This is a genomic window from Polaromonas sp. CG_9.11 (genome assembly GCF_015752225.1).
In the GTDB taxonomy this organism is placed as follows: Bacteria; Pseudomonadota; Gammaproteobacteria; order Burkholderiales; family Burkholderiaceae_C; genus Polaromonas.
This window is the reverse complement of record NZ_JADOVE010000004.1, coordinates 113150-169975: the sequence shown is the minus strand read 5'-3', so window position 1 is coordinate 169975 and position 56826 is coordinate 113150. Positions and strand designations below refer to the sequence as shown.

The 56826-nt window shown below is 63.8% G+C and carries 50 protein-coding genes (1 of these 50 running past the window's edge); 32 read left to right on the top strand and 18 right to left on the bottom strand.

The window, feature by feature from the left end; translation table 11 throughout:
• The 4 genes from urtC to IWX85_RS05325 all read left to right on the top strand — a co-directional run.
• On the top strand, positions 1-1100 hold the 3' portion of the coding sequence (gene urtC, locus IWX85_RS05340) for an urea ABC transporter permease subunit UrtC (RefSeq protein ID WP_196869038.1). Its footprint begins 10 nt before the window's first position; only the last 1100 of its 1110 coding nucleotides appear in the window; its start codon lies beyond the left edge, outside the window; its stop codon occupies positions 1098-1100.
• Positions 1097-1975, top strand: coding sequence for an urea ABC transporter ATP-binding protein UrtD (gene urtD / locus IWX85_RS05335; RefSeq protein ID WP_196869002.1), 879 nt, complete (start codon positions 1097-1099; stop codon positions 1973-1975). The genes urtC and urtD overlap by 4 nt, the downstream gene beginning before the upstream one ends.
• A 726-nt stretch (positions 1976-2701) precedes the next feature.
• A complete protein-coding gene (gene urtE, locus IWX85_RS05330; RefSeq protein ID WP_036809464.1) occupies positions 2702-3397 on the top strand; it encodes an urea ABC transporter ATP-binding subunit UrtE in 696 nt (231 codons plus the stop codon).
• Positions 3398-3669: 272 nt separating this feature from the next.
• Entirely contained in the window at positions 3670-6282 is a 2613-nt protein-coding gene (locus tag IWX85_RS05325) for a CHASE domain-containing protein (RefSeq protein WP_196869001.1), read from the top strand.
• Position 6283: 1 nt separating this feature from the next.
• Here IWX85_RS05325 and IWX85_RS05320 read toward each other — a convergent pair whose 3' ends face one another.
• The 4 genes from IWX85_RS05320 to cphA (IWX85_RS05305) all read right to left on the bottom strand — a co-directional run bounded on the left by IWX85_RS05320 (position 6284) and on the right by cphA (IWX85_RS05305) (position 12735).
• Positions 6284-6727 (bottom strand): hypothetical protein, encoded by a 444-nt coding sequence (locus IWX85_RS05320; protein WP_196869000.1) that lies wholly within the window; start codon positions 6725-6727, stop codon positions 6284-6286.
• A gap of 171 nt (positions 6728-6898) precedes the next feature.
• Positions 6899-7729: an urease accessory protein UreD gene (locus IWX85_RS05315; RefSeq protein ID WP_196868999.1), complete on the bottom strand. Its 831-nt coding sequence runs from the start codon at positions 7727-7729 to the stop codon at positions 6899-6901.
• A gap of 180 nt (positions 7730-7909) precedes the next feature.
• Positions 7910-10501: a cyanophycin synthetase gene (gene cphA / locus IWX85_RS05310; protein WP_036809469.1), complete on the bottom strand. Its 2592-nt coding sequence runs from the start codon at positions 10499-10501 to the stop codon at positions 7910-7912.
• Positions 10501-12735, bottom strand: a complete 2235-nt coding sequence (gene cphA / locus IWX85_RS05305) for a cyanophycin synthetase (protein WP_036809472.1) — start codon at positions 12733-12735, stop codon at positions 10501-10503. Before cphA (IWX85_RS05305) ends, cphA (IWX85_RS05310) begins: the two co-directional genes overlap by 1 nt.
• Positions 12736-13046: 311 nt before the next feature.
• On the opposite strand from cphA (IWX85_RS05305), the gene IWX85_RS05300 reads away from it, so the two are divergent.
• The 7 genes from IWX85_RS05300 (at position 13047) to IWX85_RS05270 (ending at position 20121) form a co-directional block, all read left to right on the top strand.
• Complete coding sequence (locus IWX85_RS05300) at positions 13047-15443, top strand: ABC transporter ATP-binding protein (RefSeq protein ID WP_051984269.1); 2397 nt, start codon at positions 13047-13049, stop codon at positions 15441-15443.
• A 14-nt stretch (positions 15444-15457) separates the two neighbouring features.
• The gene (locus tag IWX85_RS05295) at positions 15458-15940 is read left to right on the top strand and encodes a DUF1854 domain-containing protein (RefSeq protein WP_196868998.1); all 483 of its coding nucleotides are present in this window, start codon (positions 15458-15460) and stop codon (positions 15938-15940) included.
• A 267-nt stretch (positions 15941-16207) separates the two neighbouring features.
• Entirely contained in the window at positions 16208-16543 is a 336-nt protein-coding gene (locus tag IWX85_RS05290; protein ID WP_196868997.1) for a PepSY domain-containing protein, read from the top strand.
• 211 nt (positions 16544-16754) lie between these two features.
• Positions 16755-17537, top strand: coding sequence for a hypothetical protein (locus IWX85_RS05285; protein WP_196868996.1), 783 nt, complete (start codon positions 16755-16757; stop codon positions 17535-17537).
• Positions 17538-17589: 52 nt separating this feature from the next.
• Complete coding sequence (locus IWX85_RS05280; RefSeq protein WP_196868995.1) at positions 17590-18054, top strand: hypothetical protein; 465 nt, start codon at positions 17590-17592, stop codon at positions 18052-18054.
• 58 nt (positions 18055-18112) lie between these two features.
• Positions 18113-18778: a response regulator transcription factor gene (locus IWX85_RS05275; RefSeq protein WP_196868994.1), complete on the top strand. Its 666-nt coding sequence runs from the start codon at positions 18113-18115 to the stop codon at positions 18776-18778.
• Positions 18754-20121, top strand: coding sequence for an ATP-binding protein (locus IWX85_RS05270; protein ID WP_196868993.1), 1368 nt, complete (start codon positions 18754-18756; stop codon positions 20119-20121). The genes IWX85_RS05275 and IWX85_RS05270 overlap by 25 nt, the downstream gene beginning before the upstream one ends.
• A gap of 228 nt (positions 20122-20349) precedes the next feature.
• Here IWX85_RS05270 and IWX85_RS05265 read toward each other — a convergent pair whose 3' ends face one another.
• Positions 20350-22647, bottom strand: coding sequence for an NADP-dependent malic enzyme (locus tag IWX85_RS05265; RefSeq protein ID WP_196868992.1), 2298 nt, complete (start codon positions 22645-22647; stop codon positions 20350-20352).
• 218 nt (positions 22648-22865) lie between these two features.
• Between IWX85_RS05265 and IWX85_RS05260 the strand changes: the two genes are divergently transcribed.
• Complete coding sequence (locus IWX85_RS05260) at positions 22866-23882, top strand: tripartite tricarboxylate transporter substrate binding protein (RefSeq protein ID WP_196868991.1); 1017 nt, start codon at positions 22866-22868, stop codon at positions 23880-23882.
• Between the two features lie 282 nt (positions 23883-24164).
• Here the strand turns inward: IWX85_RS05260 and IWX85_RS05255 are convergent, their stop codons facing one another.
• Complete coding sequence (locus IWX85_RS05255) at positions 24165-24674, bottom strand: hypothetical protein (protein ID WP_196868990.1); 510 nt, start codon at positions 24672-24674, stop codon at positions 24165-24167.
• 167 nt (positions 24675-24841) lie between these two features.
• Here IWX85_RS05255 and xdhC point away from each other — a divergent pair, with 167 nt between their 5' ends.
• Entirely contained in the window at positions 24842-25702 is an 861-nt protein-coding gene (gene xdhC, locus IWX85_RS05250; protein WP_196868989.1) for a xanthine dehydrogenase accessory protein XdhC, read from the top strand.
• 115 nt (positions 25703-25817) lie between these two features.
• On the opposite strand, the gene IWX85_RS05245 is transcribed toward xdhC, so the two are convergent.
• Entirely contained in the window at positions 25818-26147 is a 330-nt protein-coding gene (locus tag IWX85_RS05245; RefSeq protein ID WP_196868988.1) for an SMR family transporter, read from the bottom strand.
• Between the two features lie 90 nt (positions 26148-26237).
• Between IWX85_RS05245 and IWX85_RS05240 the strand changes: the two genes are divergently transcribed.
• On the top strand, positions 26238-27584 hold the full coding sequence (locus IWX85_RS05240; RefSeq protein ID WP_196868987.1) for a glycerate kinase: 1347 nt from the start codon (positions 26238-26240) through the stop codon (positions 27582-27584).
• On the opposite strand, the gene IWX85_RS05235 is transcribed toward IWX85_RS05240, so the two are convergent.
• Positions 27553-27906: a hypothetical protein gene (locus tag IWX85_RS05235; RefSeq protein WP_196868986.1), complete on the bottom strand. Its 354-nt coding sequence runs from the start codon at positions 27904-27906 to the stop codon at positions 27553-27555. The genes IWX85_RS05240 and IWX85_RS05235 overlap by 32 nt on opposite strands.
• Positions 27907-28056: 150 nt before the next feature.
• Here IWX85_RS05235 and IWX85_RS05230 point away from each other — a divergent pair, with 150 nt between their 5' ends.
• Entirely contained in the window at positions 28057-28290 is a 234-nt protein-coding gene (locus IWX85_RS05230) for a hypothetical protein (RefSeq protein WP_036809502.1), read from the top strand.
• A gap of 92 nt (positions 28291-28382) precedes the next feature.
• On the opposite strand, the gene IWX85_RS05225 is transcribed toward IWX85_RS05230, so the two are convergent.
• The 3 genes from IWX85_RS05225 to IWX85_RS05215 form a co-directional block, all read right to left on the bottom strand.
• Entirely contained in the window at positions 28383-29345 is a 963-nt protein-coding gene (locus IWX85_RS05225; protein WP_036809505.1) for a tripartite tricarboxylate transporter substrate binding protein, read from the bottom strand.
• A 145-nt stretch (positions 29346-29490) separates the two neighbouring features.
• Complete coding sequence (locus tag IWX85_RS05220; protein WP_196868985.1) at positions 29491-29928, bottom strand: group III truncated hemoglobin; 438 nt, start codon at positions 29926-29928, stop codon at positions 29491-29493.
• A 276-nt stretch (positions 29929-30204) separates the two neighbouring features.
• Positions 30205-31233 carry a porin gene (locus tag IWX85_RS05215; protein ID WP_196868984.1) on the bottom strand — a complete coding sequence of 343 codons (1029 nt, stop codon included), beginning with the start codon at positions 31231-31233 and terminating at the stop codon, positions 30205-30207.
• A 221-nt stretch (positions 31234-31454) separates the two neighbouring features.
• Between IWX85_RS05215 and IWX85_RS05210 the strand changes: the two genes are divergently transcribed.
• From IWX85_RS05210 to IWX85_RS05195, 4 genes are all read left to right on the top strand, one after another.
• The gene (locus IWX85_RS05210) at positions 31455-32282 is read left to right on the top strand and encodes a thermonuclease family protein (protein WP_196868983.1); all 828 of its coding nucleotides are present in this window, start codon (positions 31455-31457) and stop codon (positions 32280-32282) included.
• A 216-nt stretch (positions 32283-32498) separates the two neighbouring features.
• Positions 32499-32720, top strand: coding sequence for a BrnT family toxin (locus tag IWX85_RS05205; protein ID WP_370584218.1), 222 nt, complete (start codon positions 32499-32501; stop codon positions 32718-32720).
• Between the two features lie 9 nt (positions 32721-32729).
• Positions 32730-33035: a BrnA antitoxin family protein gene (locus IWX85_RS05200; RefSeq protein ID WP_196868982.1), complete on the top strand. Its 306-nt coding sequence runs from the start codon at positions 32730-32732 to the stop codon at positions 33033-33035.
• Between the two features lie 636 nt (positions 33036-33671).
• Complete coding sequence (locus IWX85_RS05195; RefSeq protein WP_196868981.1) at positions 33672-33836, top strand: MOFRL family protein; 165 nt, start codon at positions 33672-33674, stop codon at positions 33834-33836.
• 55 nt (positions 33837-33891) lie between these two features.
• Here the strand turns inward: IWX85_RS05195 and IWX85_RS05190 are convergent, their stop codons facing one another.
• The 5 genes from IWX85_RS05190 to IWX85_RS05170 all read right to left on the bottom strand — a co-directional run bounded on the left by IWX85_RS05190 (position 33892) and on the right by IWX85_RS05170 (position 38111).
• Entirely contained in the window at positions 33892-34518 is a 627-nt protein-coding gene (locus IWX85_RS05190; protein ID WP_231379544.1) for a hypothetical protein, read from the bottom strand.
• Positions 34515-35156, bottom strand: a complete 642-nt coding sequence (locus tag IWX85_RS05185) for an SCO family protein (RefSeq protein WP_196868980.1) — start codon at positions 35154-35156, stop codon at positions 34515-34517. The genes IWX85_RS05190 and IWX85_RS05185 overlap by 4 nt, the downstream gene beginning before the upstream one ends.
• A gap of 66 nt (positions 35157-35222) precedes the next feature.
• Entirely contained in the window at positions 35223-35828 is a 606-nt protein-coding gene (locus IWX85_RS05180; protein ID WP_196868979.1) for a cytochrome c, read from the bottom strand.
• Between the two features lie 17 nt (positions 35829-35845).
• Positions 35846-36469 carry a cbb3-type cytochrome c oxidase subunit II gene (locus IWX85_RS05175; RefSeq protein ID WP_196868978.1) on the bottom strand — a complete coding sequence of 208 codons (624 nt, stop codon included), beginning with the start codon at positions 36467-36469 and terminating at the stop codon, positions 35846-35848.
• On the bottom strand, positions 36459-38111 hold the full coding sequence (locus IWX85_RS05170) for a cbb3-type cytochrome c oxidase subunit I (protein ID WP_196868977.1): 1653 nt from the start codon (positions 38109-38111) through the stop codon (positions 36459-36461). Before IWX85_RS05170 ends, IWX85_RS05175 begins: the two co-directional genes overlap by 11 nt.
• Here IWX85_RS05170 and IWX85_RS05165 point away from each other — a divergent pair.
• Positions 38095-38262, top strand: coding sequence for a hypothetical protein (locus tag IWX85_RS05165; RefSeq protein WP_196868976.1), 168 nt, complete (start codon positions 38095-38097; stop codon positions 38260-38262). The genes IWX85_RS05170 and IWX85_RS05165 overlap by 17 nt on opposite strands.
• A gap of 359 nt (positions 38263-38621) precedes the next feature.
• On the opposite strand, the gene xdhB is transcribed toward IWX85_RS05165, so the two are convergent.
• Together xdhB and IWX85_RS05155 are read right to left on the bottom strand one after the other, a co-directional pair.
• A complete protein-coding gene (xdhB, locus tag IWX85_RS05160; protein WP_196868975.1) occupies positions 38622-41033 on the bottom strand; it encodes a xanthine dehydrogenase molybdopterin binding subunit in 2412 nt (803 codons plus the stop codon).
• On the bottom strand, positions 41030-42727 hold the full coding sequence (locus tag IWX85_RS05155) for a xanthine dehydrogenase small subunit (RefSeq protein ID WP_196868974.1): 1698 nt from the start codon (positions 42725-42727) through the stop codon (positions 41030-41032). Before IWX85_RS05155 ends, xdhB begins: the two co-directional genes overlap by 4 nt.
• A 314-nt stretch (positions 42728-43041) precedes the next feature.
• Here IWX85_RS05155 and IWX85_RS05150 point away from each other — a divergent pair, with 314 nt between their 5' ends.
• The 12 genes from IWX85_RS05150 to guaD all read left to right on the top strand — a co-directional run bounded on the left by IWX85_RS05150 (position 43042) and on the right by guaD (position 56753).
• Complete coding sequence (locus IWX85_RS05150) at positions 43042-44622, top strand: ABC transporter ATP-binding protein (RefSeq protein ID WP_196868973.1); 1581 nt, start codon at positions 43042-43044, stop codon at positions 44620-44622.
• The gene (locus IWX85_RS05145; RefSeq protein WP_036813347.1) at positions 44612-45694 is read left to right on the top strand and encodes an ABC transporter permease; all 1083 of its coding nucleotides are present in this window, start codon (positions 44612-44614) and stop codon (positions 45692-45694) included. The genes IWX85_RS05150 and IWX85_RS05145 overlap by 11 nt, the downstream gene beginning before the upstream one ends.
• Positions 45694-46614, top strand: a complete 921-nt coding sequence (locus IWX85_RS05140; protein ID WP_036809517.1) for an ABC transporter permease — start codon at positions 45694-45696, stop codon at positions 46612-46614. Before IWX85_RS05145 ends, IWX85_RS05140 begins: the two co-directional genes overlap by 1 nt.
• 80 nt (positions 46615-46694) lie before the next feature.
• Entirely contained in the window at positions 46695-47846 is a 1152-nt protein-coding gene (locus tag IWX85_RS05135; protein ID WP_196868972.1) for a BMP family ABC transporter substrate-binding protein, read from the top strand.
• Positions 47847-47939: 93 nt separating this feature from the next.
• On the top strand, positions 47940-48980 hold the full coding sequence (locus IWX85_RS05130) for an adenosine deaminase (protein WP_196868971.1): 1041 nt from the start codon (positions 47940-47942) through the stop codon (positions 48978-48980).
• A gap of 76 nt (positions 48981-49056) precedes the next feature.
• On the top strand, positions 49057-51447 hold the full coding sequence (locus IWX85_RS05125; RefSeq protein WP_196868970.1) for an ATP-binding protein: 2391 nt from the start codon (positions 49057-49059) through the stop codon (positions 51445-51447).
• 2 nt (positions 51448-51449) lie between these two features.
• Positions 51450-51836, top strand: coding sequence for a response regulator (locus IWX85_RS05120; RefSeq protein WP_036809525.1), 387 nt, complete (start codon positions 51450-51452; stop codon positions 51834-51836).
• Between the two features lie 121 nt (positions 51837-51957).
• On the top strand, positions 51958-53217 hold the full coding sequence (locus IWX85_RS05115) for a YbfB/YjiJ family MFS transporter (protein ID WP_196868969.1): 1260 nt from the start codon (positions 51958-51960) through the stop codon (positions 53215-53217).
• 82 nt (positions 53218-53299) lie between these two features.
• Positions 53300-54376 (top strand): BMP family ABC transporter substrate-binding protein, encoded by a 1077-nt coding sequence (locus IWX85_RS05110; RefSeq protein ID WP_196868968.1) that lies wholly within the window; start codon positions 53300-53302, stop codon positions 54374-54376.
• Positions 54377-54393: 17 nt separating this feature from the next.
• Positions 54394-55029, top strand: coding sequence for a 7-carboxy-7-deazaguanine synthase (queE, locus tag IWX85_RS05105; protein WP_036809531.1), 636 nt, complete (start codon positions 54394-54396; stop codon positions 55027-55029).
• 20 nt (positions 55030-55049) lie between these two features.
• Entirely contained in the window at positions 55050-55418 is a 369-nt protein-coding gene (locus tag IWX85_RS05100) for a 6-carboxytetrahydropterin synthase (protein ID WP_196869036.1), read from the top strand.
• Positions 55419-55436: 18 nt separating this feature from the next.
• Entirely contained in the window at positions 55437-56753 is a 1317-nt protein-coding gene (gene guaD, locus IWX85_RS05095; protein ID WP_196868967.1) for a guanine deaminase, read from the top strand.
• Positions 56754-56826: the final 73 nt, after the last annotated feature.

The window sequence follows — 56826 nt, the reverse complement described above, 5'->3', positions numbered from 1 at the left end:
GGGTTGCGTTGCCCGGCAAGGGGCCGCTACTCACCCGCAGCGGCTGGAGCGCTTTTGTCATTGCGCTGATCGTCGTCTGCGCCGTGGCGCCGGTGCTCAACCTGTGGGTGCCTGAAGGCCATGCGCTGCACCTGAGCACCTACGCGGTGGCGCTGCTCGGCAAGATCATGTGCTACGCCATCGCGGCGCTGGCCATGGACCTGATCTGGGGCTACACCGGCATCTTGTCGCTCGGCCACGGGGTGTTTTTTGCGCTCGGCGGCTATACCATGGGAATGTATTTGATGCGCCAGATCGGCGCCGACGGCAACTACAAAACCAATCTGCCCGACTTCATGGTGTTCCTCGACTGGAAGGAACTGCCCTGGCACTGGACCTTCAGCGACAGCTTTGTCGCCACCTTGATCCTGATCGTCGCGGTGCCGGGCATGGTGGCCTTTGTGTTCGGCTACTTCGCCTTTCGTTCGCGCATCAAGGGCGTGTACTTTTCCATCATCACGCAGGCCATGACCTTTGCCGCGATGCTGCTGTTTTTCCGCAATGAAACCGGCTTTGGCGGCAACAACGGCTTCACCGATTTCAAGCGCATCCTGGACCTCCCGATTGCTACGCCGTCGATGCGCATGACGCTTTTCGTCATGACCGGGTTGACGCTGCTGGGTTTCTTTTTGTTCGCTAAATGGCTGGTCGGCAGCAAGTTTGGCCGCGTGCTGCAGGCGATCCGCGATGCCGAAACGCGCGTCATGTTCTCGGGCTATAGCCCGCTGGGCTACAAGCTGACGATCTGGGTGATCTCGGCCGTCATGTGCGGCGTGGCCGGCGCGCTGTACGTGCCGCAGGTCGGCATCATCAACCCGGGCGAAATGAGCCCGGCCAACTCGATTGAAATTGCCATTTGGGCAGCGGTCGGCGGCCGCGCCAGCCTGATCGGGCCGATTGTCGGCGCCTTCATCGTCAATGGCGCCAAGAGCTGGCTGACCGTGGCCTACCCCGAGTTCTGGCTGTACTTTTTGGGGGCCTTGTTCATCGGGGTGACGCTGTTTTTGCCCAACGGTGTCGTCGGGCTGGTGAAGAACCTGCGCAAGGGAGGCGAACAATGACCCCCGATCTGCTGGAAGAGGGCGCCCGCCGGGTTCAGGCACATGGTCCGCTGCTGGGCGGCGCGAACAATACCGAGTCTGGTGGGCGCAGCGCCAGCACCGGCCGCATCGCCACGCCGGGCGAGGTCGATGTGACGCATGGCCGCATCCTGTACCTGGAGGATGTCAGTGTCAGCTTCGACGGCTTCAAGGCTATCAACAAGCTGAGCCTGGACATCGCGCCGGGCGAGCTGCGCTGCATCATCGGGCCGAACGGCGCGGGCAAGACGACCCTGATGGACATCATCACCGGCAAGACCCGGCCCGATGAAGGCACGGTGTTCTTTGGCAGCACGATTGACCTGCTGCGCCACAAGGAAGCCGAGATTGCGCAGCTGGGCATTGGCCGCAAGTTCCAGAAACCAACGGTGTTCGAGCAGCTCACGGTGTTTGAAAATTTGGAACTGGCGCTCAAGACGCCCAAGGGTGTGAAGGCGTCGATGTTCTTCCGGCTCGATTCGGCGCAGTCTGACCGGCTGGCCGAGATGTTGGTGACCATTCACCTGGCGGGCAGTGTGAACCGGCTGGCGGGGAATTTGAGCCATGGGCAAAAGCAGTGGCTTGAAATTGGCATGCTCTTGATGCAGGACCCGAAGTTGCTGTTGCTCGACGAGCCTGTTGCCGGGATGACGGACGAGGAGACTGCCCGCACGGCGGAGTTGTTTTTGACGCTCAAGGGCAAGCATTCGCTGATGGTGGTCGAGCACGATATGGGCTTTATCCGCACGATTTCGGAGACCGTGACTGTGCTGTGCGATGGCTCTGTGTTGGCGCAGGGGACGCTGGACCAGGTGCAGGCGGATGAGCGGGTGATTGAGGTTTATCTTGGGCGGTGATCTGGGTTTTTTCCCTGATCTTCGTGCCGCGGTTTTGCTTGGGCCTGCTGGCCGGGGGTTGCCCGGCGGCAACCTACTTTTCTTTGCTTCGCCAAAGAAAAGTAGGCAAAAGAAAGGCGACCCGGCTGTCCGGGTCCCTTCGCTTCGCTTCGGGCAACCTGTGATGACCCGGAAAAACGGGGGTCGGCGCAAACTCGCTGCGCTCAAACAGCGCGCCGCCCTGATCCCGTTTTCCGGGTCATCACAGGCCCGGCCAGAACGGGACAGGCGGGCATGAAAATCCAAACAGCCAAACAGCCAAACAGCCAAACAGCCAAACAGCCAAACAGTCACAGCCTCCATATGCGAGCTATGAACGCTACTAATTCAATAGCTACTTGCGCAATATCAGTATGCGCTAGAGGCACTTTTAATGTAAAAACGCCGGTATCCGAACCCGAATCCGCTCCTGCCAGTCCCGTTCTGACTGGGCCTGTGATGGGGAGTCAAAGCGGGATCAGGGCCGCGCGCTGTTTGAGCCGCAGGCGAGTTTGCGCGGACCCCCGCTTTGACTCCCCATCACAGGTTGCCCGAAGCGAAGCGAAGGGACCCAGGCAGCCGGGTCGCCTTTTCTTTGCTTACTTTCTTTTGGCGAAGCAAAAGAAAGTGAGTAGCCGCCGGGCAACCCCCGGCCAGCAGGCCTAAGCAAAGCCACACCCACTTCAAAATCGCCACAAGGACGCAGTCATGCTGACAGTCAAAAACATCAACCAATACTACGGCGGCGGCTCCCACATCCTGCGCGACGTGAGCCTCGAAGCGCATCCAGGAAAAGTCACCGTCCTGCTGGGCCGCAACGGCGTCGGCAAGACCACGCTGCTCAAGTCCTTGATGGGCCTGGTTCCCATCAAGACCGGCACCATCGAATTCAACGGCCAGCAAATCCAGAAATACACCCCTTACGAACGGGCAAGGGCCGGCATCGGATTCGTCCCCCAGGGCCGTGAAATCTTCGCCCGCCTGACCGTCGAGGAAAACCTGCGCATGGGCCTGGCCTACAAAAGCGCCGGCACGCCGATTCCGACTGAACTGTTTGAACTGTTTCCAGTCCTCAAGCAGATGCTGAACCGCCGGGGCGGCGACCTGTCGGGCGGGCAGCAGCAGCAACTCGCCATTGCCCGCGCACTGGCCGCCAAGCCCAGGCTCCTGATCCTGGACGAGCCGACCGAAGGCATCCAGCCCAGCATCATCAAGGACATCGGCCGCGTGATCCGCATGCTGGCTGACCGGGGGGACATGGCGATTTTGCTGGTCGAGCAGTACTACGACTTTGCCGAGGAACTGGCCGATGACTACCGCGTCATGCAGCGAGGCGAGTTCATTGCCCGGGGGCTGGGCAAGGACATGCAGGCCGATGGCGTGCGCCAGCTGGTGGCAATCTGATGGCATTTTCGGAGCAATCCGATATGTCGCTGCTTTGCCTTGCCGTGCGGCAACCTGTTCTGCGGCTTCGCGCCCAATCTTGAATTGATCGACAAGCGCAATGAGGTGGTTCCGGGCGACACGGCAAGTGCCGGTTCCTGGCAGGTGGACTGGCTGACCGGATAGCCATGACTTGCACGGCTTTCCTGCCAGGCACCAGGCAAAAGCGTCGGGCGGCTGGGGGATACTATCGGGTTATCCCCACAGGGCGCTTCCACGACGCGCTCGACTCGATGAAAGTCTTTCCCTTCTACCTGTCCGCTGGTGAAAGCCGTTCCGACGGCAATGTGCGCACCCTGCGGCTGGCCACGGCACTGGTGCTCGTCGTCGGGTTGGGCGCTACGGCGGCGGCCTTGCGCTGGCAGCAGCAGGACTTTCAGGCCCGGGCCAGGAACCGCTTCGAGCAGCAGGTCGAACGCATCGAAACCGACGTCAAACACCACCTCAACCTGCCCTTCACCGGCCTGAAAGGGGCTGCGGGCGTTTATGCGGCCAGCGTGTCGGTGGAGCGGGCCGAGTTCCGCGCCTTTGTCGAGTCGAGCAATGTCGGGATCGAATACCCCGGGATCCGCGGCTTTGGCTTTATCGAGCGGGTCAAGAGCGGCGCTGTGAACGCTTTTGTGCAGGCACAGCGGCGCGATGACAGCCCCGGTTTCACGGTAAAAAACCGGGGCACGGCGTCAGACCTGTACATCATCAAGTTTTTGGAGCCTGCCGCGCCCAACCAGGCCGCGCTGGGACTTAATCTGGCCGATGACCCGGTCCGGATGCAGGCAATCGAGCGCGCCATCACGACCGGCGAGGCAACGCTCAGCGGGCGCATCCAGCTGGTCCAGGATGACCGCCAGCGGCCTGCAGTTGCATTTCTCCTGCCGATCTACCGCCAGGGACTGCAGCCCGCCACGGTGGAGCAGCGACAAGCCCAATTGCTGGGCATTTTGCTGGCGCCCGTGGTGGTGGAGGAAATCATGGCCGAGGTCACTGCCAGGACCAGCGGCCAGACCCGCCTGGCGGTGTATGACAGCCTGACCGATTCAGGCGCGACGCCGGACAAGCTGTTGTTTGAACTCGGCGGCATTCCCGGCCTGGCCCATGACGCCAGGCCGATGTTCGAGACCTCGCGCGTCGTGCTCGTCGGCGGCCGGCCGCTGACGCTGCGCATGGGCACCACGGCAGCTTTTGAAGCCCAGCAGGGCACGCTGGCGCCCTGGCTGCTGGGCTTGTCAGGCAGCACACTGAGCGGCCTGCTGGCCCTGATCATCTGGCTGCTGGGCAGTGGCCGGGCACGCGACATGGCGCTGGCGCAGCGGATGACCGCTGACCTGGCGCACGAACGCCAGCGCCTGCACAACATCGTGGAAGGGACCAATGTGGGGACATGGGTCTGGCATGTGCAGACCGGAATGCTCCAGCTCGATGAGCGATGGGCGGCGATGATGGGTTATGACCTGGCGCAACTGGGCTCCCAGCAGATCAGCGACTGGCGAAACCGCGTCCCGCCTGACGAGGTGCAAGCGGTGACGGCTGCACTGAAACGGCATTTCCGGGGGGAAAGCCAGTATTTTGAATGCGAACACCGGATACGCCATCGCGACGGCCGCTGGATATGGGTGCTGGACCGGGGAAAGGTGTCGACCTGGACACCGGCGGGCAAACCGGACCTGATGTCCGGAACGCACATGGATATTTCCGACCGGCAGGCGACGCAAATGGCGCTTCGCACCAGCGAAGAAAACTTTCGCCAGTTGTTTGAAAGCAGCCTTCACGGCATTTTGCAGGCCATGCCGAACGGCTCGATCCAGTATGCCAATCCGGCGGCATGCCAGCTGTTCGGGCTGACCCAGGACGAGATCCGGCAGCGCGGGCGAGCGGGACTGGTGGACCGCCATGACTCTCGCTTCCACATCCTGGTCGCGCAGGCGATGCTGTCCGGCCAGGCCAGGGGCGAAGTCACCATGAACCGGGGCGACGGCTCACAGTTCGAATGCGAAATGTCACTGACCAACTACCTGACGCCAGGCGGCGAGGCGTGCAACAACCTGTTTTTGCGCGATGTGACCAAGCGCAAGCGGGCCGAGGCCGAGATCAACGCGCTGAACACGCAGCTCGAGGACAAGGTCAGGCAGCGCACCGCCGAGCTGGAGGCTGCCAACCAGGAACTGGAGGCTTTCTCTTATTCCGTGGCGCATGATTTGCGGGCGCCGTTGCGCTCAATCGACGGCTTCAGCCACCTGCTTGAAAAGACCATGGCCAATGAGACGGCGGAACGATCGCGGCATTACATGCATCGCATCCGCGCCGGGGTCAGGCAGATGGGCGAACTCACCGACGGCCTGCTGTCGCTGGCCCATGTGTCGCGGACCAGTTTGAAGAACGAAACCGTCAACCTTGGCGCCATGGCCGCAGCGGTGCTCCAAACCTGTGGCGAGCAGGACGTTGGACGGGTGGTGAAGGTCGATGTGCAAACCGGCCTGGTCACGGTCGGGGACCGCACCCTGCTTCGGCAGGTAATGGAAAACCTGATTGGAAATGCCTGGAAGTTCACGGCCCATGCGGCTGTCCCGGAAATCTGGATCGGTCAACTGCCCGAAGACAGCCTGGGCATGAATACGTTCTACGTTCGTGACAACGGGGCCGGTTTTGACATGGCGTATGTCGAAAAGCTTTTTGGGACGTTTCAGCGCCTGCATTCGCCGGGAGAATTTCCAGGCACCGGCATCGGGCTGGCCACCACGCAGCGGATTGTGATTCGCCACGGTGGCAGGATCTGGGCGCAGGGTGCCGTGGGCGAGGGGGCGACTTTTTTCTTCAGCCTTCCTGCCAGGGTGGCCGAAGGCCTTGTCTAGCTTACTGCGCAGCGGCAGGCACTAGGGTCTCGCTCTGTCGCAGCACGCCGCCGCCGGCCACGCTGCCATCCAGCCGGGCCTGCGCTTCGACACGGGCTCGGCAGGCCGCCAGGTCGTCGCTTTCCTTGAAAACTTCGCAGCGCCGCATGGCGTTGGCGGTGTAGTCGCCACCATTGCGCAGCGTGCCGGCGCGTTTTTCCGCGTTTGCATTGTGCACTTCCTTGAGGCAGGCGGCCCTGTCCTGCTGGGTCTTGCCGCTGTTGCAGGCGGCCCGTTCGCTTTTGGCATTGCCCGAGGAATCCAGGCCGGTGGAGTCCAGCGGGGCGACCTGGGCGGTGGCCGCTGTCAAACCCAGCAAGGCGGTGATTCCAAGGTAGGTCATGCCCTTTCCCAGACGGTTGATACGCGAAGGCTCGCTGGAACGGGATTCAAGGGAGGTAAACATGACCGGTACTCCAGATAAAAATATATGCGGTAAGTATGAAAGCACAAGTCTTTGTAGACTGACAGGAAATACGGCGGGCCGGGCGCGTGCAATACCGGGTTCAGTTGTAGGAGCTGTCTTTCAGCAAGACGCACGTGCGTCGCCTTGAGATTTCCACCTTCAAAGGTGTGTCTACATCGACCAGATGCGCGGCGTGGACGCCGGCTGCTGCCAGAAATGGCCGCGCCAGGCCTGCCAGACCTGCCGGAGTAATGCCATGGCCGGCTCGACCATCGGCGCCAGCACCCTGACGACGACGACCTGCGCGTCGGGGCTGGTGGCGCCTGCCGTGGCGCGCAAGGCATGCGCCTCAATGGCTTCCCGCGCTACCTCCAGCGCGGCCTGCCGGCGGTTTCGCTCCAGCTTGCTGCCCGTCACGAAGAAGATCGACGCCATGCAGCGGTGGCCCGCCAGGCCCAGCGGACTGTTCAACAGCAGCGTGTCGCTGGCATTGATGCGCGCGCGTTCCAGCCACACGCCAGGCACTTCGATGTGCTGGCAAAAGTGGCCGTGTGCAAATGGCGCATTGGCTGCCGGCAGGCCGAAGGCTGTCACGTCCCAGCCGATCAGTTCGGCGCCGGGCGCGAGTTCCATCGTCAGGCGGTTTTCCGCCAGGCAGCCGCTGTAGCAGATCGCTTCGAGCGGCAGCCATTCCATGCGCGCGCCGGCCTGCAGCGACAAGCGGCTGCGTTGCAGCGCGGCTTCGCCGCTGGAGCGGTAAAAGCGCGTGGCGCCGGGCGAGGTGACCAGGCCATGCGCGCCCGGGCCGGCGCTGAAGGCCAGGTCCAGCGTGTCGCCGCCCACCAGCCCGCCGGGCGGATGGACGATGACGTTGTGGCAGATGCCGTCGCCCTCGGGGTACAGGCTTTGCAGGATGCGCAGCGGGCCGCTGTGGCGAAAATGGGCGACGGTTTTTTCAGCCTGTCGGGTGTAGTCGAGTGCCAGCGTTGCGTTCCATGTCATCGCAGCAGTTTAACGCGGCAGCCGACCGAAAAGCACTCGGCTTGCTATTAAATCAGTAGCTGATAATATCCATGGAGCGGGCGCAAGAGGCCTGTTTTGCTTGAAATTCCAGTCGGCGGCATGCCGTGGCGCTGGCCGTGGTTTCAGCGCCGGCCTGCCATGCAGCCGCCGGCCCGGGCCTCAGGGAAGCGCCAGCAGCTTGTCCTTCGCCTCGCTGATGCGCAGCGCCAGGTGGTCGAGGGCTTCTTGCACCTGATCGACCAGGACCAGGCACAGGTCGCCCGGCTGCAGGCGTGACAGCGCCTCGTCGATGGCGGCGAACTCGCCGCGCACCTCATCGATCCGCGCCGTGCGGCTGGCGCCCTGCAGGCCACTGCGCAGCAGCGCCATCACCTCGCCGTCGGCCCGGCCGCGCTGGGCGGCGTCCTGGTACAGGATCACCTCGTCGAATGCCGCGCCCAGAATGACCGTCTGGTCGGTGATGTCGCTGTCGCGCCGGTCGCCCGCGCCGCTGATGACCACGCTGCGGCGCTGGGCCGGTATGGCATTGACGGCCGCCACCAGCGCATGCATGGCGTCGGGGTTGTGGCCATAGTCGGCAATCACCGTGGCGCCGGCGTAATCCATCACGTTGAAGCGGCCGGGCGCATTGTGGCTGTCGGTGACGAAGCTGGCCAGGCCGCTTTTGATCGTGTCCCAGCTCAGGTTGACGGCCCAGGCCGCCGCCACGGCCGCCATGACGTTCTCGACTTGAAAGCCGATGGTGCCGCCGCGCGTCACCGGAATGCCTTGCAACGGGATGCGCTCGACGCGCGAGCCTTCGGCGGCCACCAGCATCGGGCCGTCAACAAACACCGTGCGCTTGCCCTGCGCGCGGTGCGTCGCCATGAGCGGGTTGTGTCGGTCGGCGGCAAAAAAGATCACCTTGCCGGGGCAGGCCCGGGCCATCCCGGTGACGATGGCGTCGGCCGCGTTGAGCACCGCGTAACCGGTGGGCGCGACGTTCTGCACGATCACGCGCTTGAGCACCGCCAGGTCTTCCACCGTGGTGATGTAGTTCAGCCCGAGGTGGTCGCCGCTGCCGATGTTGGTGACCACGGCAACTTCGCAGCGGTCAAACCCCAGGCCCTCGCGCAGCACGCCGCCGCGCGCGACTTCGAACACGGCAGCATCGACGTCAGGATGCATCAAGACGTTGCGCGCGCTTTTCGGGCCGCTGCAGTCGCCGCGGTCGGTCTGCCGGCCGTTGATATAGACGCCGTCGGTGTTCGTCATCCCGGTGCGCAGGCCATGTGCGGCCAGCAGGTGGGCGATCAGGCGCGTGGTGGTGGTCTTGCCGTTGGTGCCGGTCACGGCAATCACTGGAATGCGGCCGTTGTCGCCGGCAGGAAACAACTCGTCCACCATGGCCACGCCCACCGCCCGGCCCTTGCCGTACGAAGGCGACAGGTGCATGCGCAGGCCGGGCGCGGCATTGACCTCGACCACGCCGCCGTTTTGCGCTTCCAGCGGCCGCAGCATGCTCTCGCACACCACGTCGACGCCGCAGATGTCCAGGCCAATCATCTGCGCGGCTGTCACGGCGCAGGCGGCAACCTCCGGATGTACCTCGTCGGTCACATCGGTGGCGGTGCCGCCGGTGCTCAGGTTGGCATTGTTGCGCAGGATCACGCGCTGACCCTTGGCCGGAACCGATTCGGGGCTCAAGCCCTGCACATCGAGCCGGGCCACGGCAATCTCGTCAAAGCGGATTTTGGTCAGCGAGGTGGCATGGCCTTCGCCGCGCCGCGGGTCCTGGTTGACGATGTCGACCAGCGCGCGCACGGTGTGCCGGCCGTCGCCCACCACCTGCGGCGGCTCGCGCCGTGACGCGGCGACCAGTTTGTTGCCGACCACCAGCAGGCGAAAGTCGCAACCTGGCAGAAACCGCTCGACCATGACCTCGCCATGCTCGGCAGCGGCGCGGTAGGCCATGTCCAGGTGCTCGCGCGTCGTGACGTTGACCGTCACGCCCTTGCCCTGGTTGCCGTCCTGCGGCTTGAGCACCACGGGCAGGCCGATTTCCTGGGCCGCCGCCCAGGCGTCGTCCGGGCTGGCGGCCGGCCGGCCCAGCGGCACGGGAACGCCAGCGGCGCGCAGCAGCTTTTTGGTCAGGTCCTTGTCCTGCGCAATCGATTCGGCCACCGCGCTGGTGCTGTCGAGTTCGGCGGCCTGGATGCGGCGCTGGCGCGAGCCCCAGCCAAACTGCACCATGCTGCCTTTGGTCAGGCGCCGGTAGGGAATGCCGCGCGCCACGGCGGCATCGACAATCGCGCCGGTGCTCGGCCCCATGCGCTCGTCTTCATCCAGGTCGCGCAAGCGGCCAATGGCGGCCTGCCGGTCAAAAGAGCCGTCCTGCATGGCGGCATGCACCAGTGCCTGTGCCAGTTCAAACGCCAGCCGGCCTACGGCTTCTTCGCTGTACTCGACCACGACCTGGTAAGTGCCGGTTTCCAGCGTGGCAGAAGTTCGGCTGAAGGTGACAGGACAGCCGGCATCGGCTTGCAGCTCAAGCGCCACCGCTTCCAGCACATGCGCCAGTGACACCGGACCGGCATGGCCGGTGTCGCGCAGAATGCCGATGTCCGGAAACAGCGCACGCAGGCGTGATTCAAATCCCGTCAGGTTGTCGATGGAACTTTCGTCGGGGCTGCAGGCAACGATGGCTTCAAGGGCTGTGCGGCGGCTCCAGAGGTTGGGGCCGCGCAGGGCCCGGATACGGGAAACTTCCATCAGGCTGCCCTCCCGGCAGGTAGTGGGTTGGATTCAAATGCTTCAATGCCCGCGCCAATCAGGTTGAGCGGAATATCGAGCGCCCAGGCCGTGGCGACGGCGGCAAGCAGCGAAGGCTCGGAAATGCCGCTTTTTGCATGGCGCTTGCACCAGGCGCTGAGTTTGCCCAGCCCGGGCAGGAAAGTCTCGGCCCCGCCGGTGGCCAGCACCACCTGGTTCTGCCGCACGCACACCGCGCGGCCATTGCCGGCGCGGTGCGCGGCAATGGCCTCGACACCCGGGTCGCTGCTGTAGAAAATCACTTCGCCGTCGCAGAGCCGCTGCATCTCCACCACGCCGGCATCGGTGGCATTGAGCACCGCTGCGCCGCCCGGCAGCACTACATCGACCTGTGAGCGAATGACCTTGAACATCTGGGCTTCGTCAAAAATGTCGAATTCTGCCAGCCCGTCGGCGCCGCCCAGGTCGGTGACCACGCCGACCTGGCAGCGGTCGTAGGTCAGCCCGGTACGCAAGATGGTGTCGGCGCCGTTTTCAAAGACCGCCGCCTGCACTGCCCGGTTGATCAGCAGGCGCTGGCCGGCTTCCCAATGGGTGCTGTCAGCGCTTTCCACGCGGCGCTGGTCCAGGAACAGGCCATCCCGGCAGGCCAGGCCGGTGTAGCGGCCCGACAGGTGCAGCAGCCACGCCACCAGCCGCGCAATGTGCTGTGTGCCGCCCAGTCCGGCAATGCCAACAATGGGAATGCGGCCGTCGCTACCGTGGCTGCGGTGGTCCGGTGTTTCGGCATGGCGCGCAAACAGGTGGTCGCAGATGGCGCGGCCCACCGGACGGGGCGCGCCCTGCGCGGGCTTGAGGTGCATCAGCAGGCCGGGACCGGCGTTGACCTCGACGATCGCGCCGCCCTGGCTGTGCAGCGGGCGCGAGATGTCCTGGGCCACCACGTCAATGCCGGCGATGTCCAGTCCCACCACCCGGGCAGCCAGCGAGACGATGTAATCGACCTCGGGATGCACCTCGTCAGTGCAGTCGATGGACACATTGCCGTTGCGCTGGATCAGCACCTCGCGGCCGGCTGCGGGAACGGCTTTGGGCGTCAAGCCCTGGCGCTGCAGTTCGAGCACGATGGCGCCGTCGGTGTCGGTGTCGATGCGGCTGAGCGGAAAATCCTCCCCCAGGCCGCGCCGGGGGTCGGTGTTGAGCTGTTCGTCGATCAGTTGCCTGACCGTCTGTTCTCCGTCGCCGGTGATCAACGCGATTTCTCCGCGCGCGGCGGCCACCACGCGCCCGCCCACGACCAGCAGCCGGTGTTCATGGCCACGCACATGGCGCTCGACCATCACCTCGCTGCCTTCGGGCTCGGCCACCGCGAAAGCCGCCAGCACTTCTTCGCGCGTGTTCAGCTCCAGCGACACGCCCCGGCCGTGGTTGGCGTCCGACGGCTTGACAACGACCGGCAGGCCGATGTCCTGCGCTGCGTCCCAGGCTTCTTCGGCGCTGTTCACGATCGTGCCTTCGGGCACTGGCACGCCGCAGCTGGCCAGCAGGCTTTTGGTCAGGTCCTTGTCGTGGGCAATGCTTTCGCCAATCGCGCTGGTCAGGTCGGTCTCGGCCGTCCAGATGCGCCGCTGGCTGGCGCCGTAGCCGAGCTGCACCAGGTTTCCGTCGTTCAGGCGGATGTGCGGAATGCCCCGCTCTGTCGCGGCGGCGACAATGGCCGCCGTGCTGGGGCCGAGGTAGCAGTCGTCGATCTGGTCGCGGATGGCCTGCACGGCGGCCTGTACGTCGGCGGCCCCATAGGGCAGGTGGTTGATGGCGGCCATCAGCAGCCGGTGGCCCTCGGCCAGCGCCGTGCGCGCCACCTGCTCGTCGCGCGCCCGGAACACCATGCGGTACACGCCGCGCTGCGAGGTGCTGCGCGTCTGGCCAAAGCCCGTGGGCATGTCGGCCAGGTTGAGCAGTTCGATCACCACATGCTCCAGCACATGGCCGGTCCAGGTGCCTTCGTTCAGACGCTGCAGGAAGCCGCCGCGTTCGCCGACGCCGCAGTGGTGCTCCAGAAGCGCTGGCAGCAGGCCGAGCAGCCGGTCGTTGAAGCCGGGCAGCAGGTTGCTCGGAAAGTCTTCCAGCGCGCCCAGATCCAGCCAGACTTCCAGCACCGACCGGTAGGTCCAGAGGTTGGGTCCGCGCAGGTAGTGGATGCGCAACAGTTTGATATCGTCCAGTTTGCTCATGGTTGGCAAATTTATTAAGGGCAACCGGCCGGGCCGGTGCAATGTTTTGATTCCGGTCCGGCGACATGCCGGCCAGGGTTGGGGAAGAGAATCGTGGTCAATGGGGCTGACCTCATTGTGACGCTTCACGAATTCGGGATTGCACGGGCCGGGCCTGCCATCGACCCATGGAGGTTAACCTCGCGGGCAAACAGGACGCTTGGGCGAAAATCCAGGCTTTCAATGACTTGTGCACCGCACCCGTTCGCTTGGGGGGTGTCAGACCTGCCATCGGCCACACGGTCATGACCAGAAAATGAATTCGAGACAACATGCAACATCAGCACCCCGTGGAAGATTCCAGTTCCGACGACCCGACACTCGCAGGGCTCGCTTCACAACTGGCAACCCAAGAGAACGTTTTGTGCACCCTGCTGGTTGACCTGGACTCGGCGCTGCATTTTGCTGCCGGCGCGCTGGTCCTGACGGACCGCCGCCTGCTCTCACGCAGCGCTGCCGGTAACTGGTCCAGCCTGTTTATGCAGAATCATGACGACGAACCCATCCAGAAGCTCGATTTGCGGCATTTTGACCATGCCGGTGTTGGAACACTGGAACTGCATGACGTTCAGGGCGAGCCTTCACGGCGCCTGGCCCTGTGGCGCTTCACCCTGGGTGCGAATCCGCAGGCGCTGCGCATGGTGCGGTTGTTTTCGCAGCAGCAGGCCCAGCGCCAGGCCAGCGCCGCCCGGCTCAAGGCAATTGAGCTGGACCGTGCGGGCCAGGCGCTTCCCCTGTGCCCCGAGTGCGATGCGCCGCTGCCGCCGGACAGCGACGAGTGCCCGGCCTGCGCCCGCGAGGTGCATGTGCCGCCCTCGACCTGGGTGTTGCTGCGGCTGTGGCGCTTCGCCCGGCCCTACCGCTGGCAACTGCTGTCCGGGTTTTTGCTGACGCTGGCCTCGACCGCCGCCACCCTGGTGCCGCCGTACCTGACGATTCCGCTGATGGACGATATCCTGATTCCGTTCCAGAACGGCCAGCAGATCGAGCCCGGCAAGGTCGGCTGGATTCTGGGGGCGCTGCTGGGCGCGGCGCTGCTGGGCTGGGCGCTGAACTGGGCGCGCACCTATCTGCTGGCGCTGGTGTCCGAGCGCATCGGTGCCGACCTGCGCACCGCCACCTTCGACCACCTGCTGGAGCTGTCGCTGGACTATTTCGGCGCCAAGCGCACGGGTGACCTGATGTCGCGCATTGGCTCGGAGACCGACCGCATCTGCGTGTTTTTGTCGCTGCACGCGCTGGACTTCGCCACCGACGTGCTGATGATCGGCATGACCGCCGCGATCCTGTTTTCCATCAACCCGTGGCTGGCGCTGGCCACCTTGCTGCCCTTGCCCTTCATCGGCTGGATGATCCATGTGGTGCGCGACAAGCTGCGCACCGGCTTTGAAAAGATCGATCGCGTCTGGTCGGACGTGACCAATGTGCTGGCCGACACCATTCCCGGCATCCGCGTGGTCAAGGCCTTTGCGCAGGAAAAACGCGAGGCCGAGCGCTTTCGCGTTGTCAACCAGCACAACCTGGCGGTCAACGACCGGCTGAACAAGGTCTGGTCGCTGTTCACGCCCACGGTGTCGCTGCTGACCGAAATGGGCCTGCTGGTGGTCTGGGCCTTTGGCATCTGGCTGATGTCGAGGCAAGAGATCACCGTCGGCGTGCTGACCGCCTTCATTGCCTACATCGGCCGTTTCTATGGCCGGCTTGATTCGATGAGCCGCATCGTCTCGGTGACGCAAAAGGCGGCGGCCGGCGCTAAGCGGATTTTCGACATCCTCGACCATGTGTCCAATGTGCCCGAGCCGGCGCAGCCGGTGAAGATCGACCGGCTGGCCGGCCGCATCGAGATGAAGGGCCTGGGCTTTCGCTACGGCAACCGGTCGGTGATTCGCGGCCTCGACCTGGAAATAAAACCTGGCGAGATGATCGGCCTGGTCGGCCACAGCGGCTCGGGCAAAAGCACGCTGGTCAATTTGCTGTGCCGCTTCTACGACGTGACCGACGGCAGCATCCAGGTCGATGGCACCGACATCCGGCGCTTTGCCGTGGCCGACTACCGGCGCCACATCGGGCTGGTGCTGCAGGAGCCGTTCCTGTTTTTTGGCACGATTGCCGAGAACATCGCCTACGGCAAGCCCGGCGCCACGCGCGCCGAGATCGTCGCAGCCGCGCGCGCCGCGCATGCGCATGAGTTCATCCTGCGGCTGCCGCAGGCCTACGACTCGCTGGTCGGCGAGCGCGGCCAGGGCCTGTCGGGTGGCGAGCGCCAGCGCATCTCGATTGCGCGCGCGCTGCTGATCGACCCGCGCATCCTGATCCTGGACGAAGCCACCTCGTCGGTTGATACCGAGACCGAAAAGGAAATCCAGAAGGCGCTGGACAACCTGGTGCAGGGCCGCACGACGATTGCGATTGCGCACCGCCTGTCCACGCTGCGCAAGGCCGACCGCCTGGTGGTGATGGACCGGGGGCAGGTGGTCGAAGTCGGCCCGCATGACGAACTGATGGCCAAACAGGGCCACTACTGGCGGCTGTACGAAGCGCAGTCGCGCCAGGTGGATGACAAGGGCGATGACAGCAGTGCCGCCGAAAGCCGCCGTGGCAGCAGTGTGGCCATTGCAATTTCGCAGCTGGAGCATACCGCCCAGCGGGCAGGCACCACCCCTTCCTGAGCCAAGGACCGATCATGACCAATTTCACGTTCACCCCGCAATTCCAGCTATACCGCGAAGCTTCAGGGCGGCTGCATTTTGTCGATGCCCACGGCCAGACGCACACGGGCGTCGTGCCGGTGCGTGCCTTTCCGCTGGCCGCGCCCGAGGAAGGCATTTCACTGGTCAGCACCCAAGGCCATGAATTGGTCTGGATCGAGCAGCTGTCAGAATTGCCGACCGCCGTGCGGCTGCTGCTGCATGAAGAACTCACGCTGCGCGACTTCGTTCCCGAGGTCAGGCGGCTGGTGAGCGTGTCGTCGTTCGGCACGCCCAGTACCTGGACGGTGGAAACCGACCGGGGCCACACGTCCTTTGTGCTCAAGGGCGAAGAAGACATTCGCCGGCTGCAAGGCGGCGAACTGCTGATCTCCGCCAGCGAAGGCGTTCAGTACCGCATTGCCGACATGGCGGCGCTGGACAAGGCGTCGCGCCGGTTACTGGAGCGGTTTTTATGATGAAACAGGGCTTTTGCGCAGGTTGAGCTTGCACTGGCTGCTATCAAAAACAAGTTGATGCGCCGCGTCCATTGCTTTTTCTGTCTGGCGCCGCCTGGTGAACTCCCTCGACCTCAACCTGCTTGGCATGACCTGCGCCACGCCAGGCGGCAGCTTTTTCGGGCTGCGCGTGTGCTGGCAGCGCAAGTCGTGCGGGCTCAGTCCCCGCTAAGTCTTCTTTCGTAGTCTCTCCATGGCGCAAATCCCGCGCTTTATCGGAGAGTCATCATGAATCGCTATCGTAAATTTTCACTTTTGGCCGTCGCCCTGGCTGCTGCAGGCAGTGTGGCCTATGCCGCCACCGGGGGCATGGAAAACGACGCCATCGCCATCGCCCACGCCAAGATCGGGCTCGTTCAGGCGGTCACCGTGGCCGAGCAGCACGCCAACGGCAAGGCGGCCCGCGCCGAGTACGAGAACTCTAAGCAAGGCTGGGTCTATGACGTGGAAGTTGTCAGCGGCGCCAAGGTGTTCGATGTCAAGGTCGACGCCGACAAGGGCACGGTCATTTCGTCCGCCGAAGACAAGGCGGATCGGGATGACGATCACGACCCGAAAGACTGACCGTAAGCCAGCGTGGCCGGATCATTCCCCTGGGGGTGATCCGGCCCGCAGACCTCAATCCGGGCGTTCACGTCCCGCTCGACAGGCTCGGGGCTGCCGAAGTGGCGGTGCTGAGTGCCTGGCTGGCATGTCGTGAGCCGCCTATGGCTGGCCTAAGTCTGGCGGCTCAGACTGGCCGCAAACCCCATTCACTTCAACCGGAGATCACCGCATGACAACGCTGTCCGCACCCGCCCCAACACACTGGCTCAACAAGGTTCCGCAAGTCACGCTGTCGTTCTGGATCATCAAGATCATGTGCACCACGGTGGGGGAAACGGGCGCCGATTTCCTGGCGATCAATGCCGGCCTGGGCCAGAATTTGACCCGCGCGATCATGGCCGCGCTGCTGACCGCTGCGCTGCTTGTTCAGTTGCGCAAGCGGCGCTACACGCCGTGGATCTACTGGCTCACGGTGGTGCTGGTGAGCATCGTCGGCACGCAGATCACCGACTTGCTCACCGATGGCCTGGGCGTCAGCCTGTACATCAGCACGTCGGTTTTTGCCGCACTGCTGGCCGCCATTTTCGCAGTCTGGTATGCGGTGGAACATACCTTATCGGTGCACGAGATCTTTACGCGGAAAAGGGAGCTGTTTTACTGGTCGGCCATTTTGTGCACGTTTGCGCTGGGCACGGCGGCCGGTGACCTGGCCACCGAAGCGCTGCACCTTGGCTTCACCTGGGGCCTGGTGGCTTTCGGCGCCCTGATCGCCGCCACCTACACGGCCTGGCGCCTGGGCGGCAACGCGGTACTGACTTTCTGGATTGCCTACATCCTGACGAGGCCGCTCGGCGCCTCGCTGGGTGACTTGCTGACGCAGGCCAAAAGCTATGGCGGCCTGGGGCTGGGTGCTATGTGGACCAGCGCGCTGTTCCTGACCGTGATCCTGGTGCTGGTGACCAGGGAGCAAATGGCCATGGACGGCCACGACCAGGCACCCGCCACCAGGTAAATCGTTTTTTGAGCCATCCACAACCGCATTAGCGACCAAACAAGGAAAAATCATGCGCGATCTTCATTACCTCACCCGTGGCCTTGCCGCCGTGTCGGCCATCGCCTTGCTGGCCCTGGCGGCCGGATGCTCCAAACCCGCCGCGACGAATGCCGCCGATACGGCAGGCGCTGGCCCTGCGGCAACGGTCCAGGCTACTTCGGCGCTGCCACAAGCGAACGCTGTTTCCCCGCTGGGCGACTTGACGCCGTTTCGCAGCATCGCGGCAGAGGTTTCAAGCTTCGTCGACAAGGGCGATCTGCCTGCAGCCAGGACGCGGATCAAGGATCTGGAAATGGCCTGGGACTCGGCCGAGGCCGGCTTGAAGCCGCGCGCGGCGCAGGACTGGCATGCCCTCGACAGGGCCATTGACCAAGCCCTGAGCGCGCTGCGCGCCGATATCCCGACGCAGGCCGACAGCCACAAAGCGTTGACTGAATTGCTCAGGACGTTCGTAGCATTGCAGGGCAAGGCTTGACGCTCCCCACAGCGCTGCAAAATAGAGCATTGAAGTCTGCATAGGCAACGGAGGAAACATGCGGGTATTGCTGGTCGAAGACGATCCCATGATCGGGGAAGCCATCCAGGGGGCCTTGAAAGATGCTTCTTACGCCGCCGACTGGGTCAGGAACGGCCAGACTGCACTCACCACGCTGGGTTGCCAGCACTATGACGTGGTGTTGCTTGATTTAGGCCTGCCCGGCCAGGATGGGCAGGAAGTGCTGAGCCGCATCCGCGCCGGCAGCAATCCCGTGCCCCTGCTCATCATCACCGCCCGCGATGGCCTGGACGACCGCTTGCGCGGCCTTGATGGCGGGGCCGATGACTATGTGCTCAAGCCCTTCGAGATGGCGGAGCTGCTCGCCCGCATGCGCGCCGTGCTGCGCCGCAAAGGCGGCCACCCCACGCCGCTGCTCGGCAATGGGGTGGTGTCGCTGGATCCGGCCATCCGGGAGGCGGTAGTCAGCGGCAGCGCCCCGGTGCAGCTTTCCAACCGGGAGTTCTCGCTGTTGCAGGCCTTGCTGGTGCGGCCGGGCGCCATCCTGTCGCGCAGCGATCTTGAAGACCGTATTTACGGCTGGGGGGAAGAGGTCGAGAGCAACGCCGTCGAGTTTTTGATCCATGCGCTGCGGCGCAAGCTGGGCAGCACGGTCATCAAGAATGTCAGGGGGGCGGGATGGATGGTTTCAAAAAACGCCTGAACGCGTCGATTCAGCGCAAGCTGTCTTTCTCGCTGTTGCTGGCCATTTTGGGGGTGGCGCTGGTGGCGGGCATTTTTTCTTTCGTGTCCGCATTCGATGAAGCGCATGAGCTGCAAGACGACACGCTGCGGCAGATTGCGGCCCTGTTTGACCGGCAGCACCTGCCGCTGGCACATCTGGGTGACGACGGGCGCACCCAGGGCAGCGATGAAGAATCCCGCGTCATCGTCCAGTACCTGGCCGGCGGCGGGAAAGCGGCAGGCCAGGGCGATGCGGGCGCCCCGTTGCCCTTGCCGCTCACGCTGGCCGATGGCTTGCACACGCTGAAGGTTGGCAGTGAGCCGTTTCGCGTGCTGGTCAAGACCACGGCCAGCGGCGAGCGGATTGCCGTGGCGCAAGAAACTGGGGTTCGCGACGAAATTGCCCGGGACAGCGCCTTGCGCACCTTGATGCCCTTTTTGATTCTGGTGCCGGTCCTGCTTTTGATCGTGGCCGATCTCGTGCGCAAGATGTTTCTTCCGATCTCCGCGCTGTCGGCGGAAATCGACCAGCGCTCCGAGCAGGCGCTGTATCCGGTCGAGACGGCTGATCTTCCCGCAGAGGTGCGCCCGTTTGCCGTGGCCATCAACCGCCTGCTGGCCCGCGTGGGGCAATCGATGGAGGCCCAGCGCCGCTTTGTGGCCGATGCAGCGCATGAGCTGCGCTCTCCCCTGACCGCCATGTCGCTTCAAGCGGAGCGGCTGGCCGAGGCCGACATGTCCGGCATGGCGCGCGAGCGGCTGGCTGCACTGCGTCGCGGCATCGGGCGCGGCCGCAAGCTGCTCGACCAGCTCCTGACCCTGGCCAAAGTCCAGGCGGCGCCGGACCTGCCGACGTCAGCGGTTTCGGTGCAGGGCATTTATCGCCGTGTGCTGGAAGACCTCATGCCGCTGGCCGAGGCCAAGCGCATCGACATCGGCGTGGAGGGCGCGCAAGACGCGCTGGTGCTGGTGAGCGAGCTGGACCTGATGGCGGTGGTCAGGAACCTGGTCGATAACGCCATTCGCTACACGCCGGCGGGCGGGCGGGTCGACCTTTCACTGACGCTCGAAGCAGGTGGCGCCTTGCTGCAGATCAAGGATTCGGGGCCGGGCATTCCCGCCGGTGAGCGTGTCCGCGTATTCGATCCTTTCTACCGCACGCTCGGCAGCGATCAGGTCGGATCAGGCCTGGGGCTTTCCATTGTCAAAGCGATTGCAGATCGGACAGGCGCTGAAGTCCGGCTGGCTGACGCTGCCCAAGCAGCGCCATCGGGCTTGTCCGTCAGTGTTTTTATACCCAAGGCTAAATTGCGTGTGGGTTGATTGCCAAATCGCCTGATTAGCCACTTGCCTGAGATGTCTCTTGCCCTGTCATTCCCGCGAAGGCGGGAATCCAGTGGCCGATGCCAAGCGCTGGTTTTTGGCATGCTCCGTGCCAAGCGCCGTTTGCAGGCACAATTTTCAAGAAAAAACTGCGCCTGCGCACTGTAAACGGGCATAGTCAGCTATTAAATCAGGAGCGATTCAGGGCGGCTGGCCGTGCATTTTTATTCAGCGCGCCGCGCCCGCGTTGGCCACCGCCAGCGCCGTCATGTTCAGGATACGCCGCACCGTGGCCGAGGGCGTCATGACATGCACCGTGGCGGCCGCGCCCAGCAGGATGGGGCCGATGGTGATGCCTTCGCCGCCGGTGACTTTCAGCACGTTGAACAAAATGTTGGCGGCGTCCAGGTTGGGGCAGATCAGGATGTTGGCCTCGCCGGTCAGCGTGGTGTCCATCAGCGCATTGCGGCGAATGGTTTCGGACAGGGCGGCATCGCCGTGCATTTCGCCGTCGCATTCCACGTCCGGCGCCATTTTTGCAAACAGCTCGCGGGCGCGCCGCATCTTCAGCGCGGAAGACCGCTTGGACGAGCCGTAATTCGAATGCGACAAAAAGGCCACCTTGGGCGGAAGGCCGAAGCGGCGCACTTCCTCGGCAGCCATCAGCGCAATGCTGGCGAGCTGCGCGGCGCTCGGGTCTTCGTTGACGAAGGTGTCGGCGATGAACAGCGTGTGCTTGGGCAGCATCAGCGCATTGACCGTGGCAAAACCGGGCGCGCCGTCTTTCAGGCCGATGATGTCGCGGATATGGTCCAGGTGCACGTCGAAGCGACCGTGCAGGCCGCACAGCATGGCGTCGGCGTCGCCCAGGTGAACCATCAGCGCGCCAATGCTGGTGGTCGAGCGGCGCACCGCGGCCTTGGCGGCTTCGGGGCTGATACCTTCGCGGCCCAGCAGCCGGTGGTAGGTTTCCCAGTACTGGCGAAAGCGCGAATCGTCCTCGGGGTTGACGCATTCGACATCCTGGTCCAGCCGCATCCGCAGTCCGGCTTTCAGGATGCGCGCCTCGATCACGGCCGGGCGGCCGATCAGGATCGGCGTGGCGATGCCGTCGTCGAGCGCCAACTGGGCGGCGCGCAGCACGCGCTCGTCCTCGCCTTCGGCATAGGCCACGCGCTTGGCGGTGGCGGCGCGGGCGGCGCCGAACACCGGGCGCATCAGCATGCCGGTGGAATAGACAAAGCGGCTCAGGCTCTGGCGGTAGGCGTCCATGTCCTGGATCGGCCGCGTGGCCACGCCCGAGGCCTCGGCCGCCTTGGCCACCGCCGGGGCGATGCGCAAGATCAGGCGCGAGTCGAACGGCGTCGGGATCAGGTAGTCGGGGCCGAAGGACAGCTCCTGGCCGGCATAGGCTCGGGCCACTTCCTCGCTGATGTCGGCCTTGGCCAGGTTGGCGATCTCGCGCACGCAGGCGAGCTTCATTTCCTCGGTGATCTTGCTTGCGCCGCAGTCGAGCGCACCGCGAAAGATGTACGGAAAGCACAGCACGTTGTTGACCTGGTTCGGGTAGTCCGAGCGGCCGGTGGCGATGATGCAATCCGGGCGCACGGCTTTGGCCAGTTCGGGCCGGATTTCAGGCTCCGGGTTGGCCAGCGCCAGGATGATGGGCTTGCTGGCCATGGTCATGACCATGTCCTGCGTCAACACGCCGGGCGCCGAGCAGCCCAGGAATACGTCGGCGCCGTTGACCGCATCGGCCATCGTGCGCTCTGAACCGGTTTGTGCATAACGGGCTTTTGATTCGTCAAAACCGCCGGGCCGGCCCTCGTAGATCACGCCCTTGGAGTCGCAGACATAGATGTTCTCGACGCGCACGCCCAGACCAACCATCACGTCCAGGCAGGCCAGGGCGGCGGCGCCCGCGCCCGAGACGGCGATGCGCACGTCCTCGATGTTCTTGCCGACCAGTTCCAGCCCGTTCAGCAACGCGGCCGACGAGATGATGGCGGTGCCATGCTGGTCATCGTGGAACACCGGGATGTTCATGCGTTCGCGCAGCTTTTTCTCGATGTAGAAACACTCGGGTGCCTTGATGTCTTCCAGGTTGATGCCGCCCAGCGTCGGCTCCATGGCGGCAATGATCTCGACCAGCTTGTCGGGGTCGTTTTCGGCCAGTTCGATGTCGAACACGTCGATGCCGGCAAACTTCTTGAACAGGCAGCCCTTGCCTTCCATCACCGGCTTGGCGGCCAGCGGGCCGATGTTGCCCAGGCCCAGCACAGCCGTGCCGTTGGTGATCACGCCGACCAGGTTGCCGCGCGAGGTGAAGTCGTGCGCCAGCAACGGGTCCGCCTGAATATCCAGGCAGGGGTAGGCGACGCCGGGCGAATAGGCCAGCGACAGGTCGCGCTGATTCGACAGCGGTTTGGTGGCATTGACCGAAATCTTGCCGCGCGTGGGCAGGCGGTGGTAGTCGCGCGCGGCGTCGCGCAGGGCCAGTTCGGCGGGGGAAAGGGCTTTGTCCATGGTGTCTCCTGACTTTTTGTTGAACACGTGCTGAAAAAGTAAAGGGTACTGCAAATGTGCACAACTTGATGCTGAACTGCTGCGGGTTTTGCCTGGAGACGGTCCAACGAGGTTTGTTTTTGCAGTGCAGGCCGGGCGCTGGAGTGTGTGCGGACCGGTCATGCCACTGTCATCGGCCGAGGCGACAATCCTGCGATTCCAACTTTTTTCGCGCAACCATGCCTGTCGATTCAAAAGCCGTTATGCGCCGTCGCCAGGCGCTGACGCTGTCAGCCGCCGCAGTGGCAAGTTTCTGGACGCCGGCTGCGCTGGCGCAAGGGCCGTCCACGCCGTCGGCGGTGTATCCGGAACGCCCCGTCCGGATCGTCGTGCCCTTTGCGCCTGGCGCGGGCACCGATGCGATAGCCCGGCTGGTGGCGCAAAAGCTCGGCGAGGCCATGAATGCGACCTTTGTCGTTGACAACCGCGCAGGTGCCTCCGGCGCGATTGGCACGCAGTACGTGGCGCAGGCGCCCCCCGACGGCTATACATTGCTGCTGGCGGCGTCGCCCTTCACCACAGTGGCCGCGTCCGTGCCTGCGGCCCAGTACGACCCGCTGCGCCAGTTCATGCCGGTCGGCATGATTGCCACCGGGCCGCTGGTCTGGGCGGCCAACACCGCGTTGCCGGCCAGCAGCATGCCCGAGCTGATCGCGCTGGCCCGGCGGCAACCCGGGGTGCTCAATTACGGCTCGGCCGGCGCTGGTGGCGTGAACCACCTGGTGCTCGAACTGCTCAAGGCCCGCACCGGCACCTTCATCACGCACATTCCCTACCGTGGCGTGGCACCGGCGACGATGGACATGATCGGCGGGCAGATCCAGCTGGTCACCGGCACCATTCCGGCCTTGCTGCCATTTATCAAGAACGGCAGCATCAAGCCGCTGGCGGTGACCAGTGCCAAACGCTCCAGCGCGCTGCCCGACGTGCCCAGCATGGCCGAAGCTGGCCTGCCGGGCATTGACGTGGTGAACTACTTTGCCCTGGTGGCCCCGGCCGGCACCCCGCCCGCCATCGTCAACAGCCTGAATGCGGCGATCAACAAGGTCGTGGCGCTGCCCGAGGTGCTGGCCCGCTTCAAGACCGATGCGGTCGAAGCCGCGCCCGGCTCACCCGCGCTGCTCGGCCACTTCATCGAAGCCGATTTCCGCGCCTGGCGCAACGTCGTGAAGACGCAGAACCTGAAGATCGAATAGCCTGCGGATTTGCAGGTAAAGCGGCAACAGCGGCCTGTTGCGCCAAGTGCGCGAAGTCAAACCACTCAATTTAGAGAATCACACAAAACGACAAGTGCGGCGTCGTCACATCCCCACCAGCAGTGGCCCTTTGGAGGGCAGCGCGGTACGCTAAGCGACAAGCGTTGAGGCGAGACGCTCCAGCCAGCAGGGGCCGCGGAACTGGCTTTGCCAGGCCGCAGGCGCAGCGGCCCCCTCGGGGGGCAGGAAGCTACACGCAGTGAGCGACCGTGGGGGCAACAGTCAGTCCTGCCCTTCGGTCAGCGTGTCGAGCTGGAACTTGCCGCTCTTGTGCCACAGCCAGGTGTCGGTGTAGACCACCTTGCCCAGCCGGACCGGCGCCGGGAAGGGCGAGGCCTGCCGGATGGTGCGTTCGATTTCCGCCATCACTTCGGGCGCATGGCGCGGCGCCCGCATCCAGTCCAGCCGGGTCACGCGGCCGACCCGGTCGATTTCGACATTCATCACCCCCACGGCGTAGAGCAGTGGCGGCAGCCTGCCCTTGTAGATGCGATCGGCATTCAGCCCGTACAGGTGGGTGGCGCCATCTTCCCGGTAGGCCCGGGGCGATGTCGCCGAGGAATTCCGGGCCGAGCCCCGGGTAGCGGGCACCGGGCCGACGACACCGGGCGGCTGGACCGGCGCTGAACCGGGGACGGTCGGAGGCGCCATCTTGCAGGCGCTGGCCATTAGTGCGGCGGCGCCTGACAGCCAACTGAGCAGCCAGAATCGGCGGGGTTTGGATTCAGACATGGGCATATCTTGGTAAGGTGATTCGGACCGGACCGGAACCGGCAAGGTGCATCATGCACAGTGGCGCCGGCGACCGGGCCGCAGGGCGCCCAGCGCCTCAGGGCTGTATTGGGCACCGGTGTTGCTGTTTTTCATTCGCATGGTTTTCATTTCAAGACGCTTCATTCATGATTCTCAGCCATTCCGTGCATTGTGACGAACACTTTTTTGCAGGGCTGGCCCAGCAGCCTGCAGTGCTGGTGCGGGTCGTGTCGACCCGGGGCTCGGTGCCGCGCGAAGCAGGCGCCTGGATGGGCGTGTTTGCCGATGCGGTGGTCGGCACGATTGGCGGCGGCCACCTGGAATTCGAGGCCATGGCGCGGGCGCGGACGCTGCTGGCGGCATCCAGCGAGTTCTCCGTCCCGGAAAACGCCGCTGCCCTGCGGCTGCGGTTCGCCCTTGGGCCTTCGCTGGGCCAGTGCTGCGGCGGCGTGGTGCAGCTGGCGTTTGAACGCGTCAGCGCCAGCGACCTGCCGGCGCTGGCGTCAACCCTGGCCAGCCCCTTGACACCGGTGGCGCTGTTCGGCGGCGGCCATGTCGGCCATGCGCTGGTCCGGGTGCTGGTGCCGCTGCCGTTCAGGCTCAGCTGGATCGACAGCCGCGACGGCGTTTTTCCGCAGGACCTGCCGGCGCGCGTGGTCTGCGAGCATTCCGAGCCGGTGCAGTCGGCCGTCTCCGGCCTGGCGCCGCAGTCGCGCGTGCTCGTCATGAGCTTCAGCCATGCCGAGGACCTGGAAATCGTCACCAGCTGCCTGTTGCGCCAGCGCGAGAAAGCCGACCTGCCGTTTGTCGGCCTGATTGGCAGCAAGACCAAGTGGGCGGCCTTTCGCCGCCGTCTGGAAGCGCGCGGCTTCAGCCCGGCCGAACTGGCGCACATCACCTGCCCGATCGGCGTTCCGGGCATCACGGGCAAGGAGCCTGAGGTGATTGCGGTGTCGGTGGCGGCGCAGTTGTTGCAGATGCCTGGCGGGCCTTCGGGCAGTGCATGACGGGTGTATGCTATGCAATTAATAGCTGCTTTGGTAAGCAACACCTGCCCGAAAGCACTGTTTGGTCATGAAAAACGCAAGCATTCGGCATGCCAGGCCTGCTGCCTTTGCGCCGTCACTGCGCCGCCGACTTTGACAACACGTTCAGCACCACGACGCTGGCAATCATCAGCCCCATGCCCAGCAGCCCGGGCAGGTCGATGGTCTGCCGGTAGACCATGAAGCTGGCAATGGTGATCAGCACCATGCCCAGCCCCGACCAGATGGCGCAGGCAATGCCCGTCGGCATGGACCGCTGGGTAATGCTCAAGAAATAAAAGGCAATGGCATCACCGGACACGGCCAGCGCCGAAGGCAGCCCGCGCGTGAAGCTGTCGCTGGCTTTCAAGACGGTGGTGGCGATCACTTCGGCAAACAATGGCAATGCCCGGGGCAAGACAAGCACCCATGCGCCGCGCTTTCAGAATGTTCAAAGAGAAACGACCATTTGAGGGGTGCGCTGCGCGGCACAATCCGGGCTGGAGGCACCCATTTCATGACCACACCATCGTTTCATTCGCTTTCCGACGTGCACGCCCAGCCGCGTCGGTTTCTCGACCACCTGTTCCAGGTCGCTGTCACCCGCGCCCTGCCGCTGGCCAACACTGCCCGGTTTTTGCCGGAGCCGCCCACCCCCGGGAGCGGCGGCCGCACCGTCGTGATCGGCGCGGGCAAGGCCGGCGGGGCGATGGCGCAGGCCGTTGAAGCGCACTGGCCGGCGGATGCGCCGCTCGAAGGCCTGGTCGTGACACGCTACCACCATGTGCCGCCGCGCCCCGACGGCGTGCCGCAGCGCATTGAAGTGGTGCAAGCGTCCCATCCCGTGCCCGACGAAGCCGGGCAGGCGGCGGCGCAGCGCATCCTGGCGATGGTCCAGGGCTTGACCGAAAACGACCTGGTGCTGTGCCTGATCTCGGGCGGCGGCTCGTCGCTGCTGACCCTGCCGGCCGAAGGCCTGAGCCTGCAGGAAAAGCAGGGCATCAACAAGGCATTGCTGAACAGCGGCGCCAATATCAGCGAGATGAACTGCGTTCGCAAGCACCTCTCGCGCATCAAGGGTGGCCGGCTGGCGGCCGCCTGCGCACCGGCGCGCGTCGTCACGCTGACCATCAGCGACGTGCCGGGTGACGACCCCTCGATCATTGCCAGCGGCCCGACCGTACCCGACGCCAGCAGTTGCGCCGAGGCCGTCGCCATCCTGCAGCGCTACGGTATCGCGGTGCCCGGCAACATCAGAGACCAGCTGGAGCAAGGCGCGTTGGAAACGCCCAAGCCCGGCGATGCGGTGTTTGACGGCCATGAAGTCCACCTGATTGCCACGCCGCAGCAAAGCCTGGAGGCGGCGGCCGAAGCCGCCCGGGCGTCCGGACTGGCCGCTTACATCCTGAGCGATGAAATGGAAGGCGAGTCGCGCGAAGTCGGCAAGGTGCATGCCGCGCTGGCCCGCGCCGTGGCCATGAAGAACCAGCCGTTTCAAAAACCCTGCGTGATTTTGAGCGGCGGTGAAACGACCGTCACCATCCGCAAGCAGCTGCCCGCCACCCCCCGGGGGCGCGGCGGGCGCGCCGGCGAGTTCTGCATGGGACTGGCGCTGGGCCTGCAGGGCCAGCCGGGCGTGTATGCGCTGGCGGCCGACACCGACGGCATTGACGGCGTTGAAGACAATGCCGGTGCGTTCGTCGCGCCCGACACCTTGGCGCGCGCGATGGCAACCGGCATGAAGCTGGACCAGTTCCTGGACCGCAACGACGCCTACGGCTACTTTGACCGGCTGGGTGACCTGGTTGTCAGCGGGCCGACCTACACCAATGTCAATGATTTCCGGGCGCTGTTGATTCTGTAATCCAACTGCGCATGGGCTGGTCGGCCATCCATCGCCCATGATGTGCCGGATCCTTGATCCGCTTGCCAAAGCGCGCCGTGTCCTCATGCGCCCTAGCGCCGAATTCGGCGGGCGTCAGCAGCGTGACTTCGCCATCCAGCCCGGCAATGCGTTCTTTGACGGCTTGGATGATCAGGATATTGTTGTGATCTCGCTGTCCAACCGGGTCGTGCATGAAATCTAGTTGGCCGTCGAGAAAATCCTGCAGGAAGGGCCCCCCGCCCCGGCAGGGCACATGCACCGAATGGGTCTGCGTCATGTCCCTGAGGACCTCGCCGGCCATCGCGCCGCCTGCGCCAGCTCATCATTAAGCTGTTTTCGGGGAAGCCCGCAACCGACAAAATCCAGCACGGCAGGATGGCTTTTCAGTGGTCCCCGATACGGACCTGACCAGGCATCTACCATTTTGGGTATCAACTGCAGGAGCCCCGCAATGAAACCCTGGTTAGCCGCCGCCTTGATCACCGCCCTGCTGGCCGGATGCGCCACAGCGCCGTCTGGCTCGAATGCCAACGCCAATCCCGATGGCAATACCGCTTATCCGGTCGTGACGCAGGACGCCAATGGCGTTCCGGTCGAAGTGGTGCCGCGCCGCGTGCCACGCGTTGGCTTGGGCATCGGCCTGGGAAGTTGGGGTAGCGGCGTGGGCATCGGCCTGGGCTTTTGAGTTGCCCTTGCAGGGCTCCGGGTTTTCACTTCGCGGCCGCCCATGAAAAAGGGACGGCCAGGCCGTCCCTTGGATGAAGCATGGGTTTAGGCTTATTCGATGGTCGCGCCCGAGGCCTGCACGATGCCCTTCCACTTCAGGTAGTCGGCCTTGAGCAGGGTGGAAAACTGCTCGGGCGTCATGCTCTGCGTCTCGGCGCCCTGGGCATTGATGGCGGCCTTGATGTCGGGCATGGATAGCAGCCTGTTGACCTCGGCGTTGACGGTGGCGACCATTTCCCTGGGCGTGCCGGCCGGCATGAACAGGCCATACCAGGTGCTCACATCGAAGTCCTTGAAACCCAGTTCGGCCACTGTGGGCACATCGGTCAGCGAGGTGCTGCGCCGTGCCGAGGTCACCGCCAGTGCGCGCAGCTTGCCGGCCTTGATCTGGCCCATGGCCGACGGCAGCGACGACACCATCAGGTCCACATTGCCGGCCAGCACGTCCATCATGGCGGGGTTGGAACCCTTGTAAGGAATATGGCGCAGCTTGATGCCGGCGGCGGTATTGAAGATTTCGCCAGCCAGGTGAATGGTGGTGCCGTTGCCGGGCGAGCCATAGGTGATCTGGTCGGGGGCGGCCTTGGCGGCCGCCACCACGTCGGCCAGCGTCTTGAAACGGGAGTTGATGCCGGTGACGATCACCACCGGCGTGTAGGCAACATGGGCCACCGCCACCAGGTCCTTGATCGGGTCATAGCTCAGGCTCTTGTACAGCCAGGGCGCCACCACCATGTTGTCTTTTTGGCCCATCACCATCTCGTAGCCGGTGGGCGCGGCCCGCGCGGCTTCGGCAATGCCGATGGTGCCGCCAGCGCCGCCCCGGTTGTCGGGAATCACCGTCCATTTGCTGACCTCGGTCAGCTTGTTGGCCACCAGCCGCGACAGGATGTCGGTGCCGCCGCCGGGCGGGAAGGGAACGATCATGCGGATGGGCTTGGCCGGGTAGGTCTGCGCCTGCGCGACTGTCAGGGCGCATGCAATCAGCAGGAAGGAAAATAGTTTGCGTAGCATCAAGGGTCTCGGTGAAGGGCTTGGGGATGGGCCGGCAGGGCTGGGCCGCTGAACTGCGCGCCCCGTGCTGCGGGCACGTCGTGGTTGCCAATTCTAGGACGCGCCCTCTTGGGCAGACCGTGGGATTTCCCTTGGCATGGTGATGTCAGGCTTCTTCTTTGGCGATGGCTGTCAAGCCGGCCGAGCGGCGGCCGGCAAGGGCAGACTCCGGCGTGTCCTGGCACATCCGGTAGCCGTACCACAGGCTGTGCGCAATGCGTTCGGCCAAGTCATTGGCCTTTGCGGCCAAACCCGGGTTCGGCAGCGCGCCCGTGGTTTGCCTGAACAGCCGGAGCCAGCGCTGGAACAGCTCGATGCTGAGCCCCGGCAGCGCCGCATGCTTGGGCATCGGCGATCCACGAAACCGGGCCGTTCCGCGCAGTGCCGATGACCAGAAATCCACCATTGTCGGCAGGTGCGCATTCCAGTCCTTCACATGACGCTCAAAGATCGGGCCCAGCACGTCATCGCGGCGCACCTCGTCGTAAAAACCGTGCACCAGCTGGACAATTTCATCTTCGCTGCATAGATCGGCGGCTGGCATGCTGTGTTCCTTTTCCCGGCAGGGCGGGGCTGCAAACATTGCGGCCTGTGTATGCCATAAGATGTATTTTAAATAAATCTTATGACTTGTGCGGGAAGTCCGGGCTTCTTGATGTCCGCTGCCGGCTGCAGGCTGGGCTTTCGCAGCGCTTGCAGGTGCCGGGCGTTTCCTGAGGGCCCGGGTGTCCAGCCGCCTGGCCGGTCGGGCCAGCGCGGCCGCAAACAAAAAAGAGGCATGCGAATGGCCTCGCATGCCTCCTGCGCATGGCCCGGTGGATCAGAAACGGTGGCGAATGCCGACGCCGACGCTGTTGCCGGTGGATTTGTTGGTGATGCGGTCGTTCATCAGGATGGCGTACGCATCGGTGCGCTTGGACAGGTTGTAGTCGTAGCCCAAGGTGGCGGTGGTGCGTTTCACGCCGGTCTGCGACAGTTTGGTGTTGACCATGTCCACCAGCACCTTGCCGGTGGGTCCGGCCGGGATGGACGCGCCGAGCTGCATGGTTTTGGCTTCATTGGTCGAGTTGTCGGCCCTTGAGCGGCCGTAGCTGGCAAAAGGCTTGACCACGCCGAAGTCATAGGCGCCGAGCAGCATCCAGTCCTTTTTGGTCGTGCCCAAATAGGCATAGGGAATGCCGGGGTTGCTGATCTGGTCGCGTTCGTAAAAGCCGGTCAGGGTCAGCGGCCCGCCGAAGTAAAAGAAATTGGCGCCGACGTTTTTCTTGCCGTTGTCGCCCGGCAGTTCGCCGAACTGGTACTGGAAGTTGGCCTGCAAGCCGCCGAACTTCGGCGTGGTGTAGGCAATCTGGTTGCTCCAGCCGGTGTCCGACGGCGTGGTGGCCGCCCAGCCCGTGCCGTTGAACAGCGGCACGTTCATGTGCAGGATCAGTGGCGAAAAGGTGAAGGAATCGCCGAGCGGGTTGCCCACGACCGAAGGCAGGAAGTTGGGCGCCATCCAGCGGCCCACCAGCACCGTGCCGAAGTCGCCCGACAGGCTGACATTCGCATCGCGCGAGAACAGCGGGTCGTTGGCAAAGCGGCCCTGCGCACCGGTGTCCGCCCTGAGAAAGGCGGTCAGTGCAAAGTTGGCCTTTAGGCCGCTGCCCAGGTCTTCCGACCCCTTGAGACCAAACCAGGAAGTGGTCAGGCCGCCGCTGTTGACGACCGACTGGCGACTGGCGTCGCCGGCCATTTTCAGGGAGCCGGCATACGCGTCCACGATGCCCGTGAACTGGACAGCGGTTTGCGCGTGGGCTCCGGCGGTGCACAGCAGTGCGGCGCCCAGGGCCATGATTTTTTGATGCATTGAAATTCCAGCAAAAGGTGAAAGCGCCGATCACTCGGCATCGGTAGGGACTATTCGCAAGGAATCTGGCGAATACGTGTCCATATGTTGTTGGAAGGCAAGGACTGTGCCCGGACTTGTTCCCGGTTGGCGCAGGTCAGAACCCAGGCGCCGGCAGGCGTCCTATGATCCCCACCCATCCACAAGGTCCCGATTTGAAAAACTTGACGAAATGCACACACATGCGAAATATTTTGGCCTGCGTATTTACCGGGGCGCTGCTTTTAGGCTGCGGCGGTGGGGATGGCGGCTCTGACGGTTGTTCGGGCGGCACTGCCAACTGCTTGCCGAACGACTCTAAATCGACGGGAAATACGGGCTTGGCCAGCGGCGCAACGGCATCCGAAACCCAGGGCACCACGCTGTGCGGCGTCGATGTCGGGAACAAACTTCTCGAAGGATTGGTGACCCAGGTGCACGATGGCGATACGGTCACGCTGGGCAGTGCTGCAAGCGCTTATCAAATCCGGCTGGACAGCATCGATGCGCCGGAGCTGGCGCAGCCGTTTGGCAGCTTGTCGCAAGCTGCCCTGGCCAAGGCCGTGCTGGGAAAATCTGTGAAAGTGGCTTACAGCAAGACTGACCAGTATGGCCGGATCGTGGGCGCGGTGTTCACCGACAGTTGCCAGTACGTCAACCTGGATCAGGTAGCAGTGGGCCTGGCATGGTTTTACAAGGCCTACCAATGCGAGATCAGCGAAGCGGCCAGAAATCAATTCATGCAGGCGCAAAACAAGGCCGTGCAGGAAAAAGCGGGCCTGTGGGCACAAACCGATCCCGAAGCGCCCTGGTTTTACCGCAACGGCTCCGAGCCCGTGACGCCGGTCTGCACCCGTGGCGTATCCGTCTGGTCGGCCAATTCCGCATTGACAAGCGTTGGCCCGACCACTCCGGCCAACAGCGCTGGCAACATCGGCAGCGCGGCGTCACCACAGACTTGCTATACAGGCCCTCGCGGCGGCACCTACACACTCACGGCATCAGGAAGCAAGAACTACGGCGGCTGCTGAACGCCATGTTCACAAATTCCCTTCCGCCGTGCCACCTGCGTCTTGAATACGCCAAGGCGCGCAGCCGCAATCGGCTGCTTAATTTTTTAGTCTTTTATGCCTCTTGCGCATGCAGTACCTTCGCAAGTAGCTATGTATTTAGTAGCTAAACGCTGGCAATGCCAAGGACTTTGGCGTGGTGCGATCTCTTTCCAAACATTTGCCAACAATTAATTGATGGTGATCGAATTCGACACCGGCAAACGCAAAAAGACACTGGCTGAACGCGGGCTGGACTTTTCTCGTGCTGACGAGGTATTTGCGGGCCCTGTGCTGAGCTGGGCGGATGAACGGCTTGACGATGGCAAGACGCGATGGATCACGTTTCGCCTGCTGGACAGCGCTTTGTGGTGCTGGTCTGGACACCGCGCGGCGCGGCTCGCCGCATCATTTTCATGAGGTGCACCAATGAACGCGAAATTGCCAAACACGCCCAAAGCCTGGGTTGATACCGATGACGCCCCTGAGCTGGACGAGGCGTTCTTTCTCAACGCCACGCCCTTGATGAATAACAAACCGGTGTCCCCCGCCCAGTACGCCAAGGCTGTGCGCCGTGGCCGTCCCGTGGGAACCACCAAGGACGCGGTGAAGGTGCCCACCACGATCCGGCTCTCGCCCGAAGTATCTGCAGCCTTTCGCGCCACGGGCCAGGGCTGGCAGACGCGCATTGACGCAGCGCTGAAAGACTGGCTGAAGGACCATTCGCCTGCGTAACCCGGGACAGTACTCCTTATCAAGGCGGTAACCCCGAAGGTACGGGCAGGGTTTCAACCCGGCCACGCCGATTGAAAAAAGGGTGCGCGTCCTGGAGCGCGAGCTGATCGCCATGTTGTGCAGCGAAGCCAAGTACCTGCAAACGCTCAAATAATTTTCCGCACCGGCGCGCCGCCTCTGGAAGGTGACGATGCGCGATGAAGAACATTTCGCGTTCAGCTTCAAGGGTAATGCGGCCATTTACCGCTATGGGGACGCGACGGCCTGCCTGGCGTTCGGTCTGCGCATGACTGAACAGTAGCTGGTAAAGGATTTGCGGCAGGTGCGCGACTATTTGCAGAAATACGATGCCATTTGGCGCCGGGTCCGCGCATCGACTTGAACAGCATTGCTTTGTCGCTGCTGGTGCACCTGAGCCTTCAAGAAGGGCGCCTGGCGAACGCCAAGCGCTAGGGTTTTCTGGCCAAAGACTACAAGGAAGAAACGCTGGCGGTGGTGGAAGCGGTTGCCGTGTCGGTGATGGCTGGCCGGGGTGATGACGGAAACCCGCTGGATGAGATTCCGCCTTGTACGGCTGATTGAATAGGGCGGTTCGACAGCGCCAGGGTTTTTATTTGTATCTGACCCTCATTAATCATGTCCCCCTATACCCTGCAAAGGGCGCTGACCGCCGGCATGAAGCTCGAAAACTACCTGGACCGCAACGACGCCCATGGTTATTTCCACCGGCTGGGCGACCTGGTCATCAGCGGCCCAACCTATGCCAGTGTCAACAATTTCAGGGCGCTGCTGATTTTGTAGGCGCCTTCAGATTGGTTTGGTTCGACGGGCAAGGCCAGGGGCGTTGCACCCGATCCTAAGCAGTCGGAACAACCGATTTTTGTATCAGGCTTCGAAACAACGCCGCCAGCCACGCCAGTGCAATGCCTGCCGCGATCCAGACCAGCAATTGCCCAAGCAGCACCTGGTCGTCCAGCAAATAGGCATTGCAGACGCGGGTCGGCGAGCTTTCGTACAGGGTGCCGGCAACGGCCATCATGGGCAGCACCTGGCCCAGAAAAAACCCCTGCACCAGCCACCCGGCGGGCCGCCATGACAGGCAAATGGCCGCGCCGCACGCCACCAGCGCTGTCATCTTTGCAAACTCCACCCCCGGATGGACCAGGGCCAGGTCAAGTACCCGCGGAATCATCAGCAGCGCCAGCACCACCGCCGTGCCGAACAAACCGGTCATTCCATGGGCATTCCAGCTGGAAACCGGCATGTGCCCGACCGGGGCACGTTTCGCCCGTGCTGCCGCCAGCCCGCCTGCCAGCAAGGCCCCGCACAGCATGAGCAACGGGTACTGCACCAGCATGTGCCCGACCATGCTGGATTCCAGAAAGTTTCGGGCGGGCAAAGATGCCAGAACAGCGAGCAAGCCCAGCGCTGCAGGCAGGCCGATCCGGACGATGCCACGCGGCAGAAGCGAAGGCAGACTCATGGCGAGCCGGCGGCTGCAAGAAACCGCGAATAGTCCAGTGCCAACTGGTGGTCGGCATAGTCGAAGATGCGCACCAGCCTGCCATGCGTATCAATCACCAGCAGTGCTGCATTGTGCTCAAAGTCGCCCTGGCCGCTGCCCACCACAATCACCTGAAAATCTGCCATCAAACCCGCCAGGTCTTTGGGTTCCGGGACACGAACCAGGCGCCAGATGGCTGCATCGGCATTCAGCCGGGCGGCATAGTCGGCCAGCGCCTGCTGATCATCGCGCTGGCTGTCAAAGCTGATCGTCAACAGTTGCACCCGGCGCGCTGCCATATCGGTTTGGCGTGCTGACTGCAGGCTGGCCTGCATTTGCTGGTAGGTGCTGCCCAATGCCAGGCACAGCGTCTGGCAGCGGGTGTAGACAAAGTCCAGAATCGTCACCGTCTGTCCGCCCGCCAGCATCTGGCGCAGTGGTTGCGGCGGGCCCGCAGGCCCCTGCACCTGAACCGCCGGCGTTGCAACCGGTTGCAGCGCCACTTCAAGACGGCGCGCGCCCTCTGCCGTCCAGACCTCGAAATCATGGGTCAGCCAGGCTGCGCAGGCATAACCCGCCAGTGCCAGGCCAGCGCTTGCAAGGGCGGTTTTAATCATGCTGTCCCGGTCTGCGATTGAACAAGCTCACAGGCGTTGACTGGCTGACTGGCTGGCTGCTGCGGCTCAACCGGGCTTGGCAATCAAGGCCTTGAGTTCGGCCCCCCCGGCAAAGGGCGCGGTGCGGGTGCTGGCCTTGCGTTCGGCTTCAAACAATTGTGGCGTGATGGGGCCGGCCTTGTTCGACCATCCCGACCGCACATAGGTGGCTACCGCTGCCAGTTCTGCATCGGACAGCTGCTTGAACGCAGGCATTGCTCCTTTGTAAGTGGCCCCCATCACTTCCATTTCCCCGTTCACGCCATGCAGCAGGATGTTGACGATGGTGCGCGCCTCGCCGATGACCCACTCCGAGCCGTCGAGCGGTGGAAATACGCCGGGCAGGCCCTTGCCGGTGGCCTGGTGGCAGGCCACGCAGTTGACCGCAAACACTTGTTTGCCATCGACCACCCCGGCAGCGCCGGGCGCGGGGCCGGACAGGTCGGCCAATGTGCGTTTGTCTCCCAGGGTAGAAGGCCCGTACGGGCCTGCCATGACGATATAGGCGGCCCCCCACAGCACATGGGCCAGCGCAAAAATCAAAAACAGCTTGGGGATGGGCTTGCTGCTTTCAGAAGGTTCGACGGTTTCGCGTTCCTGGGCACGGCGCTGCGATTCTTTGTCATTGAGCATGTTGGGAGCCTGGGCTTTCAGCTTGGGGGCTTGACACCGGGTGGTTGCGGATTGGGCGGCAGCACCGGATAGGTGTGGTTGAGCGCCTGCAGGTATCTCACCAGGTCCAGCGCCTCGGGCGAGGGCACCACCACCTGGCCAAAACCGGGCGCATAAGCCGGTGGAAGCACCACGACCTGTTCGCCTTCTTTTTCGGCTTCCCTAGCGTCTTTGACGGTAAACAGGTAAGGGTACGACGGCATGATCGAGCCCGGCGAATAGGCGCGCGGCTGGTACAAATGCCCCAGATGCCAGTCCTTGCTGGGCTGACGCGCGCCGATATTGAACAGGTCCGGGCCGGTGCGCATACTGCCCAGTTGATGGGGGCTGTCGTAGTAATAGTCGGCAGGCACCGCAGCCCGGCCCCAGCCCCGCTCCAGATCCGGGCCAAAGTTGCGGTCCCTGGGCTGCTGGCTGTGGCAATAGACGCAGCCGTTGGACACATACACGGCGCGTCCACGCAATTCGGCGGTGCTGTAGGCTTTGAGCGCCGGCGGCGGCTTCAGGTCGCGCACCTGCAGGTAAGGCATGACAACCAGGGCGGCGGTCGCCAGGCCCAGGGCCACCATGGCACCCGATGCCAGTTTGATTTCACTGTCCAAGTGCAGCTCCCGCGGTTTTGTTCATTGAAAACAGCGCAGCGCCCGTGCGATTGGGGCCAAAGCGCAGCGCCATCGCCAGAAAGTGGCCAACAAATATCAGGTGGGCCAGCACCATCAAGCTACCGCCCGCGCTGCGCGATTTGAGATAGGGCACGGTCAGCGTCACCGAGTCGATAAACGGTATCGCGCCGTCCAGCATGGCCAGCCCCTGCAGCCAGCCGCCAATGCTCAGGCCCACGAAATAGATCGTCACGCCCACCACCGACAGCCAGAAATGCAGCGTGATCAGCCGGGGATAGGGCCACTCCCAGTGCAGCACCCGGGGCATCATGAAATAGATGGCGCCGAACAGCACCATGGTGACAAACGCATAGGCACCCAGATGCGCATGGGCCACGGTGAAGTGGGTGAAATGGGTGATCTGGTTGACACTGCGCAATGCTTCAAGCGAGCCTTGAATCGACGAGGCCAGGTACATCGCTCCGCCGAACATCATGAACCGCAAGGTCGGTGAATAGCGTGCCAGGTGCATACGGCCTTTCATCGTCTGGCCAATGTTGATGCCAAAGGCAATCACCGGAATCACCATCATTCCGCTTTGCACAATCGACAGCGTGACCAGCCAGCCCGGCACCGGCCCACCAATCAAATGGTGGCCGCCCACCTGGCCGTAGAAGAACGCCAGCGTCCAAAAGCCCAGCAGCGACAGGTTGTAGGACCGGATCGGCCGGCCGATGATCTTGGGCAAGAAGTAGTAAATCGCGCCGACTGCCACCGGCGTGAACCACAGGCCCAGCACGTTGTGGCCATACCACCAGTTGGTGGTGGCCTGCTGCACGCCGGTGTGCACGCCAGGCATTTTTCCGACCAAAAACAGCACCGCGATCCAGAGCAGCGCGCCCACCATGTACCAGACGCTCACGTACAGGTGCTCGACCTTGCGGTTGGCCAGCGTGAACAGCAGCGGCAAGATGATCAATGCAAAGCCGACAAACATGAAAATCGCGATCTGCCAGGGAATTTCCAGGTATTCCATGCCGGCGGTCCAGCCGGTGGACGTTGCACCAATGCCACCGGCAATGCCCATGTTGAGCAGCGAGCCGCCCAGCATGACCCAGATCGCGCCTTGCAATCGGGTGCGCAGCAGGCGCGGCAGCAACCACACGATCACGCCCAGGGAAGCATTGGTGATCCAGCCGTACAGCACGGCAGACAGGTGGGCCGTTCGGATGCGGCCAAAGGTCAGCCATGCCTGGCTGGTCAGCCAGTCGGGCTCATGCAGCTTGATGGACGCAGTCAGGCCGGCCACAGAGCCCACCACCAGCCACAGACAGGCGAACGAGACAAACATGAACACCGGAAAGGCAGTGGAACGGTCCGACGTGATCCGGTCCTGCAACTCGGCCGGGTCGGCAACGTCGGTTTCTATGCCACCCTTTTTTACCGCCTGCTGCATTGATGTTTGCTCGCCTTGCGGCAGCGCAGGGTCATCGACCTGGCCGACCTCGCCGCGCGCAAAGATGACCGATGCATCAAGCGGATTTTCTTTGAGCAAACCCTTGCGCAGCGACCAGACAAACACAAACAACCCGAGGATGGACAGCAAAAAAGCGCCCAGCAGGCTCATGACAGCGCTGTCCATCATGCTTTCCCGACAAGGGCCGGCAGCCCGCTGGACACGGATGATCGGCGAAGGTGAAAAAAGCGATGAGCGTTCATCAAATCTCCGGCGGCCTGGCCGCGGCCAAGGCAAAAAAGGGTTTGTTGTTCTTGAAGAAGGTAACGTGGGTTGAAAAAAATACCAAATTGAATTTGGTAGCAAGATGTGCCGATATCTGTCGAGCTTGTGTATGAAAGCGCCAGTTGGGCATCTTTAGGAGATTTTTAACCAAGGTTTCCGAACACTTCCTGATGTATTTCGATGCAAACGATGGCTGCTTGCAGGGCGTCGGCGGTACTTTCGCGCACAGGCTTTCGCTGGGTTCACAGGCTCGGGTTTTCTTCATGCACGAGGAATGCGCCACGCGCAGATTGGCTAAGAGCTGCTGTTCGGCCGCAGGTCAGCCGGCGGCAGGAAGTCGTGGGATACGGGGAAACCAACGGCCTTGGGCTGGCTGCGGACCGTTCAGCCGCCGGGCAGCAGCGCCTGCCGCTATCTAAGGGTTTTCAGGCCGCCCAGTGCCCGAAGCACGTTCTCGGCCGTCGCCGGTGCCTCCAGTTGCACCCGCGTGCCCGGCCGCGCCTGGGCCACGGCATCGCGCAGGGCCTCGAACACGCTGATCGCGAGCATCAGCGGCGGCTCGCCAACGGCCTTGCTGCCGAACACGTTGTCCTCGCGGTTCGGCTCGGGCCAAAAATCGACTTTGAAATGCGCGGGGATGTCGCCGGTGGTCGGAATCTTGTAGGTGCTGGGGGCGTGGGTGCTGAGCATTCCATTCTCATTCCAGACCAGTTGCTCGGTCGTCAGCCAGCCCATGCCCTGCACGAAGCCGCCTTCGATCTGGCCGATGTCGATCGCCGGGTTGATGGAGTTGCCCACGTCGTGCAGGATGTCCACCTTCAGCACCCGGCTCTCGCCGGTGAGCAGGTCGATGGCCACTTCGGTGCAGGCCGCGCCGTAGGCAAAGTAATAAAACGGCCGGCCGGTCAGCGTGGTCTTGTCGTAATGAATTTTCGGCGTACGGTAAAAGCCGTCGCTCCAGAGCTGGATGCGGTTGGCATAGGCCAGCTTGACCACTTCGGTGAAGGGGCGGCGGCGGGCGGGCGTGCTGACTTCTCCGCCCTGGAAGCGCACCGCGCCGGCGCCGCAGCCATCCAGACCGGCGACAAACTGCGCCAGGTTGTCGCGCACATGGCGGGCGGCGTATTGCGCGGCCCTGGCGTTCAGGTCGGTGCCGGCCGATGCAGCGGTGGCCGAGGCGTTGGGCACCTTGCTGGTGTCGCTGGCCGTGGCCAGGACTTTCTCAAACGCAATGCCCAGTTCGTCGGCAACGATCTGGCAGACCTTGGTGTTCAGGCCCTGGCCCATTTCGGTGCCGCCGTGGTTGACCTGGCAGGAGCCGTCGGTGTACACATGCACCAGCGCGCCGGCCTGGTTGAACAGCGTGGCGGTGAAGGAAATGCCGAATTTCACCGGCGTCAGGGCCATGCCGCGCTGGATCACCGGGCTGGCGGCGTTCCATGCCGAAATTGCCTGTTTGCGCAGGCGGTAGCTCGAAGTCTGCTCCAGTTTCGATAGCAACGGGTCGAGGATGTTGTCCTCGACGGTCATCTGGTAGTGCGTCACGTCGCGCTCGCCCGTGCCGTACAGGTTGCGCCTGCGCACATCGAGCGGGTCCAGGCCGAGGTGGCGCGCAATGTCGCCCATGATGGTTTCGATCACGACCATGCCCTGCGGCCCGCCAAAGCCGCGAAAGGCGGTGTGGCTCTGGGTGTTGGTCTTGCAGCGGTAGGACGCGATTTCGACATCCTGCAGAAAATAGGCGTTGTCCACATGGAACACCGCGCGGTCGGCCACCGGGCCGGACAGGTCGGCGCTGAAGCCGCAGTTCACGGCCATTGTCAGCGTCAAGCCAGCCAGGCGGCCGGTGTCGTCAAAACCGACGGTGTAGTCGTAGGCAAACGGATGGCGCTTGCCGGTGACCAGGAAATCGTCGTCGCGGTCCATGCGCAGCTTGACGGGTCGTTGAAGCTTGCGTGCGGCAAGGGCCGCCCAGACCGCCATGTGGCCCGACTGCGTTTCCTTGCCGCCAAAGCCGCCGCCCATGCGCCGGCATTCGACGCGCACCGCGTGGTTGTCAATGCCCAGCGCATGCGACACCCAGTGCTGGATTTCGCCCGGGTGCTGGGTGCTGGAATACACCAGCCACTGGTTCTGCTCCTGCGGCAGGACATAGGCAATCTGGCCTTCGAGGTAGAAATGCTCCTGACCGCCGACTTCGAGCGTGCCGTGCAGCCTGTGCGGCGCTGCCTTGAGCGCTGCCTGCGCATTGCCACGCCTGACGAACACCGGAGGCAGCACATAGCTCTGCGCCGCGAGCGCGTCATGCACGTTGAGGATGGCGGGCAGGGCGTCGATGCGGCATGTCACCTGCCGCGCCGCGCGCCGCGCCTGCATCACGGTGTCGGCCACGACCACGCCGATCACCTGGCCGATGTGCTGCACGGTGTCCTGCGCAAAGACCGGCTCGTCGTGCGAGAAATTGCCCAGCAGCGGGTCGCCGGGGATGTCGCGTGCCAGGATCACATCGCGCACACCGGGCATGGCCAGCGCGGCCTCGCAGTCCACGCCCAGCAACCGGCCGTGGGCGACGGTGGACAAAATCGGCGCGGCGTGCAGCGTGCCCCTGATCTCGGGAATGTCGTCCACGTAGGTCGCGGCGCCCGCCACCTGGGCGCGGGCGCTTTCGTGAAAGCGTGAGCTTCCCGCCGCCTGCGGCACCGGTGGCGGGCTGACGGCGGCGGGCTGGGGGTCGGCCAGCCGGTCGGCGTGCGCGTTGGCCGCGATCACGTCCGGGTCGGCGACTTCATCGCGGCTGGGGGAAATGTCCTTGTCCATGGTCATGCCCTTTCTTGCAGGACGAACGATTCCAGGTTGATCTGCTGCAGGCCCCGGTTTTCCAGCCAGTAGCGCTCCAGCAGGTTGCCCAGCACTTCGCGGCGATAGGCGCCGGAGGCGCGCATGTCGGCAATCGGCGAGAACTCGGCGCGCAGTACGGCCATGGCCTGCCGCACCGTGGCCAGCGTCCAGGGCTGGCCGGTCAGGAACGCTTCGGTCTGGACCGCCCTGGCCGGCGTGGCCGCCACGCCGCCCGCGCCAATCGACGCACCGGCCACGACGCCTTGCGCGATGTGCAGGTTGATGGCCAGGCAGACGGCGGAAATGTCGTCGTCGTAGCGTTTGGAGATTTTGTAGACGCGCAGGAATTCGGGCCGCCCCGCTCCCGCAAGGGGCGAGGAAGCAAGAGGGTCGGGCTGCATGGGATGGCCTGTCTCCGCTTGAACACCCTCTCCCAGCGGGAGAGGGTGGGGGTGAGGGCTCCCCGGCTTCGGCACCCGGACAAAGGCCAGCACTTCATCTGCCGCCATCACGTTTTGCCGATAGCCGGTGTAGAGCGCTTCGAGCGGCAACTCGCGCTGGCCGCTCTCGCGCATCAGCACGACCGAAGCACGCAGCGCGATCAGCAGCGGCATCGAGTCGCCAATCGGCGAGCCGTTGGCGATGTTGCCGCCGAGCGTGCCCGAGTTGCGCACCGGCAATCCGGCAAAGCGGCTGGCGAAGGGGTGCAGCTGCGGCCGGTCAGTGACCAGCGCCGCAAAGGCATCGGCCAGGGTCACTGCCGCGCCGATCAGGACATGGCCGGCAGGGTGCTCGATGCGGCGCAATTCGGCCACCTGCGTCAGGTCGATGACCTGGTCGAACTGCCGGTGCTGTTTGGTCACCCACAGGCCGACATCGGTGCAGCCGGCCACGAGCTGCGCTTTCGGATGCGCGGCGCGAAGCCTGAGCAGTGCAGCCAGCGTTTGCGGCAATTTATAAGCCAAATCTGCCTCTTGCGCATGACTGGCGTGTCCAAGAAGCTCTAATTTTGATAGCAATTCGCTTGCATCGACGAAGGCCGGCGGCAGGCGGGCCATGTGCTGCGCAGCGTCCAGAATCGGCCGGTAGCCGGTGCAGCGGCACAGGTTGCCCGAGAGCTCTTCCTGCGCCAGCGCCCGCGTGATGGGCTGGTCCTCACCCGCAGGGGCAAGCGTCGGGGCCACTGCACCGGCTTCGGCGGACCGCAGGCGCTGCCCGCCCTTGGGGGGCAGCGAAGCACACGCAGCGCCAAGCGTGGGGGCAACATGGTTCTGGTACATGCCGAACAGGCTCATGACAAAACCAGGCGTGCAAAAGCCGCACTGGGACGCGTGGCATTGCACCATCGCCTGCTGGGCAGGATGCAGGCTGCCGTCCGGCGCGGCAAGGTCTTCCACCGTCCACAAGGCCATGCCGTCGATCGAATGGGCCAGCCGGATGCAGCTGTTGATGGCGCGAAAGCGCAGCGCGCCGTCCTCGATCTGGCCGAGAACCACCGTGCAGGCGCCGCAGTCGCCTTCGCCGCAGCCCTCTTTGGTGCCGGTGAGCCCCAAGTCTTCGCGCAGCAACTCCAGCAGCGTGCGTGCGGGTGGTACATTGCCGAGATTGACCACTTCGCCCCTTCGGATGAAGCGGATGGATTTGACGGAATGCTGAACTGGAGAAAGGGTGAGGTTCATGAGAATCAGGTTAAAACAAAGGGACCGTGCGCCGCCTGCAGCGCTTCATATTACCCGCCGGGATGGACAGGTATCGGCCATTCGGCGCGCTTGAATTCGTGACTTTTCATGATGGCGTCAAGTTTGCCGCAGGCTATGCTGAAAGGCTTGGTGCCTGAATGCCAGGCAACCAGGATGCCGCGCAGGCTCCTGAAATGCACGGCGACTGATATGCTCTGAAAATCATAGCTGCCTGCGCCGGTTCTGTCTGCGCAAAGAGCCTGAAAGTCTCAAGAAAAAGAAATTTTCGCCTACCCAGATTACCCAGACTACTCATGACTGCACTCTCAACCCTGACTGAAAGCGCCGTCAGTGCGCCGCCCCGGCTGCAGCTTGCCGGCATCAGCAAAAGCTATCCGGGCGTGGTCGCCAACAGCGACATTGCGCTCAGCGTGTTGCCCGGCCAGATCCATGCGGTGCTGGGCGAAAACGGCGCCGGCAAGTCCACGCTGATGAAGATCATCTACGGCTCGGTCAAGCCCGACGCCGGCAGCATGGCCCTTGACGGCCAACCCGTGGCGGTGCGCAATCCGCAGGAAGCCAGGTCGCTGGGCATCAGCATGGTGTTCCAGCATTTCAGCCTGTTCGACACGCTGACGGTGGCCGAGAACGTCTGGCTCGGACTGGGCAAGCATTTGAGCCTGGCCGAGGTGTCGCAGCGCATCCTGGAGACCACCCAGGCCTACGGCCTGCAACTGGACCCGACGCGGCCGGTGCATACGCTGAGCGTCGGCGAGCGCCAGCGCATCGAGATCGTGCGGGCGCTGCTGACCAATCCCAAGCTGCTGATCCTGGACGAACCGACGTCGGTGCTCACGCCGCAAGCGGTTGAAAACCTGTTTGTCACCTTGCGCACGCTGGCCGCCGAGGGTTGCAGCATTTTGTACATCAGCCACAAGCTGCACGAAATCCGTGCGCTGTGCACCGCCTGCACCGTGCTGCGCGGCGGCAAGGTGTCGGGCAAATGCGACCCGCGCGAAGAATCGAACGCGTCGCTGAGCCGCCTGATGATTGGCGCCGAGCCGCCCGCGCTGGAACGCCGCATCGTGAAAACCGGCGACATCGTGCTTGACGTCAGGCAACTCGACCTGGCCAGGGAAGACCAGTTCGGCGTCGACCTGAACCAGGTGGCGCTGCAGGTGCGCGCCGGCGAGGTCGTTGGCATTGCCGGCGTGTCGGGCAACGGCCAGAAGGAGTTGCTGTATGCGCTGTCGGGCGAGGACACGCGCGCTGCCAGCGACGCGATCACCGTCCGGGGGCAAAGCGCCGGCCGGATGAGCCCGGCGCGCCGGCGCCGGCTGGGCCTGCATTTCGTTCCCGAGGAGCGGCTGGGGCGCGGCGCGGTGCCCACCTTGTCGCTGGCGCGCAACCTGTTGCTCACGCGCAAGGATGCGGTGTCGTCCGGCGGCTGGATCAGCGGCGCCAAGCTGCTGGCGCAGGCCCGGCAGACGATTGAACGCTACAAGGTCAAGTGCGGCGGACCGCAGGCAGCGGCCAAGTCGCTGTCGGGCGGCAACCTGCAAAAATTCATCATGGGCCGCGAGATCGATGCCGGGCCGGCGCTGCTGATCGTCTCGCAGCCAACCTGGGGCGTCGATGTGGGCGCGTCCCGCCAGATTCGCGGCGAGTTGCTCAAGCTGGCCGGCGCCGGCTGCGCGGTGCTGGTGGTCAGCGAGGAGCTCGAAGAGCTGTTCGAGATCTGCGACCGGCTGTACGTCATGGCCAAGGGCCAGCTGTCGCCTTCGCTGCCGCGCGCCGACGCCACGGTGGAAAAGGTCGGCTTGTGGATGAGCGGCCTGTGGGCGCCTGCCGTTGCTGCAGAGGCACAGGCAGCAGGAGCGCGGCATGCAGCTTGAAATCCGGCCGCAGCCGTCATCGTTCTGGAGCTATGCCTCGCCCTTGCTGGCGCTGCTGCTGACCGTGGCCATCGGCATTGGCCTGTTCCTGGCGCTGGGCAAGGACCCGGTCAAGGGCCTGCAGGTGTTCTTCTGGGAGCCGGTCAAGTCCTCCTATGCCATGGGCGAGCTGCTGGTCAAGGCCACGCCGCTGTTGATCATCGCGCTGGGGCTGGCGGTGTGCTTTCGCTCGAATGTCTGGAACATCGGCGCCGAAGGGCAGTTCGTGATGGGCGCGCTGGCCGCGGGCGGCGTCGCGCTGCTGGCCGACAAGACCACCGGGCCGTGGATCATTCCTGCCCTCTTGCTGGCGGGCGTGCTGGGCGGCATGGCCTGGGCGGGCATCACCGCGTTTTTACGCGACCGCTTCAATGCCAATGAAATCCTGGTCAGTTTGATGCTGGTATACGTGGCTGGCTTGATCCTGAACTACATGGTGTTCGGCCCGTGGAAAGACCCGAACGGCTACAACTTTCCGCAGACCAAGAACTTCGAGGCGGTCACGCAGATTCCCCGGCTGATGGCCGGCTCGCGCGTGACGATCGGCATCGTGCTGGCGCTCATCGGCGTGGGCGCGCTGTGGCTCTACCTGTACCGCACCTATGCCGGCTTTGCGCAGGAGGTCAGCGGCCTGGCACCGGCGGCAGCGCGCTATGCCGGCTTTTCCTCGCGCCGCGCGCTGTGGGTGGCGCTGCTGGTCTCGGGCGGCGCGGCCGGGCTGGCCGGTGCGCTGGAGGTGGCCGGGCCGATTGGCCAGCTCACGCCCTATGTGCCGGCGGGCTACGGTTTTGCCGCCATCATCGTCGCCTTTGTCGGCCGGCTGCATCCGGTCGGCGTGGTGTTTTCGGCCCTGTTGATGAGCATGTTCTACATCGGCGGCGAACTCGCGCAGTCGCGCCTGGGCCTGCCCAAGTCGATCACCGGCGTGTTCCAGGGGCTGCTGTTGTTCAACCTGCTGGCCTGCGACACCTTGATTGCCTACCGCCTGCGGCTGTCCCGGCCGCTTCCCCTTTGCGCCCAAGGAGCCCGCTGATGGATTCCACCGCCTTGCTGCTGGCCTCGACCCTGAGCGCCGGGACCGTGCTGGCGATTGCCTCGCTCGGCCTCCTGGTCAATGAAAAGGCCGGTATCGTCAACCTGGGCGCCGAGGGCATGATGCTGTGCGCCGCCATCGCCGGCTTTGCCACCGTGGTGCACACCGGCAACACCTGGCTGGGTTTTGCCGCCGGCATGGCCGCCGGGGCCTTGCTGGCGGCCATTTTTGGCGGGCTGGTGATCTGGCTCAATACCAACCAGTACGCCACCGGGCTGGCGTTGACGCTGTTCGGCGCCGGCTTTTCGGCCTTTGCCGGCATCAACTATGTGCAGGAAAAGCTGCCCGAACAAACGCGCTACCCGATTCCGTTGTTGGCCGACATTCCCTTCATCGGCCCGGCGCTGTTCCGCCAGCATCCGATGGTTTACATCGCCATGGCGCTGACTGCCGGGCTGATCTGGTTTTTGTACCGTACCCGCGCCGGCCTGGTGCTGCGTTCGGTCGGCGAGAGCCCGGAGTCGGCGCATGCGCTGGGCTACCCGGTGCGGCGCATCCGCCTGGCCGCCGTGGTGGCCGGCGGCGCGCTGTGCGGGCTGGCCGGGGCCTATGTGTCGGTGGTCTATACGCCGCTGTGGGTCGAGGGCATGATTGCCGGCAAGGGCTGGATTGCACTGGCGCTGACGACGTTTGCCACCTGGCGTCCGGCGCGGGTCTTGCTTGGTGCCTACCTGTTCGGCGGCGTGACCATGCTGCAGTTCCATCTGCAGGGGCTGGGCGTGGATGTGCCGCCCCAGTTCCTGTCGATGCTGCCCTACCTGGCGACCATCGTGGTGCTGGTGCTGATTTCGCGCAATCCGCTGTGGATACGCATCAACATGCCGACCTCCATCGGCAAGCCATTCCACCCTGGCGCCTGAGTGTTCCGCGCCCGATAATGGCGCCTGCCCCGCCCTGGCGTGACCAATTTTTTTTGACCCTTGAATGAAAGCGACATGACATGACAGACCTGCAAAAACGCTCCCTGCTCAAGCTGGCTGCCCTCTCGGCGGTGGCCGCAGCGGCCCTGATGGGTTGCGGCAAAAAGGAAGAGGCCATGCCGGCCCCCGCGCCGGCACCCGCCGTTGCGCCTGCGGCCAAGGCTGCGCCACTGAAGGTCGCATTCGCCTATGTCGGCCCGGTGGGCGACGGCGGCTGGACCTATGCGCATGACAACGGCCGCAAGGCGGTTGAAAAAGAGTTTGGCGACAAGGTCGTGACCAGCTTTGTCGAAAAGGTTCCCGAGTCGGCCGATGCCGAGCGTGTCATCCGCGACATGGCCGCGCAGGGCGCGCAGCTGATCTTTGGCACCACCTTCGGCTACATGGAGCCGATGCTCAAGGTCGCCGCTGATTTGAAGGATGTCAAGTTCGAGCATGCCACCGGCTACAAGACGGCTGCCAACCTGCGCACCTACGACAGCCGCACCTATGAAGGCGCCTACATGGCCGGCGTGATCGCGGGCAAGATGAGCAAGACCGGCACGCTGGGCGTGGTCGGGTCGGTGCCTATCCCTGAGGTCGTGCGCAACATCAACAGCTTCACGCTGGGCGCGCAGTCGGTCAACCCGGCGATCAAGACCAAGGTGGTCTGGGTCAACGAATGGTTCAACCCGCCAAAAGAAACCGAAGCTGCCACGGCGCTGATCAACGGCGGCGCCGACGTGCTGTTCCAGAACACCGACTCGTCGGCCGTGCTGCAAACCGCCGAAAAAATGGGCAAGCGCGCCTTTGGCTGGGATTCGGACATGACTGCCTACGGCCCCAAGGCCCACCTGGGATCGGCCATCATCAACTGGGGTCCGTACTATGTGAAGGCCGTGGGCGAGGCGCTGGAGGGCAAGTGGACTGGCGGCACCTCGGCCTGGTGGGGCGTGAAGGAAGGCGCGATCGACCTGGTGTCGATTGCTGCCGACGTGCCCGACGACACCAAAAAGCGCATTGACGAGGTCAGGGCCGGCTTGAAGGACGGCAGCTTTGCCATCTGGAAAGGCCCGATCATGGACAACACCGGCAAGGAATTGCTCGCCAAGGACGTGGTCGCCGACGACAAGTTCCTGGGCGGCCTGAAGACTTACGTCAAGGGCGTCGAAGGCAAGGTTCCGGGCGGCTGATGTCCGGCTTGCCCCCTTCCCGAAGGGGGCGGCGGCAAAACAGAGATACTTGCGGGCTGCTTTCGGGCAGCCTTTTCTTTTTTTGGAGTTGCCATGAAGCTTGTCAAACCCGTAGCCGCCGACCGCTTGAGCGCGCTGCTCAGGCAAATGCCCAAGGCCGAGTTGCACATCCACATTGAAGGCTCGCTGGAGCCTGAACTGATTTTTGCGCTGGCCAAGCGAAATGCCGTGCAGCTTCCCTATGCCAGTGTGGACGCGCTGCGCAGCGCCTATGCCTTCACCAACCTGCAGAGCTTCCTGGACATCTACTACGCCGGCGCCAGCGTGCTGATCACCGAGCAGGATTTCTACGACATGGCGATGGCTTATTTCGCCCGGGCAGCCGAAGACAACGTTATCCATGCCGAGCTGTTTTTCGACCCGCAGACGCACACGGCGCGCGGCGTCAGCATGCAAACCGTCATCAATGGCCTGCACCGCGCCTGCGTCGATGCGCAGGCTGAACTGGGCGTGAGCGCGTCGCTGATCTTGTGCTTTTTGCGCCATCTGAGTGAAGAAGAGGCCTTTGAAACGCTGGAGCAGGCGCTGCCCTACCGCGATAAATTGATCGGCATCGGCCTGGATTCCGGCGAGGTCGGCAATCCGCCGGAAAAGTTCGCCCGCGTGTTCGCGCGCTGCCGTGAACTGGGCTTTCACCTGGTCGCGCATGCCGGCGAGGAAGGCCCGCCGGCCTATGTCTGGACAGCGCTTGATGTGCTCAAGGTCGAGCGCATCGACCACGGCGTGCAGTCGAGCAAGGATGCCTTGCTGATGCAGCGGCTGGCCAAAGACCGCATCGCGCTCACCGTGTGCCCGCTGTCCAACCTCAAGCTCTGCGTGTTCCCGGACCTGGCCAGCCACAACCTGCGCCAGCTGCTCGACGCCGGGCTGGCGGCCACCGTCAACTCCGACGACCCGGCCTATTTTGGCGGCTACCTGAACGAAAACTTCACGCAGACCTTTGCCGCCACCCAACTCAACGCCGGGCATGCCTACACCCTGGCGCGCAACAGTTTCGAGGCCAGTTTTATCGATGCGTCAGCCAAAAAGCGTCATATCGACCGGCTGAATGCATATTTCGAAAATTTTTGCTGACACGCTCGAAAACTGGACAAAGGCCTGAGCGCTGTTTCGGCATTTGTGCGCTCCCCAACAAGACGTTAAAAAAACCATGATCGAACCTGAAAAACCGCAAGACGAGCTTGCCCGCGTCACGGCACTGCACGATTTATGCGTACTGGACACGCTGCCTGAAGAACGCTTCGACCGTCTCACGCGCATTGCCCAGCGGCTGTTCGGTGTGAACATTGCCCTGGTGTCGCTGATCGACCATGATCGGCAGTGGTTCAAGTCGCGGCAGGGATTCGATGCCCTGCAAACACCCCGGAACATCTCGTTTTGCGGCCATGCCATTTTGAGCGATGCGCCGCTGGTCGTGGAAGATGCGGCAGTTGATCCACGGTTTTCGGACAACCCCCTGGTCACGGGCCCCCTGGGTATCCGGTTTTATGCCGGCATGCCCCTGCAAGGCCCGAACGGTTACCGGGTTGGCACCCTGTGCCTGATTGACCAGAAACCACGCCAATTCACCCCGGACGATGCCGCCGCATTGCGCGACCTGGCGGCAATCGTGTCGGATCAGCTGGCGAACAAGGAACTGGCCGAGGCCGTCAAAGCAGCCAAGGAGAGCGAATCGCGGTTGCGCCAGATCACCGACACCGTGCCCGCCCTGATCGCCTACCGGGACCGTGACCAGCGCTTCATCTTTCACAACAAAGCCTATGAAGAGGTCTTGAACATGGGTTTTGAGCAGATTCATGGCCGCACGGTGGCCGAACTGGTCAGCCCGCAAGCCTACGGACCTGTCCATGACAAGGCCGAGGAAGTGCTGCGTGGGTGCCATGTTCGCTACGAGCGAACCTACATCACCCGCAAAGGCGAGCACAGGATCTACGACATGCAGTATTTCCCGCGCTATGGTGAGGGCGCGGACGCCAGCCATGTCATCGGGTTTTTCTCGCTGGGCGCCGACATCACAGAGCTCAAGCGGATTGACTGCATGAAAACCGAATTCATCTCAACCGTCAGCCACGAGTTGCGCTCCCCGCTGACCTCCATTCGCGGTTCGCTGGGGCTGGTTGCCGGGGGTGTCGCCGGTGCAATGCCCGAGGCGGCCAAAAGCCTGGTGGACATTGCCAAGAACAACTGCGAACGCCTGATCCGCCTGATCAACGACATCCTGGACAGCGAAAAAATCGAGTCCGGCAAGATGCGGTTGGAGCTTGCGGTCGTCAACATGGCGCAACTGGTGCAGCAGGCCATGGCTGCCCATGAAGGTTCCGCCACCCAGCACGGCGTGAAGCTGGTGCTGCAAGCGCCCGATGGCTCGCTGCAGGCAAGCGTCGACAGCGACCGGCTGGTGCAGGTCGTGACCAACTTGTTGTCCAATGCGGTGAAGTTTTCACCGCCTGACGGCACGGTGACCGTGAACGTGTTGCGGGTCCCCCAAGGTGTGCGCGTGGAGGTGGTTGACTGCGGCCCGGGCATTCCTGATGATTTTCGCAGCCGGATATTCCAGAAGTTCTCGCAAGCCGATGCGTCCGACAGCCGGGAAAAAGGCGGGACCGGCCTGGGGCTTAATATTTCACAGGCCCTTGTCCACAAGATGGGCGGCCAGATCGGCTTTGCCAGCCAGGCTGGCGCGGGTTCCACGTTTTTCTTTGAGTTTTCCGAATGGCTGAACCCGGAGCCGACGGTGCAACTGCCGTCTTGCGAGATTCAACCCGTCCCCAAACGGCCACGCATCCTGATTTGCGAGAGCGATCCGGACGTCGCGCTTTTGATCAGCATGATGCTGGAAAAGGCAGGGTTTGACTCGGAAATGGTGCATGGCGCGCCGCCGGCGCAGGACCGCGTCCTGTGCGGCAACTTTGTTGCCATCACCGTGGACTTGAATCTCCAGGGCAGCGCCTCCTTCATCAACGCCTTGCGCGGCGATGAACGCACACGCCATCTGCCGGTCGTGGCAATCTCCGCCATGGCGGGGGAAGGGCGCCTGCAATTCAATCAAAAACTGCTCACCGTGTCGGACTGGCTTGAAAAACCCATCGACGAAAGCCGGCTGGTGCAAAGCGTGCGCCGGGCCGTGGCGGGTTCGAAGGGCGCCAAGGCGCGCATCCTGCATGTGGAAGACGATCCCGACATCCAGAGCATCGTTGCCGCTGTCGTTCAGGACAATGCCGTGTTCGAGTTTTCGGCCACGCTCGGTGAAGCCCGTGCCCAGCTGCGCGAAAACGCCTTTGACCTGATCCTGCTGGACCTTGCGCTGGGCGAGGATTCGGGCTGGAGCCTGTTTGAGGACATCGATAAACTCAAGCCACGGCCGCCGGTGATCGTGTTTTCGGCCAGCGATGAAGACCCGGCTCAACGCAAAAAGGTTGAAGCGGTCCTGGTCAAGTCCAACACCTCCAATACGGAATTGCTCAAGGCCATACAGCGCGCCCTCCTGATTCCCGAAAATTCCGGAAACCCCGGGCTCATTCATACCAACTATCAAAATTGACCATGACCTCACCGCTTTACCGCATCCTGTATGTTGAAGACCAGCCTGACATTCGCCTGGTGGCCAAGATGGCGCTGGAAGTCGTGGGGGGCTTTGCTGTCGTGGCCTGCGCTTCAGGCCAGGAGGCGCTGAGTATGGCCCCTGACGCCATGGCCGACTTGCTGCTGCTGGACGTGATGATGCCCGGCATGGACGGGCCCAGCACCTTGCAGGCCTTGCGTCAACTGCCTGCCACGGCGCAGACGCCGGTGATCTTCATGACCGCCAAGGTGCAGGCTGCTGAAGTGGTGCTTTACAAAGCCATGGGGGCGCTGGAGGTGATTTCCAAGCCGTTCGATCCGATGAAGCTGTCCGAGCAGATACGCCAGGTATGGGCGGCGCGCTCTTGAACATCGACCCTGGCCTGACGCCGGGCTGACCGAGAGCCAAAAACTCCCTCCTGCCTTCATGCAACTTCTTGGTGCCCGGACGCCAGGAACAAGCGCAAACGAGAAAAGACAGACACCTGGCATGGCGTTCACGATAAAACAACCAATTTCTGCAGGGCCGTCGGGCGCCTGGCCGATTGCACTGGCCGGGCTGGTGTCGCTGGCCGTGGCCATGGGCATCGGCCGGTTTGCCTTCACGCCCATCTTGCCGATGATGCTCAGCGACGGCGTGGTTGACCTGGCGGGGGCCAGCTGGCTGGCCAGCGCCAATTACCTGGGCTACATGCTGGGCGCCATTTTCTGCACGCTTCAGCCCTGGATCTGGGCGCGTCTGCGCTGGCTGCCGGCGCTGGCCTTTTCGTCATTGGTGCGCGCGGGCCTGCTGGCGACCGGCGCGCTGACGCTGGCCATGGCGTGGCCCTTTTCGGCGGCCTGGCCGGTGCTGCGTTTTGCCGCCGGCGTCACCAGCGCGGTGGTGTTTGTCTATACCTCGGGCTGGTGCCTGTCGCGCCTGTCGCGGCTGGGCGTGCCAAGCATGGGCGGCATCATTTATGCAGGCCCTGGCGCGGGCATTGTCGTCAGCGGCCTGCTGGCCAGCGGCATGGTCGCCTTGCACTGGACGGCGGCGAGCGGCTGGGTGATTCTGGGTGTGCTGGCGTTTACATTGTCAGCCGCTGTGTGGCACATATTGCGCGGCGGCGATGAGCGCCTGATGGCGCTGGGCGCGCGCGTCCCACAGGCGGCCGATCTGCCCCACGCGCCAGCAAGTCACGGTCCGGGTGAAATGACCGTGCTGACGCTGGCTTACGGCCTGGCCGGTTTTGGCTACATCATCACGGCCACCTTTTTGCCGGTGATTGCCCGCGCAGCACTGCCCGGTTCGGCCTGGCTGGACCTGTTCTGGCCAATCTTTGGTCTGGGTGTCATGCTTGGCGCGCTGCTGGCCACGCGCCTGCCGCATGGCGGCGACTTGCGCGTTCGACTGGGCGTTTGCTACGTGTTGCAGGCGCTGGGCATTGCTGCCAGCCTGTGGAGCCCGAGCCTGACCGGTTTCATCATCGGCAGCCTGTTGCTGGGCATTCCGTTTACCGCCATCACTTTTTTTGCGCTGCAGGAGGTGCGGCGCCTGCGCCCGGCCACGGCATCGAGTTTCATCGGCCTGCTGACCGCCGCCTACGGCGTGGGCCAGATTGCCGGTCCGCCGCTGGTGGCGTTGCTGCTCAGGCACAGCGCCACCACGGGCGAAGGCTTCACCCTGTCGCTTGAAATTGCCGCCAGCGCCCTGCTGGTCGGCGCGTCCCTGTATGCCTGGATGGTGCGCGCTTATCCGGTCCTGAAGTAACACGTTAAAATCACGGGTTCACCAGTGTGCCGTCCCGGCGCGCTGGTGTTTTCATTTTTCCGGGACCATGTAGAGGACTACCATGTATAAAAACCTCGCTGTCGCGCTCGTGGCCGCCTGTTGCATTGCACCCGCTTTTTCCCAAACTCAAGCGCCGCCCAAGGTGCTGAAAATAGCCTTCGTCTATGTCACGCCCGTTACCGACGCGGGCTGGGTGCATCAGCATGAAGAAGGCCGCAAGGCCGTGCAAGCTGCATTGGGCGACCAGGTCAAGACCCGCTTTGTCGAAAACGTCGCCGAGGGCGCCGACGCCGAACGCGTGATCCGCGACCTGGCCAGCCAGGGCAACCAGTTGATCTTCACCCCCAGCTTTGGCTACATGGAGCCCACGCTCAAGGTCGCCAAAGAGTTTCCCGACGTGAGGTTCGAATCCATCACCGGCTACAAGACTGCGCCCAACGTGGCGGTGGCCAATGCGCGCTATTACGAAGGCCGCTACCTGGCCGGCCTTGCCGCCGGCCGGCTGGCCACGAGCGCCGGTTATGTGGCGGGCTTTGCGATTCCCGAGGTGATCCAGGGCATCAACGCCTTCACGCTGGGCATGCGCTCGGTCAACCCGAAGGCAACCGTCAAGGTCGTCTGGCTGGGTGCCTGGTTTGACCCGCCGCGTGAGCGCGAAGCCGCCATGGCGCTGTTCAACCAGGGCGTCGAGGTGATGGCCTTTCACACCGGCTCGACTGCCGTGATGCGTGCGGCGCAAGAGCGCGGCAAGCTGGCGATTGCCTACCATTCCGACATGCGCCAGGTCGCGCCCGACGCGCAGGTGCTGGCCATTACCCACCAGTGGGGCAACTACTACACCGGCCGTGCCCAGGCCGTGCTGGAAGGCAGCTGGAAAAGCGCCGCGCTGTGGGGCGGCGTGAAGGAAGGCATGATCCGCGTCGACAGTTTTGGCCCCAAGGTGCCCCAAAAAGTGGCCGACGAAGTGCTGTCCCGCCAACGCGACATTGCCGCTGGCCGGCTGCATCCTTTCACGGCGCGCACGGCGCTGCTGGACAACCAGGGCCATGAAGTGCTGGCCGTCGGCAAAACGCTGAGCGATGAGCAGATTTTGACCATGAACTTCCTGGTGCAGGGCGTTCAGGGCACGCTGAATTAACAGGCATCAGGAACACCATGGGCTACCAGGTCAAAGAGATTTTTTACACCCTGCAGGGCGAAGGCAGCCATGCCGGCCGGCCGGCGGTTTTTTGCCGTTTCGCCGGCTGCAACCTGTGGTCGGGCCGCGAGCAGGACCGTGCCACGGCTGTTTGCCGGTTTTGCGACACTGATTTTGTCGGTACCGACGGCACGCTGGGCGGCAAGTTCAGGGACGCCGATGCGCTGGCGGGCCAGATCGAAGCCCAGTGGCCCGTGGGCGACAGCGCGCACCGCTTCGTCGTCATGACCGGCGGCGAGCCGTTGCTGCAGGTCGATGGGGCGCTGATCGAGGCGCTGCATGCACGCGGTTTCCAGATTGCGGTCGAAACCAACGGCACGATTGCCGCGCCGCCCGGCATTGACTGGGTCTGCGTCAGCCCCAAGGCCGGCGCGCCGTGGGTCCAGCGCGAAGGCGATGAACTGAAGGTCGTCTGGCCGCAGCCGGCGCTTGACTGGGCCGAACTGCAGGCCGCCCGCTTCACCCACCGCTACCTGCAGCCGATGGACAACCCCGACCGGCTGCGCAATACCGAAGCCTGCATTGCGCTGTGCCTGGCCCAGCCCGCCTGGCGGCTGAGCCTGCAAACCCACAAGATCACGGGCATCCGATGAACCACACTTTCTTGACGCCCATGGTCTGCGAGATCAGCCAGTCCTTCTTTTTCGACGCCGCGCATACGCTGGACCGCGCGATTGAAACCGCTGCCAGCCGGCGCATCCACGGCCACACCTACAACGCCGAGGTGTTTTTGACCGGCCAGCCCGACCCGGCCACCGGCATGGTGACCGACCTCGGGCTGGTCAGGCGCGAGCTGGCACTGCTGCGCGAACAGCTTGACCACCACCTGCTCGATGAAGTGCCGGGCCTGGGGCCAACGACGCTGGAAAACCTGTGCCAGTTCATCTTCAGCAAGCTGTTGCCCGCGCTGCCGACAGTGACCTCGGTGCGGGTCTGGCGCGTCTCGATTGGCGATGGCTGCCGGGTGACCCGGCCGCTGTGATCGGGTAATCTTGGCACGATGAAAGCCTTGCGCGCCCCGATTCTTTGTTTTCCCGATCCTGCGGTCCCCCGTGCGGTGCTCGAAGCCGACGGCCTGCTGGTTGTCGGTCCGGACGCCCGGGGCCGGCAGGTGGTGCAGGCGCTGGGCAGCTATGCCGAGCTGGCGACGCGTTTTGCCGATGTGCCCACCGAGCATTTTCCCGGCCGCATCATTGCGCCCGGTTTTGTCGACCTGCACATCCACTTTCCGCAAACCGATGTCATCGGCTCGCCGGCCGAGGGACTGCTGCCGTGGCTGGAAAACTACACCTTTCCGCATGAAAAAAGGTTCTCTGCGCCCGACTACAGTGCGCAAGCAGCTACGTTTTTCATAGCGGAACTGCTGCGCAACGGCGTGACGACAGCGCTGGCCTTTGCCACCTCGCATCCCGAATCGGTCGATGCGCTGTTTGCCGAGGCGCAACAGCACCAGCTCCGCCTGATCGCCGGGAAGGTGTTGATGGACCAGCACGCGCCCGACGGCGTGCGTGACGACACCGAACAAAGCCTGCGGGATACCGAAGCGCTGATCCAGCGCTGGCACGGCGTGGACCGGCTGGGTTACGCCATCACGCCGCGCTTCGTGCCCAGCTGCAGCGCCGCCCAGTTGCGCGGTGCGGGCGAACTGGCCGCCAGATATCCAGACGTGTGGATTCAGTCGCATGTCGCCGAGAACAAGGACGAAATCGCCTGGGTCCGCGCGTTGTACCCGCAAGCGCGCAGCTATCTGAGCGTGTACCAACAGTTCGGCCTGATGCGACCGCGCGCCCTCTATGCCCACTGCATACATTTCGACGACGAAGACCGCGCGCTGATGCGCAGCACAGGCGCCGCGGCCGCCGTCAGCCCGACCAGCAACCTGTTCCTGGGCAGCGGGTTTTTTGACTATGCCGGCGCTGACCGCGTGGGTTTTCATTACGGACTCGCCAGCGATGTCGGCGGCGGCACCTCCTTCAGCCCGTTTCACACCATGCTGGCGGCGTATTACGTCGGCCGGGAAGGGCAGACCAAGCCCGGCGTTTCATTAAGCCCGCAACACCTGTGGTGGCAGCACACGGCCGGCGCCGCGCAGGCGCTGGGCTTGTCGGGCGTTGTCGGCAACCTGCTGCCGGGCTGCGAGGCCGACTTTGTCGTGCTCAACCCGCAGGCCACGCCGTTGCTGGCGCGCAAGACCGCGCAGGCGGCCAGCCTGGACGAGCTGCTGTTTTCCATGATCGTGCTGGGCGACGACCGGCTGGTCGAGAAGACCGTGATTTCACAGGCCGGCGGTGTTGGCCAGGTGCAGCTTGTAAATTAATGATCAAATTGGCCTCTTGCGCACAGTGCGCAAGCATAATCAGCTATTAAAATAGTAGCAAATCATCGCCCGC

Excerpts from the sequence above, each read along its gene's own strand:
- xdhB (WP_196868975.1), bottom strand. The coding sequence starts at position 41,033 with ATGACCATGGACAAGGACATTTCCCCCAGCCGCGATGAAGTCGCCGAC.
- IWX85_RS05215 (WP_196868984.1), bottom strand. The coding sequence starts at position 31,233 with ATGCATCAAAAAATCATGGCCCTGGGCGCCGCACTGCTGTGCACCGCC.
- IWX85_RS05195 (WP_196868981.1), top strand. The coding sequence starts at position 33,672 with ATGTCCCCCTATACCCTGCAAAGGGCGCTGACCGCCGGCATGAAGCTC.
- IWX85_RS05110 (WP_196868968.1), top strand. The coding sequence starts at position 53,300 with ATGTATAAAAACCTCGCTGTCGCGCTCGTGGCCGCCTGTTGCATTGCA.
- IWX85_RS05115 (WP_196868969.1), top strand. The coding sequence starts at position 51,958 with ATGGCGTTCACGATAAAACAACCAATTTCTGCAGGGCCGTCGGGCGCC.
- cphA (WP_036809472.1), bottom strand. The coding sequence starts at position 12,735 with ATGAGCAAACTGGACGATATCAAACTGTTGCGCATCCACTACCTGCGC.
- IWX85_RS05255 (WP_196868990.1), bottom strand. The coding sequence starts at position 24,674 with ATGTCTGAATCCAAACCCCGCCGATTCTGGCTGCTCAGTTGGCTGTCA.
- IWX85_RS05125 (WP_196868970.1), top strand. The coding sequence starts at position 49,057 with ATGATCGAACCTGAAAAACCGCAAGACGAGCTTGCCCGCGTCACGGCA.
- IWX85_RS05235 (WP_196868986.1), bottom strand. The coding sequence starts at position 27,906 with ATGGCCGGCGAGGTCCTCAGGGACATGACGCAGACCCATTCGGTGCAT.
- IWX85_RS05260 (WP_196868991.1), top strand. The coding sequence starts at position 22,866 with ATGCCTGTCGATTCAAAAGCCGTTATGCGCCGTCGCCAGGCGCTGACG.
- IWX85_RS05315 (WP_196868999.1), bottom strand. The coding sequence starts at position 7,729 with ATGACATGGAACGCAACGCTGGCACTCGACTACACCCGACAGGCTGAA.
- IWX85_RS05140 (WP_036809517.1), top strand. The coding sequence starts at position 45,694 with ATGGATTCCACCGCCTTGCTGCTGGCCTCGACCCTGAGCGCCGGGACC.
- IWX85_RS05225 (WP_036809505.1), bottom strand. The coding sequence starts at position 29,345 with ATGCTACGCAAACTATTTTCCTTCCTGCTGATTGCATGCGCCCTGACA.
- IWX85_RS05150 (WP_196868973.1), top strand. The coding sequence starts at position 43,042 with ATGACTGCACTCTCAACCCTGACTGAAAGCGCCGTCAGTGCGCCGCCC.
- IWX85_RS05295 (WP_196868998.1), top strand. The coding sequence starts at position 15,458 with ATGACCAATTTCACGTTCACCCCGCAATTCCAGCTATACCGCGAAGCT.
- IWX85_RS05135 (WP_196868972.1), top strand. The coding sequence starts at position 46,695 with ATGACAGACCTGCAAAAACGCTCCCTGCTCAAGCTGGCTGCCCTCTCG.
- queE (WP_036809531.1), top strand. The coding sequence starts at position 54,394 with ATGGGCTACCAGGTCAAAGAGATTTTTTACACCCTGCAGGGCGAAGGC.
- IWX85_RS05170 (WP_196868977.1), bottom strand. The coding sequence starts at position 38,111 with ATGGACAGCGCTGTCATGAGCCTGCTGGGCGCTTTTTTGCTGTCCATC.
- urtD (WP_196869002.1), top strand. The coding sequence starts at position 1,097 with ATGACCCCCGATCTGCTGGAAGAGGGCGCCCGCCGGGTTCAGGCACAT.
- IWX85_RS05205 (WP_370584218.1), top strand. The coding sequence starts at position 32,499 with ATGGTGATCGAATTCGACACCGGCAAACGCAAAAAGACACTGGCTGAA.
- urtE (WP_036809464.1), top strand. The coding sequence starts at position 2,702 with ATGCTGACAGTCAAAAACATCAACCAATACTACGGCGGCGGCTCCCAC.
- IWX85_RS05210 (WP_196868983.1), top strand. The coding sequence starts at position 31,455 with ATGCGAAATATTTTGGCCTGCGTATTTACCGGGGCGCTGCTTTTAGGC.
- IWX85_RS05300 (WP_051984269.1), top strand. The coding sequence starts at position 13,047 with ATGCAACATCAGCACCCCGTGGAAGATTCCAGTTCCGACGACCCGACA.
- xdhC (WP_196868989.1), top strand. The coding sequence starts at position 24,842 with ATGATTCTCAGCCATTCCGTGCATTGTGACGAACACTTTTTTGCAGGG.
- IWX85_RS05100 (WP_196869036.1), top strand. The coding sequence starts at position 55,050 with ATGGTCTGCGAGATCAGCCAGTCCTTCTTTTTCGACGCCGCGCATACG.
- IWX85_RS05180 (WP_196868979.1), bottom strand. The coding sequence starts at position 35,828 with ATGCTCAATGACAAAGAATCGCAGCGCCGTGCCCAGGAACGCGAAACC.
- IWX85_RS05275 (WP_196868994.1), top strand. The coding sequence starts at position 18,113 with ATGCGGGTATTGCTGGTCGAAGACGATCCCATGATCGGGGAAGCCATC.
- IWX85_RS05270 (WP_196868993.1), top strand. The coding sequence starts at position 18,754 with ATGGATGGTTTCAAAAAACGCCTGAACGCGTCGATTCAGCGCAAGCTG.
- IWX85_RS05230 (WP_036809502.1), top strand. The coding sequence starts at position 28,057 with ATGAAACCCTGGTTAGCCGCCGCCTTGATCACCGCCCTGCTGGCCGGA.
- IWX85_RS05145 (WP_036813347.1), top strand. The coding sequence starts at position 44,612 with ATGCAGCTTGAAATCCGGCCGCAGCCGTCATCGTTCTGGAGCTATGCC.
- IWX85_RS05325 (WP_196869001.1), top strand. The coding sequence starts at position 3,670 with ATGAAAGTCTTTCCCTTCTACCTGTCCGCTGGTGAAAGCCGTTCCGAC.
- IWX85_RS05265 (WP_196868992.1), bottom strand. The coding sequence starts at position 22,647 with ATGGACAAAGCCCTTTCCCCCGCCGAACTGGCCCTGCGCGACGCCGCG.
- IWX85_RS05155 (WP_196868974.1), bottom strand. The coding sequence starts at position 42,727 with ATGAACCTCACCCTTTCTCCAGTTCAGCATTCCGTCAAATCCATCCGC.
- IWX85_RS05240 (WP_196868987.1), top strand. The coding sequence starts at position 26,238 with ATGACCACACCATCGTTTCATTCGCTTTCCGACGTGCACGCCCAGCCG.
- IWX85_RS05130 (WP_196868971.1), top strand. The coding sequence starts at position 47,940 with ATGAAGCTTGTCAAACCCGTAGCCGCCGACCGCTTGAGCGCGCTGCTC.
- IWX85_RS05185 (WP_196868980.1), bottom strand. The coding sequence starts at position 35,156 with ATGATTAAAACCGCCCTTGCAAGCGCTGGCCTGGCACTGGCGGGTTAT.
- IWX85_RS05200 (WP_196868982.1), top strand. The coding sequence starts at position 32,730 with ATGAACGCGAAATTGCCAAACACGCCCAAAGCCTGGGTTGATACCGAT.
- IWX85_RS05220 (WP_196868985.1), bottom strand. The coding sequence starts at position 29,928 with ATGCCAGCCGCCGATCTATGCAGCGAAGATGAAATTGTCCAGCTGGTG.
- IWX85_RS05285 (WP_196868996.1), top strand. The coding sequence starts at position 16,755 with ATGACAACGCTGTCCGCACCCGCCCCAACACACTGGCTCAACAAGGTT.
- guaD (WP_196868967.1), top strand. The coding sequence starts at position 55,437 with ATGAAAGCCTTGCGCGCCCCGATTCTTTGTTTTCCCGATCCTGCGGTC.
- IWX85_RS05320 (WP_196869000.1), bottom strand. The coding sequence starts at position 6,727 with ATGTTTACCTCCCTTGAATCCCGTTCCAGCGAGCCTTCGCGTATCAAC.
- IWX85_RS05120 (WP_036809525.1), top strand. The coding sequence starts at position 51,450 with ATGACCTCACCGCTTTACCGCATCCTGTATGTTGAAGACCAGCCTGAC.
- IWX85_RS05290 (WP_196868997.1), top strand. The coding sequence starts at position 16,208 with ATGAATCGCTATCGTAAATTTTCACTTTTGGCCGTCGCCCTGGCTGCT.
- IWX85_RS05190 (WP_231379544.1), bottom strand. The coding sequence starts at position 34,518 with ATGAGTCTGCCTTCGCTTCTGCCGCGTGGCATCGTCCGGATCGGCCTG.
- IWX85_RS05165 (WP_196868976.1), top strand. The coding sequence starts at position 38,095 with ATGACAGCGCTGTCCATCATGCTTTCCCGACAAGGGCCGGCAGCCCGC.
- IWX85_RS05280 (WP_196868995.1), top strand. The coding sequence starts at position 17,590 with ATGCGCGATCTTCATTACCTCACCCGTGGCCTTGCCGCCGTGTCGGCC.
- cphA (WP_036809469.1), bottom strand. The coding sequence starts at position 10,501 with ATGGAAGTTTCCCGTATCCGGGCCCTGCGCGGCCCCAACCTCTGGAGC.